Raw genomic sequence first — 57,671 nt, 5'->3', positions numbered from 1 at the left:
GTACATGCTCACGCTCAGCGCGAAGCTCCGCTGTGGTTTTGGGCGTGAAGATAGGGGCTGTCATGGTACATCCTGTAGGTATGAAATTAGTCCATGAACTGGTAAAACACGTGGAGCCGACGACGGGAATCGAACCCGCGCCAGCAGCTTGGGAAGCTGCAGTTCTACCATTAAACTACGTCGGCGCAATGCAGAATGTGCATCGTCATAAAGCTTAGCACCGCCGCCGCCCGAGGCCATAAAAGGCCCAGTGGGGAGGTAGACTATCAACCGTGCTTCTTTCTGATCGTGATATCCGTGCCGCCATCGCCGCTGATGCTCCTGAGCGTTTGAGCATCGAGCCTTTCGACGCCGAGATGGTCCAGCCTTCCTCCATCGATGTGCGCCTAGACAAGTTCTTCCGCGTGTTTAATAACTCGCGCTACACGCACATCGACCCCAAGCAGGAGATGCCGGACCTCACCAGCGAGGTGGAGGTGGCTGAGGGCGATGCCTTCGTCCTGCACCCCGGCGAGTTCGTGCTCGGCGCAACGCTGGAAAAGTTCACTTTGCCAGCCAACCTCGCGGGTCGTTTGGAAGGCAAGTCCTCCCTGGGGCGTCTGGGCCTGCTGACTCACTCCACGGCCGGCTTTATCGATCCGGGTTTCTCCGGTCACATCACGCTCGAGCTGTCCAACACCGCGAACCTGCCGATTACTCTGTGGCCGGGGATGAAGGTGGGGCAGTTGGCCATCTTCAAGATGTCCTCGCCGGCGGAGGCGCCGTATGGCTCCGGCGCGCTGGGTTCGAAGTACCAGGGCCAGCGCGGGCCGACGCCGTCGAAGTCCTATCTGAACTTCCGTTAAACTTTTCGTGCTCGCCGCGCGCTTCTGGTCAACCGCGCCTAAAATTCCCGGTTATGCGTATGACTGTGATTGGTACCGGCTACCTGGGCGCGACGCACGCCGCCTGCATGGCGGAACTCGGCCACGAGGTGCTCGGTGTAGACGTGGATGAACACAAGATCGAAGCGCTCAAGAACGGCCGCGTGCCGTTCTACGAGCCTGGCCTGCCGGAGGTGCTCGAGCGCAACATCGAGTCCGGCCGCCTGGGTTTTTCTACCAGCTATGACGACGCCGCGGAGTTCGCCAACCTGCACTTCCTCGGCGTAGGAACCCCGCAGGCACACGGCTCCTATGCGGCGGACCTAACCTACGTGAAGGCCGTCATCACGGAGCTCGTGCCGCGCCTCAAGGGCGAGCACATCATCTTCGGTAAGTCCACCGTCCCCGTGGGCACCGCAGCGGAGCTGCAGCAGATGGCCAATGAGCTTGCCCCGGAAGGCGCCAGCGTGGAAATTGCGTGGAACCCGGAGTTCCTCCGTGAGGGCTACGCCGTCAAGGACACCATCACCCCGGACCGCATCGTCCTCGGCGTCGGCGAATTCGCCGAGAGTCGTGCCGAAGAGGTTGCCCGCGAGGTCTATGCCCAGCCGCTGGCACAGAACACCCCGTTCATCGTGACCGACCTGCAGACCGCGGAACTGGTGAAAGTCTCCGCCAACGCCTTTTTGGCCACCAAGATTTCCTTCATCAACGCGGTCTCTGAAATTTGCGAGATTGCCGGTGCGGACGTGGTCAAGCTTGCCGACGCCATCGGCTACGACGAACGCATCGGCCGCAAATTCCTCGGTGCGGGCTTGGGCTTCGGCGGCGGCTGCCTGCCCAAGGATATCCGCGCCTTCATGGCGCGCGCCGGCGAGCTGGGTGCGGACCAGGCTCTGACCTTCCTCCGTGAGGTCGACGCCATCAACATGCGCCGCCGCGACCGCGTCGTGGACCTGGCCAAGCAGGCATTCAACGGCTCTCTTTTGGGACACCGCGTCACCGTGCTGGGCTGTGCTTTCAAGCCCAACTCGGACGACGTCCGCGATTCGCCGGCCCTCTCCGTGGCCGGTTCGCTCTCCCTGGCGGGAGCCGCCGTGACGGTTTATGACCCGCAGGGTATGGAGAACGCGAAGAAGGTGTTCCCGACGTTGAAGTACGTGGCGTCGGCAAGCGCGGCTCTTAAGGATTCCGAGCTGGTTATCCTTGCCACCGAGTGGCAGGAGTTCCGCGACCTCGACCCGGCGGAGGCCGGCGAGCTCGTGGCCCGCCGTCATATCATCGACGGTCGCAACGTTCTCAACGTCGATGCTTGGCGCGCGGCCGGCTGGACTGTGGAAGCACTCGGCCGCGTCCTTCCGGCACAGTAAACGCCGCAATCGCGGTGGTCAGCGGTACCGCAAGTGTCAAGGCCATCGCGCCCAGCAGGGAGCGCAGAACCTCCGTGGCGACGAGGTCACTGGAGAGGATCTGCAGGGCTGGGCGCTGCGCCGCCGTGATGAGCATGAGCAGGGGCAGGGCCGCGCCGGTATAGGTCAGCACGATGGTATACACCATGGAAGCGATATGGTCGCGGCCCACCTTCATGGCTGACATGAAAAGCGCGCCGGGCCCGGCTGCGGGGTCGGCGGCGTGGAGCTCGCGCACGGTGGAGGCCTGCGCCACCGCGATGTCGTTGAGGCTGCCGAGCGCGCCGATGATGAACCCGCACAGCAGCACGCCCACGACGGAAACCCCTGGCATGTAGAGCAGCAACTTGAGGTTATCCTCCGAGCTCGAGCCTGTTAGCGCCGTGCTGCTTATCGACGCCCACCCCAACGCCCCCGACAACGCTAGCGCCACCAATGCGCCTCCCAGGGCGGAGGCTGATTTCCAGTTCACGCCGTGCACGAGAGGAACGGCGAGGAAAAGGATGGCCGCGCAGGTCACGAGGGCTAGTGGCAGCGCCGAATGGCCCTCAATGAGAGAGGGGATGAGGTAGAAGAAGACGATTGCCAAGCTGATTACAAGACCCAGCAGCGCGCGCAGTCCGTGCCAAGCGGCGAAGCCGACGATGACAAGGGCCGCGATGATAGCCCACAACGCAAGGTTTCCATTGCGCTGAAAATCAGCGAAGGCATAGGTGCCGTCGCTGGAAACTGTCAGAATTACCTCGTCACCGGGGTGGAGGGTCGGGTCACTGGCCACGCCATAGAATACGAGCTGCGTCTTGCGGCCTGCGTCTGCGCCGGAGGTCAGGTCAATGAGGGCGCGGGAGCAGGAGGTGTCGTCGCCCTCGGCGGGGATGAGCGGGGCCTCATCGAAGGCGCGGCCCGTGTGGGGATCGGAGCACAGGTGGTTATCCACGGTCTCGACGGTGCCTTCGACTTGTGGATGATTGAGGGCGTAGGTGGTGGAAAAGTCCGGGCTGGTGTGCTCGGATGGCGGGGTGGTGGGGCGTAGTAGAAACAAACCCGCAAGCGTTATCAGAGCGGTGAGGCTAAGAAAACTGATGAGCCCAGTACGCCACGGATTCAGGTTAGTCATGCCTATCATTGTGAATGAGTTTCATTAAAAAGAAAACTAATGATGACGCGATCAACAAGTTATCCACAGGCTGGCGGCGGCGCCGTTGTGCGGTGCGGGTGGGGCGTTTAGCGTTGCTGGCATGAACCTTGTGGAAGCGCATCTTCGCAGCCAGGCGGCGGGCATCGAGCTTGTCGCCGGCGTTGCGGGGCTCAGCTTCGAGCAGCTCCGGGCGTGGGGTCCGGAGTCTGCGGCACGCTCTCTGCTGGCGCTTTTCGACGTCTACTTTGCCTCCACCGCCTTCACCCGCAAACAGGCGCGTGCGGTTGCGGCCGCCCGTGCCAATGGGCACGACCTTCCCACGTTGCTTCTCATTGAACGCTTCGCGGGAAGGCTGAAGAAACAGCGCCAGGCGTGGGATCTGCGCATTGAGCTGTGCGGAATCACTGGCGATGAGAAGGCCGTGGCCCGCTATGCGCGCAAGCGCATTCGCGAGCTCAGCCCGCCGACCACGCCGAAGCCGGGCGTGACAATTCGCCGGGGTAAGGAGCTGTCCAAGCTCACGCTCACAGCCCCGGCCGCGCTCATCGAGGACTTGCGCCCTAACTTCGATGAGGACGATCCGGTAGGTTCCTTCACCGCCGCGTTCCGCGAGGGGCGCCTCGCCCGCCCCGTGGCCCAGACCCTCGCCGTCATGGAGCTTCCCGAGTACGCCACAATCCTGGGTCGCCTCGGTGATCCCTCCACTCCGCGCCCCGATTCCGCGGCTCCAATACCCCCAATTTCTACTTCGGACCAGCCCTGCGCCGACGAGTCTCGGGACAACGCAGCCCCAGACCTCGGGGATATCGTGATTCAGCTATCCAACGGCGCCAAGATCACGGGCAAAGAGCTCATCGAGCGCGAGCTCGCCGAAGAAGGCCTCGTCATGATTGTTGACCGCGTCAAAGGCCCCGTGGAACTCCACCGCACCCAGCGCGTCGCCTCGGAGAAGCAGCGCATCATGGCCTGCGGTGAGCAACCCACCTGCGCCTGGGATCGCTGCCTGTGCGGCGCCGATTATTCCCAGATACACCACATCACAGAATGGAGACACGGCGGCGAAACGAACCCCGAGAACCTCACTCCGCTGTGCAAGTACCACAACGCCATCAATGGCCTCCCGGGCCGTGGCCGCATTGTGCGCGAAAACGGCAAGATTAAATGGGTACCGGCCGGCCCCCGCGATCCGCGGGAACCGGCCCACCCGCATCGCGCGCCGCGCGCCCAGCGCATCCGGGAGCATCGTGACGGCACAGCAAGCCACAGCGGTACTGAGCCAAGCACCCGCAAACCCGCCGCGCCGCCGAAATCCACACCTTCCGAGCCGGGAAGCCCCGCTCCGCCCGACCGCTAGTGCTCGAGGCAAGGGGCCTCGCACGCTTTTGCGCTGAGCGCGCCCCTTTACGCCTGCCCGATCGTGGGAAGCCTGGCCGTCAGTAGCGTGCAGGGCTACTGGCGGTAGCTCACCAGGAAGTTGCCGAGCCGCTCGATCGCGTTCGCCAGCTGCGAAGCCCACGGCAGCGTGACCACGCGGAAGTGATCCGGCGTGGGCCAGTTAAAGCCGGTGCCCTGCACCATGAGGATTTTTTCGGCGCGCAGGATGTCGAGCATGAGCTTCGAGTCATCGTGAATCTCATACACGTCCGGATCCAGACGCGGGAAACAGTACAGCGCGCCCATCGGCTTCGTCACCGACACACCCGGAATCTCATTGAGCTTCTCGTAGGCAATATTGCGCTGCTTGAGCAAGCGACCACCCTCACCGGTGAGCTCATAAATGGACTGACGCCCACCAAGCGCGACCTGAATTGCGTGCTGCGCCGGTACATTCGGGCACAGGCGCGTACCCGCCAGCAAGTCCAAGCCCTCGATGAAGCCACGTGCATGGGACTTCGGGCCCGTCAACACCATCCAGCCGGCGCGGTAGCCGGCCACGCGGTAGGCCTTCGACAGGCCATTAAACGTGATCGTCAGCAGATCCGGGGCCAGCGAGGCAATCGAAATGTGCTTCGCACCGTCATAAAGAATGCGGTCATAAATCTCATCCGCCAGAATCAGCAGGTTATATTCGCGCGCCACATCGACGATTTTCTGCAGCGTCTCACGCGAGTACACCGCACCCGTCGGGTTATTCGGATTAATGACCACAATTGCCTTGGTCTTCTCCGTTACTTTTGCGCGAATATCTTCAATGGACGGATTCCAATCATCCTCCTCATCGCACAAATAGTGCACGGGCGTGCCACCCGCCAGCGACGTCGCCGCCGTCCACAGGGGGTAGTCAGGGGCGGGGATGAGAACCTCATCGCCGTCGTCAAGCAGCGCCTGCGTGACCATAGAAATCAGTTCGGAGACGCCGTTGCCCAGGTACACGTCATTGACGTCGAAGCTGGGGAAATCCTCCAGCTCATAGCGGGTCACAATCGCGCGACGCGCTGGGATAATTCCCTTCGACGTGGAGTAGCCCTGGGAGGTCGGCAGCGCCGCAATCATGTCGCGCATGATGACATCCGGCGCATCGAAACCAAACACCGCCGGGTTGCCGGTGTTGAGCTTCAGAATGCTGTGCCCGTCGAGCTCCATGCGCTCGGCTTCCGTGGAAACCTCGCCGCGAATATCGTAGGCAACGCCCTGTAGTTTGGTGGATTGATCAAAAATCCGGTTGTGTGTCATGCCGGATATGTTACTTCTGGTTCCACTGCTCCAGCTTGCGTTTGGCCAGATTCATCGCATCGCCGGTGATTTCACTTGCTTGGCGACGCCTCTCCGCCCACTGCGCCTGCTCCAACGCCCGCATCTGCGCGCGTTCCTCCGCGCCCGCGGCCTTGAGCTCGCGCATGCGCTGGCGCTCGATCTGGCGAGGGGAGGGCTGATGCCAGGACTCCGGGCCCACCTTGGCCACGTAGAGCATGATCCACAACGCGGGGATAAGGAAAAGTAGGCCCGTTCCAGTCAGTGCGGCGGTGACGCCGGACAGGGCGCCGAAGGAGGCGATGGCGCCAAAAAGGAGGCCAAGGGAGCCCACCATGGCCGTGGCCAAGCGAGGCTTCCGTGTCGATTGGTAGGCGCGGGCCACCTCACCTTGGGAGTAGATCTTGAGTTCGCTGCTGGCCTTGGTGGGGATATCCATGAAAACTTCTGCCAGCTCGCGGCGGGTCGTTGCCTGCATCACCGCATCGGTGCGCTCTTCGAACTCATCCATGGTGAGGCGGCCTTCACCCAGTGCTTGGGCGAGGTCGTTGACGGCGTCGGTCCGTTCGGCGTCGGAAAGCCGCATGCTGAAAGGATTAGTCACATTAGCTATTTTAACAGCCTTATTCCTCTGCCTTTTCGCGCACGAGGCCGGAGAGGAACGGGAAGATTGCAACGGTGAGCGCGCCGCCGGCGATGAAGATCGAGGCGATCTCAGAATCGACGATGCCGGAATCCACGGCCAGCGTCATCACCGCCACGATGATGGGCAGGCCGGTCGCCGCGTAAAGAGCCACCTGGATGCGCTCGCGGGTGGTTTCGACGTCGGAGCCGGTTTGGTGGATGTTCTCTCGCAGGAACACCGGCAGGCCGCGGGTGACCAAGATGAGCAGCGGAATGCCGAGGACCTTGAGGGGTTCGTTCACGATGACTTTCCAGTCAATCGCCATGCCGGAGACCACGAAGAAGACGGGGATGAGCATGGAATAAAACACCACGTCGAGGCGGTTCTCCAAGCCCTTATGGAACTCATCGGGCACGATGCGGTTCAGGATGATACCCGCCGCGAAGGCACCCAGCACGATATCGAGCTCAAAGACCGCCGTGACCGCCATGAGAATCGCCAGAATCAAAATGATGAGGCGCATGATGGTCTGATTAGTGGAACCCGCACCAGAGATGAAGGCGTCCTTGAACCACGGCATGAGCGTCGTAATGGCAAAGGGCATGATGGCCACGGCCACCGCGATTGCGATGAAGGTGAGAAGAATCAACATCGTTGTCCACGTGGAGCGCGTTCCCAAAAGGAGCGCCATCGCGGTAATCGGCGCGACCTCACCGATGGCGCCGTGGATGACCACGGAATCGCCCACCCGCGTGCCAAGCAGCTTGTCCTGCTTGAGCATCGGCGTAATGGTGCCCAGGGCCGTCGACGTCAAAGCAATTGCCATGACGATGGCGCCGGGAATGTCATCCATGAGGAAGTACACGCCGACGCCACACACCACCATGCAGATGAGCCACGTGGACAGCCCCGTCGCGGCTTCTTTCGACTTCAAGCTGGCGAGGTCGATTTCAAAGCCCGCAAGCAGGAACAGCGCGCCAACGCCAAGTTCCTTGAGCATCCCGATGCCGGGGTCTTCATGGGCCAGGCCCAACATCGATGGGCCGATGAGCATGCCGAAGAAAATCAACAGCGCCACGGCCGGCATCTTCTTGCCCAGGGCATGAGACACCAACGGCGCCAACAGCGCCACCGCCATAATCCATGCGAAGGACACCAGCGAGTTGGTGTAGTTGGTCTCGCCCGAGGCGAGGACGTAGGTTACGTCAGTTTGCATGGGGTAGAGCGTACCTGTGGGTCATCAGGCACGCCTACCCCGAGCGTTGGTGGTGTGGCCGACGTCGCACTAGTCGCCCTTGCTTGCCGACGCCCCCGGAGCCTTCGGCGCCGCCGGGGCACTGGGTGCCGCTGGCGTGTCTGGCACAGATGGAGCCTTCGGTGCCGCGGGTGCGCTGGGCGCGGCCGGCGGCTTCGGTGCTGAAGGAGCAGCCGGGGCACTAGGCGCTGCCGGTGCTTGCGGCGCGCTGGGCGCTGCTGGTGCACCAGGGGCGGATGGAGCCGAAGGAGCAGCCGGTGGTGTCGGAGCGGACGGCGCCGCAGGAGTGCTGGGCGCGGTTGGCGGCTGCGGTGTCGAAGGAGCAGCCGGGGCACTAGGCGCTGCGGGTGTTTGCGGCGTGCTGGGTGCGGACGGCGCGGCGGGTGCGCTGGGGGCAGCCGGAGCCGCCGGTGCAATCGGAGCGACAGGGGAGGAAGGAACCGTTGGAGCAGTAGGCACGGTTGGCGCGGACGGAGCTTGCGGCGCAGTGGGTGCTGCAGGAGCGCTGGGGGCGGCAGGTGGCGTCGGCGCTGCAGGTGTTTGCGGCGCAGAGGGAGCGCTTGGTGCGGACGGCGCAGCGGTGGGGGCCTGTGGGGAGCTTGTCGGGGCAGATTGTGCAGCGGGTGCTTCCGGGGAAGGCGCGTCGGAATCTTCCACGGGCAGGCGGCGAGGCGTGTCGAGGAAGGCCTTCTCGCGCGGGGCGGGAAGGTCGCCAGAGGGGGCAATGGCTTCGCGCAGCATGAGCGCCACATCGCTGACCTGTGTCTCCGGCGCAATGGACTTCACGCCACCCGTCAGCATGACATTGCAGAACGGGCAGCCCGTCGCGATCTGCTCCGCGCCCGTCGCCACGGCTTGCTCCGAGCGGAACTCGTTGATGCGCTTGCCCAGCTTTTCCTCCATGAACATGCGCGCGCCACCGGCACCGCAGCAGAAGGCTTCATCTCGGTTGTGGTCCATCTCCGCCAGCGATGCACCGGTCGCCTCGACGAGCTCACGCGGCGGGTCGAAGACCTTGTTGTGGCGGCCCAGGAAGCATGGGTCGTGATACGTAACGGGGCGGCGGTTCTCCGGGGAACGCGGCACCGGCACGAGCAGCTTCTCCCGCACCAAACGATTGAGCAGCTGCGTGTGATGCAGCACGTCGAAGTGGCCGTCGAAGTCCGGGTACTCGTTGCGAATCGTATTGAAGCAGTGCGGGCACGTCGTGATGATTTTGCGCTGGCCTTTGGGGACGCCGGCAAAGGCGTCGTTAAGCGTGGCAACATTCTGCTCCGCCATCACCTGGAACAGGAACTCGTTGCCGGCACGCCGCGCCGGGTCACCGGTACAGGTCTCGCCCGTGGCCAGCACACCGAACTTCACGCCCGCAGTGTGGAGCATGTCCACCACCGCGCGCGTCGTGGCGCGGCCCTTGTCGTCGTAGGCACCCGCGCAGCCGACCCAGAACAGGTACTCCAGGTCCGAAAAATTTTCCGCGTCCTCGCCGACAATCGGCACCTCGATGCCATCGGCGCGCGCCTCATCAATCCACGTGCGCCGCTCCGAAGCGTTGCGGCCCCACGGGTTGCCCTTCGTCTCCATGTTCTTAAACAGCCCGGTCAGCTCTGACGGGAAGTCGGACTCCGCCAGAACCTTGAAGCGGCGCAGGTCCGCCACGTGGTCGATGTGCTCGATATCCACCGGGCACTGGTCCACACACGCACCGCAGTTGGTACAGGCCCACAGGACGTCATCATCAATCGTGCCCGCCATCGCCAACACGTTGAGCCCCTCGTGCGGGTTGTAATTATCCAGCGCGCCCTGGCGCAGGTCCATCATGAGCTTCTTCGGGCTCAGCGGCTTGCCGGTGTTCCATGCGGGGCATAGGTCCTGGCAGCGGCCGCATTCGGTGCAGGAGGAGGCGTCGAGAAGCATCTTCCAGCTTCCCGGCTCAAGGTCTTCCAGGTCCGGCGTAGGCACGGGGCCCAGCGCCTTCTCACCCGTGGCGTTGCGCTGGAAGAAGATGTTGAAGAACGCCAGGAAGCGGTGCCACATTACGCCCCACTGGAAGTAGTGGGCGATGCAAGCGATGAACACCAGGCCCGTCAGCAGCTTCACCAGGGCAAAGAATTGCACCATGCTTGGCGACGTCGGCAGCACCCCCGCCACACGCATCGTCAAGAAATCAGCCCACGGCGACCCACCGCCGTAGGTGGCGATGGCGGAGGCCTTGACAGCGAGCATGCCCAGGCCTTCGAGGAGCACGATGGCCTCCACCAGGCGTGCGGGGAAGACTTGCGAGTTGTAGAAGCGGCTGCCGCGCTCGGTGTGGCCGAGTTTCAGGCGCACGCCAATGAGGAAGCAGATGCCCAGCACGGTGCCGATCGCGAGGACCTCTTCGATGAAGTGGTAGACCGGCCAGTCGCTGAGCCACGGCCAGCCTTTATCGGGCGCGAAGGTTTGGATATAGGCCTCGAACCAGACGATGGCGCCGAAGAGGAAGCCCACCATGACGAGCCAGTGCGCGGCATTGACCAGCGGCCGGCCCTTGAAGTGGGTATGGCCGAAGACTTCGATGAGCACGCGGCCGAGGCGCGCCATGGGGCGGTCGGTGCGGTTCAGCTGCGTGGGACCGCCGGAACGGATAAACCGAAACAGTGCCGTCAGGCGGTAGATGAAGTACAGCCACACCGGGATCGATGCGGCGATGGCAACCCAGCCGAACATGCGCGCTCCTTTAATTGCTGCTGTGCGTGCCTCCTACCTTAAATCCTTAGCCCCGAAATCAGTGAGTCAGGATTCAGCTAGTCCTCGCGGAACTGGGACTGGTGGAGGCGCCAGTAGGCGCCGTGGGCGTCGAGAAGCTCGGCGTGGGTGCCTTGTTCGACGATGCGGCCTTCTTCCATGACGATGATGAGGTCGGCGTCGCGAATTGTGGACAGGCGGTGCGCGATGATGAAGGACGTGCGGTCCGCGCGCAGCGCATTCATGGCCTGCTGAACGAGCACCTCGGTGCGGGTATCCACGGAAGAGGTGGCCTCATCGAGGATGAGCAGCGCCGGCTGCGCCAGGAAAGCGCGCGCGATGGTGATGAGCTGGCGCTCGCCAGCGGAAATCGCGCCGCCATCCTGGTCAATCTTGGTGTCATAGCCGTCGGGGAGGGAATGGACGAAGCGGTCCACGTAGGTGGCCTTCGCGGCGGCGATGACCTCCTCGTCGGTGGCATCGAGGCGGCCGTAGCGGATGTTGTCCATGATGGTGCCCTCAAAGACGACGGCGTCCTGCAGCACCATACCTACCTGGGAGCGCAGCTCGTGGCGCGAGATCTGCGCGGTGTCCACGCCGTCGAGGCGGATGGTGCCGGAATCGATGTCGTAGAAACGCATGATGAGGTTGACCAGCGTGGTCTTGCCAGCGCCCGTGGGGCCGACGATGGCCGCGGTTTGGCCCGGCTCCACGCGCAGGTTGAGGTCCTGGATGAGCGGCTTGTCGGGGTCATAAGAGAAGTTGACGTCGTCGAACTCCACGAGCCCTTTCGCGCGCCCACCCAAGCGGGAGGTGGGCTCTTCGGCCGGCTCTTCCTCGGCGTCGAGGAACTCGAAGACGCGCTCGGCCGACGCCACGCCTGATTGCACCTGCTGCATCATTCCGCCGAGCTGGCCCAGCGGCTGGTTGAATTCGCGGGAGTACTGGATGAAGGCCTGGGCACCACCCAGCGTGAGGTTGCCGGAGGCCACCTTGAGCGCGCCGAGCACCGCGATGACCACGTAGGACAGGTAGGTGATGAACTGCATGATCGGCATCATCATGCCCGCCAGGAACTGCGCCAGCGAGGCGGAGCGGAACAGCTCCTCGTTGCGCTTATCAAAATCCTCCGTCATGGAGTCGATGCGCCCGAAGACGGTGGCCAGGTCGTGGCCGGAGAAGGCTTCCTCGACCTGCCCGTTGAGGTCACCGGTGGCCTTCCACTGCGCCTTGAACTGCTTTTGCGCGCGCGAGCCGACGACCCCGATGACCACACCGGTCAGCGGCAGCGCCAGCAGCGCCACGAGGGCCAGCTGCCAGGACACGGTGAACATCATGACCGTGATGCCGACGACCATGAGCAGGTTATAAAACAGCTGCGAAATGGCCTGCTGCAGCGCCGTCTGGACGTTGTCGGCATCGTTGGTGGTGCGCGACAGAAGGTCGCCGCGCGACTGCGTATCGAAGTAGTTCAGCGGCAGCCGATTGATCTTCGCCTCGATGCGTTCACGCAGATCGAAGACGACCTTCATCACCAGCGAGTTCAGAAGGTAGCCCTGCCACCACTGGAAGAGCGAGGACACCACGTACATCGCAATCACGATGCCGATGATCGTGCCCAGCTTGGAAAAATCAATGCCGAAGCCGGGGTTCAAGTCCATGGCGGAGGCCATGTCCGCGAACTTGTCCTGCCCGCCCGCGCGCAGAGCGGCGATGGCCTGCTCCTTGGTCATACCGGCGGGCAGGTGGCGGGAAATGACGCCGGAGAAGATGACGTCGGTGGCCTTGCCCATAACCTTGGGCGCGGCCACGGCGAGGAACACGCACACGAGATTCATCGCGGCAATCGCGACAAGCTGCGCCTTGAACGGCGCGAGCAGGCCAAAGAGGCGCTTGGCGGAGGGCCAGAAGTTCTTGGCTTTGCGCGGGGCGTTCTCGCCGGTCTTCTCCTCGAGCTCGGCGGTGGTGTCCTCATTCAAAGTAGCGTTATCCTGCTCAGTCATTTAGGCCACCTCCGAGGTCTTCTGGGATTCCACAATCTCGCGGTACGTCTCGGAGGACTCGAGCAACTCCTCGTGCGTGCCGCGGGCCACGACGCGCCCGGCGTCCATGACCAGGATCTGATCCGCGTCCACAATCGAGCTCACGCGCTGCGCCACGATGATGGTCGTCGCCTCCGCGGTGTATTCCCGCATGGCGTCGCGTACCGCGGCATCCGTGAGGACATCGAGCGCGGAGAAGGAATCATCAAAGAGGTACACCAGCGGTCGCGCCACCAGCATGCGCGCGATGGACAGACGCTGGCGCTGGCCACCGGAGACGTTGGTGCCGCCCTGGGAGATGTGCATGTCGAGGTCCTCAACGAAGTCAGCTTGCGCCACGCGCAGCGCCGCCCACAATTCCTCATCGCTGGCCTCCGGCGCACCCAGGCGCAGGTTGGAGGCCACGGAACCGCTAAACAGGTACGGTTTCTGCGGCACGAGGCCCACTCGCTTGACGACGTCCCCTCGTGCCATATCGGCGATATCGGTGCCGTCGAGAAGCACGCGGCCCTTCGTTGGGAGGTAGAGGCGCGGGATGAGGGAGAGCGCGGTGGTTTTGCCGGAACCGGTCGCGCCGATGAGAGCGGTTGTGGTGCCGGGGGTGGCGGTGAAGGAGACGTCGTGAAGCACGGGCGCTTCCGCGCCGGCGTACTGGAAGGTGACGTTGTCGAACTCGACCACGCCCTCGGAGCGCTCCGGGGTGAGCGGGGTAGCGGGCTCGACGATGGAGGGATCGTGCTCGAGGACGTCGGTGATGCGGCGCGCGCAAATGACGGCGCGGGGCAGCATCATGGCCATGAAGGTGCCCATCATGACGGCCGCGAGGATCTGCAGCAGGTACTGCAGGAAGGCGGTCAGGGAGCCGACTTCCACGAGGCCCTCATCCACACGGTGACCGCCGAACCACAGAACCGCGCCCGTGGCCACATTGAGGATGACGGTGATGATGGGGAACATGAGGATGAACAGCTGGCCCACCTTGAGCGAGAGGTTGGTGATGTCGCGGTTGGCGGTGCGGAAGCGCTCGGACTCGTGTTCCTCGCGGGTGAAGGCGCGGACGACGCGGATGCCGGCGATTTGCTCGCGCAGGGTGCCGTTCATGACGTCGAGCTTGCCCTGCCAGGCGCGGAAGAGCGGCATGAGGCGGACGATGATGACGGAAATGGCAGCGAGCAGCACGATGACGGACACCGCGACGAGCCAGGACATGCCGGCGTCTTCGCGAATGGCCATGATGATGCCGCCGATGGACATGATCGGTGCGGCAACCATGAAGTTGAGCATCATCATGTAGACCATCTGGATCTGTTGGACATCGTTGGTGCCGCGGGTGATGAGGGTGGCGGTGCCGAAGTTGCTCATGTCTTCGGCGGAGTAGCGGGTGACGCGGCGGAAGACTTCGGAGCGCAGGTCGCGGCCGAGGCCCATGGCGGTGCGGGATCCAAACCAGATAGCGGCGATGGCGGCGAGGACTTGGACGAAGGCCACGACGAGCATGATGCCGCCGGTGCGCCAGATGTAGTCGATGTCAACTTGGGCAACGCCCTTGTCAATGATCTTCGCGTTGAGGGAAGGCAGGTAGAGCGTTGCCGCGGTGGAGAGCGCTTGGAGGAGCAGTACCGCGATGACGTAGCTGGTATAGGGTTTGGAGCGGGATAAAAGGATGCGAACGAGTTCCATAGACCAACGTTTCGTGTGAGCGGCCTGGATGGCCAAAGGTCAATGACCGCGCAAGTCTATCCGTTTCCCTGCGCGAGCGTCTAGCTTGCGCGTCTAGCGAGTGCGGTGGCACGAAGACTGGCAGCCGTATCAATGCGCGAGCGATTAGCTCGCGCGTTTAGCTCGCGCGCTCGCGCGCTAGAAGCAGACCGGCGCCCGCTGCGCCTGTGCCGTCACGGCGGCCCAATCCTCGACGTCGTCGGTGAGGTGGCACAGCCCCTCCCACGTTGTAATGGCCACGCCGCGGGCCATGAGCTCCAGCAACACGAGGTGGCGGTCCCCGGAAGCGGAGAGCTGGTTGAGGTCCGAGTGGTTGATGTCCGCGTCCTGGCCGTCCCCGACGCGGACGTTGCCGATGAGCCGCAGCCGCGGCGTTGTCCCCTTCGGGCACGGCTCACCAACGGATTCCGCGCCGGAGAGCCCGGCGAAGCGGCGCAGCAAACCGAAGGGCGCGGGGCGCTCGCAGTAGAGGTCTACGCACAGCCCGGCCCTGATGAGCCGTTCGGCGGTGGAGAGCGCGGCGGGTCTGTCCCCGACGATGGCAACACGCTGCATGAGAACCTCTTCAGTTCGGTGGAAATAGACTGTCTAGTCTGTAAATCTAGTCCGCTCGGTTCATTCTGGCTAATTTTTATTCTCCCTAGTACCCAAGCTCACAGCCCCCGCGGCCCACTGTGGGGCTGCGCACAGGCCCGCCTCCCTTTAATGTGAGGTGTCATGACCGAACCGATAAACCTGCTGGACCGCGGCTACTACCGCGATCCCAGCATTAGCCCCGAAGGCACCCGCGACACCGCGCCGCTGGAACCTGCCGTGGCCCAGCGCAACCAGGAACTCGTCGAGGAGTGGGCCGACAAGCTTTATGACGCCTCCGCCGAGACCATCACCGAATGGGCCGCCGAGCACGCGCCCGGCCGCCTCGCCGTCACGATGTCCATGGAAAACACCGTGCTGGCCGAGCTCGCGCACCGCGCCCACTTAGACGCCGACCTACTCTTTATCGATACCGGCTGGCACTTTCCGGAGACGTTGGGGGTGGCGGGGGACGTCGCCAAGCGCTATGCGGACCTGCCGCTGGTGACCGTGCGCCCGCTGCTGAGCCCCGAGGAGCAGGACAAGATTTACGGCCCGCGCCTGTATGCGCGCGACGTTGCGGCCTATAACCGCATGCGCAAGGTGGAGCCGCTCAACATGGCCATGGACCCCTATGTTGGGTGGGTTACCGGCCTGCGCCGCGCCGATTCCGAGCACCGCGCCACCGCGCCGGCGCTGAGCCTGGACCGCACGGGCCGGCTGAAGATTTCCCCGATTGTTACCTGGGACCTCGATGACACCGACGCTTATATCAAGGAACACGACCTCATCATCCACCCCCTCACCCTCCAGGGCTACCGCTCCATCGGCTGCGCGCCGTTGACCTTCCCGGTAGGCGAGGGCGAGGACGCGCGCTCCGGGCGCGTTTTCGCTGACGGCAAGACAGAATGCGGGTTGCACGAATAATGACTCTTTCACCACACCTTAAAGACTTAGAGAACGAATCCCTCCACATCCTGCGCGAAGTCGCCGGGCAATTCGACAAGGTAGGCCTGCTCTTTTCCGGCGGCAAGGACTCCGTCGTCGTCTTCGAGCTCGCCCGCCGCGCCTTTGCGCCGGCCACCGTGCCCTTCGAGCTCATCCACGTCGATACTGGGCACAATTTCCCGGAGGTCATCGACTTCCGCGATCAGCTCGTCGCGGAGACCGGCGCGCGCCTGCACGTCGCCCACGTCCAGGACTGGATCGACCGCGGCGACCTCCAGGAGCGTCCCGATGGCACCCGCAACCCGCTGCAGTCCGTGCCGCTGGTGGAGACAATCGCGGAGCGCGGTTACGACGCCGTCCTTGGTGGCGCGCGCCGCGACGAGGAACGCGCCCGCGCCAAGGAGCGCATCTTCTCCATCCGCGATTCCTTCGGCGGTTGGGACCCGCGCCGCCAGCGCCCGGAGCTGTGGGACCTCTACAACGGCGGCAAGATGGCCGGCGAAAACGTCCGCGTTTTCCCCATTTCTAACTGGACCGAGTCCGATATTTGGGAGTACATCGGCGCGCGCAACCTTAAGCTTCCCTCCATCTACTACTCGCACCAGCGCGAGGTGTTCAACCGCAACGGCATGTGGCTGACCCCGGGCGAGTGGGGCGGCCCGCGCGAGGACGAGCCGCTGGAGACCCGCACCGTGCGCTACCGCACCGTGGGGGATATGTCCTGCACCGGTGCCGTGGAATCCACCGCTGCCTCGCCGGATGAGGTGCTCGCGGAAATTTCCATTTCCACCCTGTCCGAGCGCGGAGCCACCCGCGCCGATGACAAACTGTCCGAGTCCGCCATGGAGGACCGCAAGAAGGAAGGCTACTTCTGATGACGACTACCCTCGCACCGAATGTCGGCGCGCTCAAGCAGCGCGATACCCTGCGCCTGTGCACCGCCGGTTCCGTCGATGACGGCAAGTCCACCTTCGTGGGCCGCCTGCTCTACGACACCAAGTCCGTGCTGGCGGACCAGGTGGAGTCCATGGAGCGTTCCTCTGCCGACCGTGGCTTCGACGGCATGGACCTCTCACTGCTTGTCGACGGCCTCCGCGCCGAGCGCGAGCAAGGCATTACCATCGACGTGGCCTACCGTTACTTCGCCACCGATAAGCGCACCTTCATCCTCGCCGATACCCCCGGCCACGTGCAGTACACGCGCAACACGGTCACCGGCATGTCCACCTCCCAGGTGGTGGTGCTGCTTGTCGACGCCCGCAATGGCGTCGTCGAACAAACCCGCCGCCACCTCAACGTCGCAGCACTCCTGGGCGTGCGCCACGTGATTCTGGGCGTGAACAAGATCGACCTGGTGGACTATGACGAGGCCACCTTCCGCGCGATTGAGACGGAGTTCCACGACATTGCGGCGCGCCTGGGCATTACGGAATCGGTCGTCATCCCGATCTCCGCGCTCAAGGGCGATAACGTTGTGGAACGCTCCACCACGATGGACTGGTACGAGGGCCCGACGGTCCTCGAAACGCTGGAGACCGTCCCTGTAGCCACCGGCCGCGCCGACGACCTGGACTTGCGTTTTCCCATTCAGTACGTCATCCGCGAGCACGCAACCGACTACCGCGGTTATGCCGGGCGCGTGAAAGCCGGGCACGTGGCGGTGGGGGATGAGGTGACGCTGCCGGGCGGGCGGACCTCGACGGTCACCGCGATTGATAGCACCGACGGCCCGCTTGGCTCGGATGAGGCAGCGCGCGCCGGGGATTCCGTGGTACTTAGGCTGGCCGACGATATCGACTTGGCTCGCGGTGATCTCATCGCCGGTTCGCAGCGCCCGGAGGAGGTGCGCGAATTCGCCGCCACCGCGGTGGTCCTCACAGACAAGGAGCTGCGCGCGGGACAGATGGTGAAGCTGCGCTATGGTGCCGCGCTGGTCAAGGCGCGCGTGGCATCGGTGGACCGCATCCTCGACCTAGACGGCGTGGCGGATGTTGAGGCTCCGGAGTCCGCGGCGCTCAATGACATCGCTTACATCTCTGTCCAAACACAAGCGGAGCTGCCGGTAGAGAACTACGCTGCTCGCGGCGCGGTGGGCAATTTCTTGCTCATCGATCAGTCCAGCGGCAACACCCTTGCCGCCGGCTTTGTGGGCCAGCGCCTGCGTTAATACCCCCGTTGACCCGCGGCTTTATGGCCGCGGGTTTCGGCGTTTTAAGCGTTCTTCTCGGCCTGCTTGCGGCCCAAGGTCTTGCGCAAGGACCAGATGAACTCCGCAATCATCAGGTACACCGGCGTGCCGCCGGCGACCATGAAGAAGAAGGCACCGGCGGAGCTGGCCTCGTCGACGTAGTCATCAGCGCCGTAGAGGAGTTCGACGCCGCTGGCGTTGCCAACCTCCGCGAGGGCGCCGAGGCCGCGAATGGTGGAGATAATCCACATGAAGGCCAGCAGACCCCACACGATGCACCACTGAATCGACTGGGCACGCTGACGGGAGGGCTCCACGGGGAAGGAGAAGTCAATATTGAAGCTGGAGGAGCCGGAAGCCTGGGCGGTCGAAGGCTGCGGCATGAGCTGCACGCCCGAGCCGGACGTGGCGATCTCGCGGATGCGGGCGACATCCACCTCGGGGCCGAAGGGATCCGCGATAGCTCGGTCATACTGCTCGCGGCGGTCCTGGCGGGAGAAGATGCTGTGGGCGGTGGAGAGTTCGTCGTAAAGCGCGGCGTTGGACGGGTCAGTCGCGGAGAGGCGGCGCTCGATGTCCGAGGTCAGGGTCGCGGAATCAGCGGAAGGGTCAAGGTTGAGGGAGCTATAGAGGTTGTAGTGTGCCACGAGGCGAAAAGTCCTTTCGAGGGGTTAGCAGGGATCGCTGAAATCTGCATTGTTGTTGAGCGAACGGGCGTTGCCACCGTATCGCGCTTTGAGTTTACAGACCTCATCCACGCTGTGTCCGGCGTCGTAGTAGGCCGCATAAACTTGCTTTCCATCGTGTTCCGAACGCAGCGAGCTGCACGCCGTTCCCGGCATGATGTTGACCCCGGCGTAGTGGGACTTCACGCGGTCGATTTCGGATTGCGGTGACTCGCCATAAGGGACGAGGAGGGAGTCCACGATGAGGATGTAGCGGCCATCGCAGGTTTCCTGAGCTTCTACGTTCTCAGTGTTGTCTGCGCAGAGAGGGATGTCGTCGATGATTTGTGTCGGGACGTTGTCGGCCTTGAGGCGGTCAGCATCCCAGCACTTGATCGACGAGGTGTCATCGACATCGTCGTTCTTATAGGGAACCCATTCTCCACCGCCCCAGGAATAGAGATAAAAAGAGGAGCTGTTTTCTGAGGCGAGGTAGAGCCAGTCGTCATTACAAAACAGCGTCATCGGGCGAGGAATACCGTCCCTGGTCTTCTCAGCTGCCGTACCGCACCTGTCCTGAGGTTTGTTCTTTGACGTCACGGGTTTCGCAGTGCTCGTCTCAACGCTTGTAGTGCGGGCTTTACTGCTTGTTGAGCCGGACTCAGCGCTTGTGGTGGTGCTTGGGGCCACCTGTGTAAAGAGCGCCTCCTGCTCCGTGGTTTCGGAAGAAGAGCGTGACATCAGAAACCACGTGACACCAGCAATGACCGCAAGGAGCACGATAAGGGCGATGATAAGGATGCTCCCCGAGCGTGCAGGACGTTCCGGTCCCTCGTTGCTTGGCGGGGCCCAGGGGTTGTTATCAGTCACGCAGGGAACTCCTTCAAGACGGGGCGGCAGACACAGCTTCCACAGGAAGCCGTGTCACACTTTAGCCGTCTTGTCCCCGTGAGAAAGGGTTTTATACGGGCGGGACGTCGCCGTTCATGATCACCTTTTGCTGGCCCTCATCCCAGCGGAAGCCGGCATGCGTTTCGCCGGTGCGGCCAGCGGTGGTTTCGCCCTCGCGCGGCCAGTGGTAGGTTACGGCGATTTCAGCGTCATTCACGCGCTCGATGGTGGGGAAGAAGCCATAAGGCTCGGCAGTTGCGGTGCCGAGGTATTCACCCTTGTGGAAGAGCATGATGTGGTGCGGCGAGGAGGCCGTAGCACCCTCGATGGCGATGATTAGCCAGCTCAAATCCGCGCAGGGTTCAAACTCTGAGGAAGAAGGCCGCCCCCAACCAAAGCCATTCCACGGCGCGATGGTGCCAATGCCTGATTGATAGGCCTCTTCAGCGTCAATGTCTTCGCAGGAGTCTGGTTCATTCGGGGCAGGTGCTTGGTTGCTCGTGGGCTCCGGACTTGCGGCCTCTTCCGTGGGGCTTTCGGCAGCAACGCTCGTCGGGCTGTTGCGGACCGCGCTAAACATCGGGGTGTCCGCCTCGCCCTGCTCCTCCTGGGAACAGGCGGCGAGCGGGAGGCACATGAGTGCAGCGCCCACAAGGGCAGAAGCAGACCGGAGCATGGGTGTTCCTTCCATAGAATGTGTGCCTCACCTCGAGGCACACGGCTGGTTTTATCTTAGCTAGGCGGAACGTCGCCGCTCATGAAGACTTTGTTCTGGGCTTCATCCCAGCGGAAGTTAGCCTTTGACGTACCCGTCGGTGCGGCATTGGCGTCGCCATCTTGTGGCCAGTGGTAGGTCACGGCGATCTCGGCGTCATTCACGCGCTCGACGTCGGGGAAGAAACCATAAGGCTCAGCAGTGGCGGTGCCAAGGTACTCGCCATAGTGGAAGAGCATGATGTGGTGCGGCGAGGAGGCCGTGGCTCCCTTGATGGAGATGGTCTGCCAGCTTAAGGCCGCGCAAGGATCGAAGTGGGAAGAATCAACCAGCGCCCACTCGTGGCCATGCCATTGAGGAACGTGGGCAACGTTGTCATCGAAAGCCGCCTGGGGGTTGCCGGCCTCGCAGACTACGGGGCTGGCCTGGGCTTCTTCAGGGGTGCTGCAGGCGATGAGCGGCATGCAGAGAAGTGCTGCTCCGGCGAAAACTCGTGGTGTGAACATTGTGTTCTCCTTTCTGAGGTCTCGGTGTGGTTCCGAACCCTACAAAGGCCGCAGAGACCCCGGCCAGAGCTACGGAGAGTATTCCTCGGGCCAGCGGGTAGTCTCGCAGACATGGAGAATCTGTCTGGTCGTACACTGTTCGTCGCCGCCGTGGATGCTGAAGCCACGCATGTTCCTGAAGGCTCGCCGCTGCTCATCACCGGTATTGGTACGGTTCCCGCCGCCATTGAACTCACTAATGTGCTGGCCTCGGCACAGCAACTGCCGGAGCGGGTTATCAACATCGGTACTGCGGGCGCGCTTCGCGACGATCTTTCAGGCGTCTTCGAGGTCTCCCACGTGCGCAAGCACGACTTCCACCTCGAGGTGCTCAGCGATGTTTCCCGTTATCTCCTCCCCGAGGTCATAGAGCTCGAGACCTCAGGAAAGCTGCCGACCGCCACGCTTGCCACGGGTGACGCCTTTATTTCGGATACCCCGACCCGCACGCGCCTTGCCCAGGATTCTGCGCTGTGCGATATGGAGGGCTACGCCATCGCGGCGGTATGCCGAAAGTTCGGTGTGCCGTGCACGCTGCTCAAGCAAGTTTCGGATACCGCGAACGAAGAATCCTACGGTTCGTGGGCGAAGGTGCTCGACCGCGCGGCGGAGGAACTGGCCGCCGCATTCGGCACGGTGTCCGCGGACTAGGGCCTGCATACGGAAACTGCCCGATCTGACAAACTTCTCCCCCGCCGCCGTAGGCGAGGGCCAATGGTTTTGTCAGATCGGGCAGTTGCGCGGCCGGAAGGGCTAGAGGCATCAAAGCTGGGCCGCGGCTGCGGGTTAGCGGGCGCCGCTGGCCTCCAGCTTCTCGTAGAGTTCCTTGACGTCCTCGTGGCCCTCTGATGTGGCTATCTTGATGTCCTCGGTATCGATTTCACCGGCGCGCAGGCTGGCCATCTCCTGGTGGTAGCGGAAGACCACGGCGATCGTGGCAGCAACGGGTACGGCCAGGAAGGCGCCGATGATGCCTGCCAAGGCGGAGCCGACCGTGACGGAGAGCAGCACCATGGCGGCGTGCAGGCCCATGGCCTTGGACTGCAGCATCGGCTGGAGCACGTTGCCCTCCACCTGCTGCACGATGATGATGAGCGCCAAGGCGAGCAAGGCCTTCGTCAGACCATCGGAGACCAGCGCGATGATGACGGCCAAAGCACCCGCAGTGACCGCGCCAATGACCGGGATGAAGCTGGCGAAGAAGGTCACCACGCCGATGACCAGCGCCAGCGGAACTTGGAGGGCCCAGAGGCCGAGGCCGATGAGGAGGCCGTCGACAGCCGCGACGGCTGCTTGTGCCTGAATGAAGCCGGACAAGGTATTCCATACGCGAGTCAGCAGCTCGGTGGCGTGCCAACCTGCGGAGTAGCCGGTATAGGTGCGCAGCCACGGCAGGAACTTATCGCCGTCCTTGAGGATGAAGAAGGCTACGAAGAGCATGATGGCGAGCGCCATGGCGATGGAGCTGGCCATCGATACGCCGGAAATCACCCCGGTGGCGATGTTGGAAGCTTGGCCCTTGATGAACGTCATGGCATCATCGAGGACTTCTTGGACCTTTGCCGCATCAATTTCGAAGGGCAGGTCCTTGGCCATATCGACGAGCTTGTTCAAGCCGCCCTCAGCTTGGCTGACCAAGGAAGCACCCTGAGAGGACACCACCGGGGCCATCGCCGCGAACACGCCGCCGATGATGGCCAAGAAGCCCAGCAGCGTGGTGATGGAGGCCAGTGCACGGGGGAATTTGTGCGCGCGCAACCAGTTGGTCACGGGGAAGAGCACCGTGCAGACCAGGATGGCCAGGATGACGGGCAGCAGGCCTACCCAGATGAACTTCAGCAGGTAGCCGGCCAAGCCGACGCCCGCTACCACGATGATGAAGACCAAGCACACCTTGGCTAAGGAAATGGCGTCGCGCCCGAGGACGCGGGACTTGTCATCGGTCTTCGACACCGGGAGGGCGGCTTCCTCATCGGAGGAGTCCGCCGCCTGCAGCTTATCTTCGTCGTGCGTAGTACTCATGCGCTCCATCTTCTCATATGAGCGCAGAAAACGAGCTATGCGCGGATGCTGCTTACCTGGCGGATGATGCCGAAGCGGTGCATCGTTACCGAGACTGCCTGCTCGAGGAGGAAGGGCAGAAGCTCGCGGCGGCCATCAGCCAGCACTGGCTGATCCAAGACCACGGAGTTGGATTCCACCGCCGCCTCAAAGACGCCCGGCTCGACAGAGCCCACTGCACGCACGCGGCCGGACTCTAGACGAGCGACCTCCCGGGCGAAGGCATCCACAGACACGCTGTCAACCTTAAAGCCCAGACCACGCAGCTCCGCGGCCTTTTCTGGGGCGGCGCTGAAGCGCACCGGGGAGTCGGTGCGGGTGGCGGCGAGGGCGAGACGGGAGACGTCGCGAAGCTCGGCATCGGAACCAATGCGTACCTGCAGCGGCGTGAGCACTGGGCGGTAGCGGAAGACGTTGGCCTCGCTGACCAGACCTGCGCGGTCGTGCTTGCGGCCGAACTCCTGCTGCCAAGCCAACTCGTCGAGCTCTGCTGCGCGCCACAGCCAAGCGGTATCCTCCTCCGAGAAGCCCAGCTCGCCGAAGGCACGCAGCTGGGCCGCCACCGGCTGGGAGATATCCACGTCGAAGGGGCGCAGCGGCCCCTCGGACCAGGTGCCGAACTGGGCCACGTAGTTCGGGCCACCGGCCTTGGCGCCCGGGCCCATGACGGACTGCTTCCAGCCGCCGAAGGACTGCCGCTGCACAATCGCGCCGGTAATGCCGCGGTTGACGTAGGCGTTGCCCACCTCGACGCGCTCGAGCCAGTAATCGATCTCATCGTTATCCAGCGTGTGGATGCCGCCGGTCAGGCCATAACCGGTGGAGTTCTGCCACTCGATGGCCTCCTCCAGGGTCTCCGCGTGCATGATGCCCAGCACCGGGCCGAAGCACTCGTTGACGTGGAACCAGGAGCCCGGGCGCACGTTATCGCGGATACCCGGGGACCACAGGGTGCCTTCCTCGTTGAGCTTCTCCGGCTTCACCAGCCACTTTTCACCCGGCTCCAGCTGGGTGAGGCCACGCAGCAGCTTCTCGCCCGGGGCCTCGGCTAGGCCATTCATCGTCGTGGTGATGTCGTAGCCGGGGCCGGTGATGAGGGTCTTGACGGCGTCGACAAGCTGCGAGCGCAGGCGCTGCGATTCGCCAGCCGCGCCGACGAAGATGACCAGGGAGGATGCGGAGCACTTCTGGCCGGAGTGGCCGAAGGCGGAGAGGTAGAGGTCCTGGATGGCCAGATCCGGGTCCGCGGACGGGGTGATGATGAGCGCGTTCTTGCCGGAGGTCTCCGCCATGATGTTGAGCTCCGGCTTCCAGGAACGGAAGAGCTTGCCGGTATCGGAAGCACCCGTGAGGATGACGGCATCGACATCGTCGTGGGAGATGAGCGCGCGGCCGGCGTCACCCTCGTCGGTGAAGACGAGCTGGACCAGATCCGGGTCGAGGCCCTGAGCCTCGAGGCCGGCGCGGAAGGCCTCCACGACGAGCTTCGCGCAGTGCACGACCTGCGGCGCTGGCTTGATGATGACGGCCGAACCCGCAGCGAGTGCTGCCGCGATGCCGCCGGTGGGGATGGCCACCGGGAAGTTCCACGGCGGGGTCACCACGGTCACGCGGTGGGGCGTGAACTCGGCGGCGTAGCTCTCCAGCAGGCGCGCGGACTGTGCGTAGTAGGTGCAGAAGTCGATGGCCTCGGAGATTTCCGGGTCGGTCTGCGTGACAGTCTTGTTGGCCTCGTAGGCGGCCACGGAGATGAACTCGCCGCGGCGGTTGGCCAGCTCATCGGCCACGGCCTCGAGGGCGCGGGCGCGGTCCTCGGCAGGGCGCGCGCCCCACTCGGCGCCGAGCTCGGCGGCGCGGGCCACGTGATTGTCGACGACCCCCGCATCCGTCACCTCCTCCACGCCATGCTCACCCGGGTCGGTGGCCAGGGCCTTAAGCGCCCATTCGCGGTTGGCTTCCAGGGCCGGGTCGGTGTCCGGCTCGTTGGCGAAGCGCCCTGTGCGCGGTGCCTGGCGGCCGGCAGCCTGCTCGGCCTCCTCCAGGCGGTTTTGGGTGCGGCGCGGGCCGGCGAAGGTATCCCAGCGCTGCTCGACGGCCTCCCGGAAGACCTCCTCCTGGTCCTTCAGTGCCTTCTCCTCTGGGGCGAAGAGGGCGTAAAGGAAGTTCTGTGGTGCGGAGTTTTCCTCCAAGCGGCGCACCAGGTAGGAGACCGCGACATCGAAGTCCTCCATGTGCACCACTGGGGTGTAGAGGATCTGGCGGCCCTCGAAGGCATCGCGGACCGCGGCCTGCTGGGCCGGGGACATGCCCTGGAGCATTTCGGAATCCATCATGCGCATGACACCGCGCTTGGTGCCCAGCTTGTAGGCAAAAGCCGCGGTGTAGAGGTTGTGGGTGGCCACGCCGATGCGCACGCAGTCGGCGAACTCGGGGCGCAGGATGTAGTCGAGCAGGCGGTAGTAGTTGGCGTCCACCTCATCCTTGGTGGCATAAGGTGCTGCCGGCCAGCCGTGGATTTCACCCTGGACGTGCTCCATCGAGAGGTTTGCGCCCTTGACGGTGCGAATCTTGATGTGGGATCCGCCCTCGGCCACGCGCTGCTTGGCAAATTCTGCCAGGTGCGCCAAGGCGTCGAAGGTATCCGGCAGGTAAGCCTGCAGGACGATGCCAGCCTCGAGGTTGGTGAACTCCGGCTCGCTGAGCAGCTCGGTGAACAGGCGCACTGTGAGGTGGAGGTCGTGGTATTCCTCCATGTCCAGGTTGATGAAGACCTTGTCCGGGCGGCGCGCGGCGGCCTCGTAGAGCGGGCGCAGGCGCTCCTTGAGGCGGACCAGGGAACCCTCGATATCCCACGGGTTGAGCTGGGCCACCATGGAGGAGGCCTTGACGGACACGTAGGTCACGCGCGGGTTATTGATGAGCTTGAGGGTGCGTTCGGCGCGGGAGCGCGCTTCGTCGTCGCCCAGCACGGCCTCGCCGAGGAGGTTGAGGTTGAGCTGCTCGCCGGACTCGGCGGCCTTGTCCAAGGTCTTGTTTAGGGCATCGCTCTCGGCGTCGATCACCAGGTGGCCGACCATCTGGCGCATGCGCATGCGGGCCAGCGGCATGACCAGGTTCGGCAGGATAGGCCCGAAGAAACCGCCCAGGCCCACCAGCGATCCGTTGATGAGGCCGAGGAAGGAAGCGTCATAGGTGGTGGTGACGGACTTCAGCGCGTGGGCGGCTACCTTGTCATCTTCGGGGCGCATGACGCGGTCCACGAAGTCCATGGTGAAGGCTACTCCGTCCGGGTTGCGCAATAAGTCAGCGAGCTGTTCTGTGGCCGGGTCCTGCTCGTCGGCGGTGGAGGCGAGCCAGGAGTGGGCTTGGGCCGCGGCGGCGTCGATCAGCGCAGCGTCGATGTCGGTGGATTCGGGCACGGGGGTGTGAGCGTTTGTCATTGGGATTCCTTCTGTGTTGGTGGTGGGTAGGTCAGGTGGCTAAGCCGGGTGGACCGGCGGTCGGTCGCCAGCACGACGGGTGCGCAGCACAGGAGAAATCATCGAATCCGTGTCCCTTTTCTCAATGGGTACTTCAGGCGCGACGGCGAGGGCCTGAATGATGTGTCGCGTCGAATGTGCGGACAGTATATGAAATCCTTATCACTCATTCCAGCGTGGGGGCAGTTAGGTCACGTTCGGCTAGCCCCGTTTCCTGAGAGCTATGATTTGCATGACATTTCCGCTTGGCATAGCCCCGTTGAGCTGGGGAAATGGAGGGGCGAAAAAGAAAGTTGAGTCGGGCGGGAACAACTTTGGCGTTGGTGCCGTTGTGTAGGTTGAGCGACCAGCACTCAGGTTTGAATGACTTTGGGTGTCGCTTCTGTTAGAGTCGCTGACTGGACGCGGCAGAAGTTGAGTCGCGCATTATCAACTTAAGAACAAACCCCAACAAGCAAGGAGAAAAGATCATGGGACGCGCAGTAGGAATTGACCTCGGTACCACCAACTCGGTCGTATCCGTACTGGAAGGTGGCGAGGCCACCGTTATCGCTAACTCCGAGGGTTCCCGCACCACCCCGTCTGTCGTGGCTTTCGCTAAGAACGGCGAAATCCTCGTCGGTCAGTCCGCGAAGAACCAGGCGGTCACCAACGTTGACCGCACCATCCGCTCCGTCAAGCGCCACATCGGCACCGACTGGACCATCGATATCGATGACAAGAAGTACACCCCGCAGGAGATTTCGGCCCGCACGCTCATGAAGCTGAAGCGCGACGCCGAGGCTTACCTGGGTGAGGACGTTACCGACGCCGTTATTACCGTCCCGGCTTACTTCGAGGACTCCCAGCGTCAGGCCACCAAGGAGGCCGGCCAGATTGCAGGCCTCAACGTCCTGCGTATCGTGAACGAGCCGACTGCCGCTGCACTGGCCTACGGCTTGGAGAAGGGCGAGCAGGAGCAGACCATCCTGGTCTTCGACCTCGGTGGCGGTACCTTCGACGTCTCCCTGCTGGAGATTGGTGATGGCGTGGTTGAGGTTATGGCCACCGCTGGTGATAACGCACTGGGTGGCGATGACTGGGATCAGCGCATTGTCGACTGGCTCGTGGATAAGTTCAAGGCTTCCCAGGGCGTCGACCTGACCAAGGATAAGCGCGCTGTCCAGCGCCTGCGTGAGGCTGCTGAGAAGGCCAAGATTGAGCTGTCCTCCTCCCAGTCCGCCAACATCAACCTGCCGTACATCACGGTGGACTCCGAGAAGAACCCGCTCTTCCTGGATGAGACCCTGTCCCGCACCGAGTTCCAGAAGATCACCCAGGACCTGCTGGACCGCACCAAGACCCCGTTCAACCAGGTCATCAAGGATGCTGGCCTGTCCCTGTCCGAGGTTGACCACGTGGTTCTCGTCGGCGGCTCTACCCGTATGCCGGCCGTGTCCGACCTGGTCAAGGAAATGACCGGCAAGGACCCGAACAAGGGCGTTAACCCGGATGAGGTCGTGGCAGTCGGCGCTGCTCTGCAGGCAGGCGTGCTGCGCGGTGAGGTCAAGGACGTGCTGCTTCTCGACGTCACCCCGCTCTCCCTCGGCATCGAAACCAAGGGTGGCGTGATGACCAAGCTCATCGAGCGCAACACCACCATCCCGACCAAGAAGTCGGAGACCTTCACTACGGCTGATGACAACCAGCCTTCCGTGCAGATTCAGGTCTACCAGGGTGAGCGTGAGATGGCTTCCGCCAACAAGCTGCTCGGTTCCTTCGAGCTCGGCGGCATTGCTCCGGCACCGCGCGGTGTACCGCAGATTGAGGTCACCTTCGACATCGACGCCAACGGCATCGTCTCCGTCTCCGCTAAGGACAAGGCCACCGGCAAGGAGAACACCATCAAGATTCAGGATGGTTCCGGCCTGTCCCAGGAAGAGATCGACCGCATGGTCAAGGACGCCGAGGCACACGCCGAAGAGGACAAGAAGCGCCGTGAGGAGCAGGAGACCCGCAACCAGGCGGAATCCACCTCCTACCAGACCCGTAAGTTCATGGATGAGAACGCCGACAAGCTGCCGGAGGACCTCAAGACCCGCGTGACCGAGGCTGCTGATGCTGTCGATGAGGCCCTCAAGGGCGATGACATCGAGGCGATTAAGTCGGCCGTCGAGAAGCTCAGCACCGAGTCCCAGGAGCTGGGCAAGGCTCTGTACGAGGCGCAGGCTGCTGAGGCAGGCGCCGAGGGCGCTGCTGCTGGCGAGACCGCTGGTGACCCGAACGTCGTCGACGCCGAGGTTGTCGACGAGGACGACGAGAACAAGGAGAAGTAAACCATGACCTCCCCTCAGGACCCGGGCAACCCGGCCAACACCGACCCTGAGGCAACCTCCGCTGAGGCTGCGGAGGCTGCCGCCGCTGAGGCTGCTTCTGCCGACGGCGTCGTGGATGACGCCACCGCGGGCACCGCTGAGGCAGAGGCTGCGGTTGAGGATGCCGCTCGCGACATCGCTGATGAGAACGCCAGTGCTGAGAACTCCCTGGAGGCTCAGCTGGCTGAGCGCACCGAGGACCTGCAGCGTCTCAACGCGGAGTACACCAATTACCGCCGTCGCACCGAGCGTGACCGTCAGGCCGTGATCGAGACCACCAAGGCCAAGGTCCTGGCAGATTTCCTGCCTATCCTTGATGACCTGGAGCTCGCGCGCCAGCACGGTGACCTCAACGAGGGGCCGCTCAAGGCCATCGCAGACAAGCTCACGGGCGTGCTGACTAATAACCAGCTGGCCCCGTTCGGCGCCGAGGGCGACGCCTTCGACCCCGAGGTGCACGAAGCAGTCCAGGACCTCTCGACTGGTGACGAGCAGGTCGTCGGCACGGTCCTGCGCCGTGGCTACACGGTGGGCGAGCGCGTCGTGCGCACCGCCATGGTGATTATCGCCGACCCCGCCGAGTCAGCCGATACCGCTGACAGTCCGGATAGCTCGGATAGCGCAGAATAGGTATCGCAGGTGGCGTCAGGGTTCAGTGTTCCTTGGCGCCACGCTTCTTTTCATTACTTAATTAGCATTTTTACTTAGCAAAAAATCTTAAACCCTAACCATTTATCGACTCTCCTGAAAGGAGGAGATGCCCAGTGAACGCTAAGCCAGAATGGGCAGACAAGGATTATTACGCGGATCTGGGGGTCTCCTCGTCCGCAACCGCCGAAGAGATTAAGCAGGCTTATCGCAAGCTGGCCCGCAAGAACCACCCCGACGCCAACCCGGATAACCCCGCGGCGGCGGAAAAATTCAAGCAGGTGGCGGAGGCCTATGATGTGCTCTCTGATAAAGCTACCCGCAAGGACTATGACCAGTTCAAGGCCATGATGCGCGGTGGCGGCTTTGGACGGAGAGGAGGCGCCGGGTTTCCCGGCGGGTTTCGATCCACGCACATGGGTGGACCGGGTGCGCAAGAATTCGACCTCTCCGACATCTTCGGAGGATCCGCTCGAGGAGCGTCTCAAGGCGGCGGTCTTGGGGATATCTTCGGTGGCGTTTTCAACCGCGGCGGTGGTGCTGGCCACACAGCTCGGCCGTCGCGGGGGGCCGACGTCGAAACGCAAATAACCCTCGACTTCCGCGAGGCAGCGAAGGGAACGACCATTCCTTTGCAGCTCAGTGGCGAAGCTCCCTGCACTACGTGCCACGGCTCCGGCTCGAAGAGCGGGAAGCTGACGACGTGCTCGACGTGCGATGGCACCGGGTTCACCTCTGAGCAGCGCGGTACCTTCGGTTTCTCGGCGCCGTGCACGGACTGCGATGGCACCGGCCAGCGCGCCGAGGATCCGTGCCCGGATTGCTCTGGGTCCGGAACGGTGCACCGCACCCGCTCCATCACGGTGCGTATCCCCGCTGGAGTGATCGATGGTCAGAAGGTGCGCCTTGCCGGGCAAGGCGAAGCCGGCCCGAACGGCACGCCGTCCGGTGACCTCTTCGTGGCGGTCACGGTAAAGCCCGACAAGGTATTCACCCGGGAAGGCGATGATCTGCACGTGACCGTCCCGGTCTCCTTCGCGGAGCTGGCCTTAGGGGACACCATTACGGTGCCGACCCTCGATTCGCCCGTGCGCGTGAAGGTACCGGCGGGCACCCCCGATGGCCGCACGTTGCGCGTGAAGGGCCGCGGTGTGGCCAAGCGCGGCGGCAAGGCCGGTGACCTCATGGTGACCGTGCAAGTTACGGTGCCCTCTACGCTGGATGCGGCGGCCTCCTCGGCGCTGCGCAGTTACGCCCAGGCGGAGAAGGACTCCGGCTTTGATCCGCGTGCCGGCTGGGCCGGTAACACGGTAGCGCGCTAAAGGAGGTGCGAGATGAGCAAGGACAGAACAAACCGAAGTGATGCGGCGCAGCCCAAGGCGATGTATGTCATCTCCGTGGCCGCGGAACTGTCCGGCATGCATGCTCAAACTCTGCGCACGTATGACCGGATGGGGCTGGTTTCCCCAGCCCGTACCTCCGGCGGTGGCCGCCGTTATTCGGAGAGCGATATTGAGCTCTTGCGCAAGATTCAGACGCTCTCGCAGGATGATGGCGTGAACCTGGCTGGCATTAAGTCCATCATCGAGCTGACTGCGGAGCGCGACCGCCTCGCCGCCGAGCGCGATGAATTGCAGGCAGAAGTTGAGCGCCTGCGCAGCCAGGCCCGCCCTTCCCGCGGCGAGCTGGTCCACGTACCGCGCTCGACCTCCGTGGTGATGTGGACACCTCGCCGCAACCGGCGCCGCGACAGCTAGGCGCTTTCCCCCCCTCCTCTATGGAGGGGGGTTCTGCTGTTTTGGCCATCTACAGCCTGCTTGGCTGAAGTCTTCATGCTCTTTGCTTAACAAGTGTCATTGTTGCCAAAGTTCGTGCTCAAAATTGCTCTGGACCGTGAAACTTTGGCAACGAGGGCAGTTAGGGCAGTAGGTTCGGGAGCCTTTGGGTAACAACCCCAAAAGCTTTCTTCTTTGAAAACGTGAGTTTGGCAAAACTGATCGCTACACTCGCATTCAATGTTGTGTTGCCCATCACTTTCCTGAAGATTTGTGTGGGCGGCCGCCGTGAGGAAACTGAACCCACTAGAAAGGCAGTAGGCACATGACTCTGTATGCAAACCCCGGAACCCCTGATGCCATCGTCAACTTCCGTGAGCGCTACGACAACTACATCGGCGGCGAGTGGGTTCCGCCGGTTGATGGCGAATACATGGACAACATCACCCCGGTGACCGGTGAGGTCTTCTGCCAGGTGGCCCGCGGCAAGGAAGCCGACATCAATCTGGCCATCGACGCTGCTGAGAAAGCCTTCGAGACCTTCGGCAAGACCACCCCGGCCGAGCGTGCGCTCCTGCTGCATCGCATCGCGGACCGCATTGAGGAGAACCTGGAAAAGATCGCCGTCGCGGAAACCTGGGAGAACGGCAAGGCCGTACGCGAGACCCTCGCCGCTGATATCCCGCTGGCCGTAGATCACTTCCGCTATTTCGCCGGCGCCATCCGCGCCCAGGAGGGCCGCCTTTCCCAGATTGACCAGGACACCGTGGCTTATCACTTCCATGAGCCGCTGGGAGTGGTGGGCCAGATCATTCCGTGGAACTTCCCGCTATTGATGGCGTCGTGGAAGATTGCGCCGGCGCTGGCCGCCGGCAACACCATCGTGATGAAGCCGGCCGAGCAGACCCCGGCATCGATCCTGCTGCTCATTGAGATCATCGAGGACCTCCTTCCCAAGGGCGTGCTCAACATCGTCAACGGTGTTGGTGAGGAAGCGGGCGTGGCGTTGTCTGCCTCGGATCGCATCGCCAAGATTGCCTTCACTGGCTCCACCCCGGTGGGCAAGATCATCAACAAGGCCGCTGCGGACAAGGTCATTCCTGTCACGCTGGAGCTCGGTGGCAAGTCGCCGTCCATCTTCTTCGCGGACATCATGGACAAGGACGATGCCTACCTGGAGAAGTGCGTCGAAGGCTTCGTTATGTTCGCGCTCAACCAGGGTGAGGTCTGCACCTGCCCGTCGCGCGCGCTCATCCATGAGGACATTGCGGACAAGTTCCTGGAGCTGGCCGTGGAGCGCGTGAAGAAGATCAAGATCGGCCACCCGCTCGATACCGAAACGATGATGGGCGCGCAGGCTTCCCAGGAGCAGATGGACAAGATCGCCGAATACCTTGAGATCGGCCCGAAGGAAGGTGCGGAGACCCTCATCGGTGGCCACGTGAACAAGGTGGAGGGCCTGGAGAACGGCTACTACATTGAACCGACCGTCTTCCGCGGCACCAATGACATGCGTATCTTCCGCGAGGAAATCTTCGGCCCAGTACTCTCCGTGGCTACGTTCAAGGACTTCGAGGAAGCCATCCAGATTGCTAATGACACCAACTTCGGCCTGGGCGCCGGCGTGTGGTCGCGCCACCAGAACACCTGCTACCGCGCCGGGCGCGAAATCCAGGCCGGCCGCGTGTGGGTCAACCACTACCACGTGTATCCCGCTCACAGCGCCTTCGGTGGTTACAAGGAGTCCGGCATTGGCCGCGAGAACCACCTCATGATGCTCGCTCACTACCAGGAGACGAAGAACATGCTGGTGTCCTACTCTGAGGAGCAGGCTGGTCTGTTCTAATACCTGCTGGCTATGACCCCCAGACCCCGCAGAAATGCGGGGTCTTTCCAATAGGAGCCATGATCCCCCGGCAGGCCGCTCGTGCCGGGCACGGCCGTTGCGCCGAAGGTCGGGGAGGAGGGATCGGGGCCGTGGATTCCGCCGTGCGGGCCGGTGGCAATCGCGATGGGGTCCTCGGTATTCCGCGCACTCCACACTCGGCCGTGCAGCTGCGAGGCGCTAGCCACGGAAGCGCCCGGGCTGCCGATGAGCACAACGTCATCTGCAACATAGTCCTGCTGTGCTGCCTTGCCCACCACCACGGAGCCATAGGAGTAACCCAGAAGGATGTGCTGCGCGTGAGGAAAGCGCTGCCGCAAAGCGCGCTGGAAGCGGCCCAGCTCAGTAGCACCGCGGCGCGCTGGGTCCTCGTGTGCAGCGCGGGGCAGCGAGGTCGGGGCGGCATATCCAATCCACGCCACCGTGGGGCCATTGGTGGCGCGCGCGATGGCGCGGGCGCGCTCCACGGCGGTGGGCCAGCTCGCTGCATCAGAAGAACCTACTCCGCCCACAAACGTGCTCACCTGCGCGGCCTGAGTGCCGATACCTTCGGGGTCCACGAGCGCCACCAATCGCCCGGGGCTGGCCTCCAGCACGGTGATATCCGGGTTGGCCGCGGCGAGGGAGCGAACTTCCTCGCTAGCCATGGTCAGTTGGATCTGGTGCAGCTCAGTGAGAGACAGGTCGCTGAAATCCTCCAAGCGGCTCGGCGGCTGTGCCATCTCTGGAGTGCACAAGGCGTTTAGTTGGCGGGCGCAGGCCCAATCGAGGACGTCGGCCAACGCATCTAATTGCCCAAGCGCCACGCTGGTGGGCTCAGCAAATGCAGGGGTCGCAGCGAGCTGCAGGGCGCGTGCGCGCAGCTGTTCAATCCTCTCCTGCAGCGGCGCATAGAGGCTCAGGATCCGCGCGGCCAGGCGCATCTGCTGCGCGGGTTCTAACAGCGTGTCGGTGGCGCGCTGCAATGCCCGCCGCGCAGCATCGGAGGCTGTACCGGAAAGCGCTAGGCCTGACCAATGATGGCGCGAGTCAGCGATATAAAGCTCAAGCTCAGAAGCGGAACCTTTCATCCGTTCGGCCTCCGCGCGCAGTTCTGCCGCCGCACTCATTTGCTTCCTGCCAGACGTGTGGAAAGCTCGGAATCAAGATCCTGGGTCACACCCACGAAGCTCTCAAGCTCTTCTAAACGCGCCCGCCGAGACTGTTCGCTGGCGCTCCGCGCATCCTCCCACCGCGCGCCGAGGAGAGCTAGCGCGTGGGCCGTGCGAGGAGGCTCTAGCAAGGAAGGAGAGGCGGTGGGGGAGGCATGGCCGAAGAGGTCGCGGATCTGCTCGCGAGCAGCACTGTCAATGTCGAGGTGGTTCATAGCATCGAGAGTGCGCCAACTGTCCTCTTGTCGTAAAGGGCAGCCGCCGCGAATCCACGAAATCTGTGGATAACTAGTCCGGGCTCGTCTACCGTGGGCCGCATGAAGGTAGCAGCAGTTCAATTGACCAGTACCGGAAACGTCGAGGGCAACCTCGCCGCAGCCCTCGACAAGATCCGGGAAGCCGCAGACAACGGCGCGCAGCTCATCGTCCTGCCGGAAGCTACCACCCAGAGCTTCGATTCCGGGCGCCTCGATACACACGCAGAAGGTCTCGACGGCCCCACTGCCACCGCCGTGCGCGCGCTGGCAGAAGAACTCGGCGTGTATGTGGTGTTGGGAATGTTTGCCCCAGCAGATACCGTCCAGCGTGGGGAGAAGACCATTAACCGTGTGGCCAACGTCGCGCTCATTGCTGGGCCCGGCGTTCTCGGCGGCTACGAAAAAATCCACACCTACGACGCCTTCAAGTACAAGGAATCCGATACCGTCCGCCCGGGTGAGTCACTCGTTGCCTTCGATGCCGGTGACCTCACCGTGGGTGTCGCCACCTGCTACGACATCCGCTTCCCTGAGCAATTCAAGGAGCTTGCCCGCCAGGGCGCTCACCTCATTGTCGTGCCCACCAGCTGGGCCGATGGCCCGGGCAAGCTGGAGCAGTGGCGCCTGCTGAGCGCTGCGCGCGCGCTTGATTCCACGAGCTATATTCTGGCCGCAGGCCAGGCACGCCCCGGCGGCGAGGCTAAAGCAGGGGAGGCCTCCGGGCCCACGGGCATCGGGCACTCCGTCCTCGTGGCTCCGGATGGCACGCGCCTGGCCGAAGCTGGTTATGAGCCGGAAATCCTCTACGGCGAGGTGGACCCAGGCACCGTGGCGAAGGTCCGTGAATCCCTCCCCGTTCTGGACGCCTAAGCTCCGTCTGCGCGCCTAGGCGCTTAGGCCCATTGGGACTTCTTCCACGCCGCCCAGGCTTCCCAGTCATCGCCCCAGCCGTCGAGTTCGGCGGCGGAGGCCGCCCACTCGTGGCCACGCTGCCAGCTATCCGTGGTGATAGCTTCCTCCGCGACGCCACCTGCGAGCAAGGCCGCGCGCGCTAGTTCTACGCGGTCGGCCGGACCGATGAGTACAAAGCGGCGGTCCGTCCCTTCAGCGAGCACCGGTTCCATCAGCTCCTTGGCCACCACGGGCTTAAACCCGTGGGCAGCCGGCTGCGCACCCAGCAGCCAAGGGTCCTGGCCCTCCCTCACGATGTGGTGCAGCTTCAGCTTCGGAAGCAAAGCCTGCAGGTTGGCTTGAAATTCCGTGTCATAGTGCTCGCCCGGCGAAGGGGCTACGGCATAGACCTGGAGACCAGAGGGGAGGGTGTTCTCCAGGGCGTCGAGAAGCAGCGCCCGGGCGCCCGCCCACCCGGTGCCGAAGGAGATCAGTGTGGTCTCGGAATCGAGCTGTGGCAGCTCACCGGCGGGCATGCCCAGCGTCCACCAATCTCCCGGCTGCGCCTTGGCCAGCATGGAGGAGGCCTCACCGGCCAGCGCGAGGTGGAAAATGAGTTGCCCGGAATCATCAGCAGGCGCAGCCGGCGTCAGCGGACGCCAGGTTCCCGGCGTGAGCTGCGAAGTCACCGGCACGTGCTGACCCGCGCGATAGTCCAGCGCCGTACCGGATTCCAGCCGGACCACAGCGGTGTTCCGGTTGGGCTTCTCCACCGCCACCACCTGGGCGCTGTGAGCCGGGGGAAGACCGGCGATATCCGCCTCCTCGGCGGCGTTGCGCATGATGGAACACACGTGGGAAATAGTGCGCGTGGCGACATCGTACTGATACTGGGTGAGTCCTAGCACCTCCAACCCGTGCACCAGCGATGCCTCAAATTTCGGATAGACCTCGGGAGGGAAACCGTGGCGGCGATGATCACGTCCCATCTGGGCTAGGCGCTTGGCGACGTCCCCCCGAACCTCACCGTCCTCCACATTTTCCAGCACCCACGCGAGTGCCGGGGCCATGGAGGGGTGCGTGTCTTTCATCGACAGAGCAAAGACTTGGCGGGATTCGGCCACGGTGGCGAAAAAGTGCCCGTGTACTGCGTCGCGATAGTCTTCCGCGTGCTTGCGTAGGTGCTCACCCAGTTCCCTCATGCTCGCCCATCCTAGCGCCTGGGGGTAGTGCCACATCACCCTCGGGTTATATGCCAGGGGTGGCAAAGTGGGGAGGGAGTTGTAGTGTAATCTACGGTTCATTTCCCGAAAGTGGGTGAGTCTCGTCTCAAGGATGCCGCGATGCGCGGCATGGAAGGAAGATCTCGCATGGAAGATTTCTCTGCGTACACAATCATGACCGACGTGGGCTGGATTTCCTTGCTCATGGTTATCGGCAACGTTTTGCGCCACCAGATCAAGTTCGTATTCCAGGACTTGCTGCTGCCCGCCCCCATCACCGCCGGTCTGCTCGGCTTGCTCTTGGGGCCCAATGTCTTGGGGTGGATCGGTTTTTCCGACAACCTCGGCGATTACACTTCGCTGCTCATCGCCGTGGTCTTTGCCTCCATGGCCTTCTCCATGGAGATGGGCGGCAACATGGGCAAGGGCGCTCGCAACATGTGGGGCTATTCCACCATGATGTTTACCGGCCAGTGGGGCTTGTTCATCATCCTTGGACTCTTGCTGTTTAAGCCCACTTTTGACACGCCTGACTGGTTCGGCATGATGCTGCCCGTCGGCTTTACCGGTGGTTTCGGTACCGCCGCGGCCGTCGGCGGTGCCCTGGAGGGCGTGGGCGCTGAGGCGGCCTCCTCGCTGGGCTTTACCTCCGCTACCGTGGGCACCTTGGCCGCCATCGTCGGCGGCATCATTGCGGGTAACTGGGGCATCCGCAAGGGCAAGGTTTCGCACGTTCCGAAGCAGCTCCCAGAGGAGCTGCGCCGCGGCTACATCTCGCGCCTGGAGGATCGCCCCTCGCTGGGCCGCGCGACGACGAACCCTTCCGCGATCGAGCCCATCACCCTCCACGTTGGCTTCATCGCCCTGACCGTGATGACCGCCTATGGCATTAACAAGGGCATCGCCTCCATTTGGGAGAACGTCTCCATCCCGCTGTTTGCCATGTCCATGGTCGTGGGCCTGCTCTTCCGCGCCGTGATGAACATGGTGGGTGCTAAGGACTACCTGGATAAGGACACGGTGAGCTCGGTCTCCGGTGCGGCGACTGACTACCTCATTGCCTTTGGCGTGGCGGCCATCGTGCCGGCAGCCGTCGCAGCCTACTGGCAGGCTCTGCTGCTGCTCTTCGTTCTGGGCACCATCTACTGCATCTTCTTCCTGATGTGGTTCCCCGCCGAGTTCTTCGGTGAGCGCTGGATTGAGCGCGGCATCTTCGGTTGGGGCTGGGCCACGGCCACCGTGGCTACCGGCATTGCGATCCTCAAGATCGTGGACCCCAAGCTCAAGTCCGGCACGCTGTCGGAGTACGGCATGGCCTACATCGGCTTCGGTCCCTTCGAGATTTCCTGGACCATCATCGCGCCGCTGTCCGTTATGTACGGCTTCACCGCTGGCTTTGGCTGGATCTCCCTGGGCATCGCGGTGGTCATCTACCTCGTGTTCAAATTCACCGGAATGATGCCGCCGCGCGGCACCATCTTCAAGGAAGGCATTGGGCACGTCGGCTCAGAGAAGTAGACGCTGACCATCTCTCGCGCAACCTCCAGGCAGTGTGGCCTGGGGGTTTTCTTCATTCTCGGCGTGATGCGCATTACGGAGACAGTGTTCACTGATTACATTGCTGTTTAGCGGAGAATGGGGATAAAATTCAGGAAGTTGTTAGCGTGGTGCTCTCTCATTCTTTCTTTTTCTTCCACTAGGAGAGCGCAAACTTAGGAAGCCGTATGCATTTTCTTTATGAAGACTCACCTCGTGAGGTTGTACTCGAGTCTGCGCTTCATATCGGAGCTGCGGAGGGAGATGAGGCCATCTCCGTCGAATCCGTGGCCAAGCTGGCGGAGCTTAGTCCTGCTCAGGTGCTTGCGGAGTTTCCTGACCGCGAGGCCATCGTGCGGGCGATCCCCGAATATGTGACTGACCGCAAGGTCAAGTTTCTTGAGGAAACGCTCGATGCGGCCCCAGGCTACGCCGATCTTTTTACCAAACTGACAACTTTTACTGAGGCCTATTACGAGTATGCCGAGCGTGAGCCGGAGCTGTTCCGCTACCTCTTTGAAAAGAAGGCCTATGTCTTCGAGGACGAATGGCAGGCTCTCTTACAGGGTAATTTGTCCTATAACCGGACCTTGGACCTGATCTATGAAACCATCGCGCTCATCGTGACGGAGGAAAAAATCCAGGTTGGAAGCGATGTGTGTTTTGAATCGGTGGCAAAGCTCAGCGTTGCTACCTTGGCCACTGTTCATGGCATGGCGCATCTCAGTGTTCTCGGCGTACTGCGGCACCAACACTCGGTGGTGCGGCGCTTCAATCTCCGCGAGGTATGCAAGGCGCTCATCGGAACCCTGTTTAAGGCTGCGGAATCTTTGGAGATGCCGGATCTGCGCAGCCCGATGCAGGAGTATCGCGAACTGCTCGCTGGGTTTGTTCCGGACCGTGACATCTCCCTGGATATCTCCGCGATTGAGGACCTGCAGGAGCTTTCCGCAGAGCGCGCACGCATGGCCGTGATGGAACGTGCCATCCAGCTGGCTGCACGCGAGGGCCTGCAGTCCGTAACCATTGAGAACGTGGCCGAGTATTTCGACGTCTCCGATGTCTTCATTGCCTCGCTGGTGGACAATGACTTCGTGCTGCGTGAATCCGTGGAGCAGGAAACCGACTGTGAGCTTGAAGCCCGCAGCCTCTACCTCTTGGAGCAGCTGCCGGAGGATGCATCGGCCGTCGACAAGCTCCTGTGCGTAGCGGTGGCCTATTTTGACTACGCGGTGACGTACCCCGAACGCTATAGTGCCTGCATCGCCGCTGCCTCTGGGTCCGTGGTGCCGCTGAGTGCGGATGGCGAGGAACAGACCAAGATGGGTGTGTCCTTCGCGTTGTTGATGCGTTTTGCCCGCGAAGCGCTGCGGGAGGCCGGGTACGAACCGGAGGATCGCCTGGTTTATGTCAAGAACTTCACCCTATGGGCCGGTGCTGACGGCATGTGCCACCTGGCTTCTATGGGTGAGTTCCGTGGTATCGACCTCGAGGAAAAGTGGTCCATCTATTACCTCGTGACGGGCGTGGTCCTAGCAACCTTTGCCTACGATCTTCCCGGCAAGCATCCGCAGACTGTTTAGCCCGTTTAATCGTAGATAAACTAGATAAACACCGGCTCTTCCGTTCTGCTGAATCCAGCAGGCGGAGGGGCCGGTTTTCTTGTGTCCACGGCGTGACACAATCAGCGGAAAAGGGAAACTTGAGTGTATATCGATCAACCTGGCGTAGGCGCGGAAATTTAAAAAAGTTCTAGTTGAGTGGAACAGACTCAAGTTCTGTAGCGTTATAGACAGTGAAGCTTCCTTCCCTGCTGTAGCCGCAGGGAGGTTTGGATAAACAGTAGAAACGGAGAAACACAATAATGAGTTCTTTTAACCCCACCACTAAAACCCAGGAGGCCCTGCAGCAAGCACTGCAGACGGCTTCCGCCAACGGTAACCCGGACATCCGCCCGGCGCACCTCTTAGCAGCCATCCTCGAGCAGAAGGATGGCATTGCCGCCCCGGTGCTCAAGGCCACCGGTGTGGATCCGGAGACGGTGCTCAAGGAGGCGCGCCAGCTTATCGACGCCCTCCCGAAGGCCGAGGGCGCCAACATGGCGAACCCGAACTTTAACCGCGACGCCCTCAACGTCCTCACCCGCGCCCAGGAGCTGGCCGGTGAGCTCGGTGATGAGTACGTCTCCACCGAGGTGCTGCTCGCCGCTATTGCGGGCTCCAAGTCGGATGCCGCCGAGCTGCTGACCTCCCGGGGGGCCACCTATGACGCGCTCAAGGGCGCTTTCCCTTCCGTGCGCGGCGCGGCCAAGGTGACCTCGGAGAATCCCGAGGAACAGTTCCAGGCTTTGGAGAAGTACGCCACGGACCTCACCGCTCGCGCCCGCGAGGGCAAGATTGACCCGGTCATCGGCCGTGATCAGGAGATCCGCCGCGTGGTCCAGGTTCTTAGCCGCCGCACGAAGAATAACCCGGTGCTCATCGGTGAGCCCGGCGTGGGTAAGCCCGCCATCGTGGAGGGCCTGGCCCGCCGCATCGTGGCCGGTGACGTACCGGAATCCCTCAAGGGCAAGACGCTGCTGAGTCTGGATCTCGGCTCCATGGTCGCCGGCGCGAAGTATCGCGGCGAGTTTGAGGAGCGCCTCAAGGCCGTCCTCGATGAGATTAAGGCTTCCGATGGGCAGATCATCACCTTCATCGATGAGCTGCACACTATCGTCGGCGCCGGTGCCACCGGTGAGGGCTCTATGGATGCCGGCAACATGATTAAGCCCATGCTGGCCCGCGGTGAGCTCCGCTTGGTGGGTGCCACGACCCTCGACGAGTACCGCAAGTACATCGAGAAGGATGCCGCTCTGGAGCGCCGCTTCCAGCAGGTCTACGCCGCCGAGCCTTCCGTGGAGGACACCATCGGTATCCTTCGCGGCCTCAAGGAGCGCTACGAGGTGCACCATGGCGTGCGCATTCAGGACTCAGCCCTGGTCTCTGCCGCGGAGCTCTCGCACCGCTACATCACCAACCGCTTCCTGCCGGATAAGGCCATCGACTTGGTCGATGAGGCCGGCTCTCGCCTGCGCATGGAGATTGACTCCTCCCCGCAGGAGATCGATGAGCTGGAGCGCATCGTGCGCCGCCTCGAGATTGAGGAGCTGGCTCTGAAGAAGGAATCGGACGCCGCCTCGAAGGACCGCCTGACTGCCCTTCAACAGGAGCTGGCGGATGAGCGCGAGAAGCTCGGTGAGCTCAAGGCCCGCTGGGCCAATGAGAAGAAGGCCATCGATGACGTGCAGACCATCAAGGAACAGCTGGAGGATCTGCGCCGTCAGGCAGAGATTGCGGAGCGCGATGGTGACCTAGCACTGGCCTCCGAGATCAACTACGGCAAGATGCCGCCGCTGGAGAAGGACCTGGCCGCCGCCGAGGAGAAGGCCCAGCAGCAGCACAACACCATGCTCACCGAGGAGGTCACCCCGGATACCATCGCGGAGGTTGTCTCCGCCTGGACCGGCATCCCGGCCGGCAAGATGCTGCAGGGAGAGACCGAGAAGCTGCTCAACATGGAGTCCGTGTTGGGTGAGCGCGTGGTGGGCCAGAAGGAGGCCGTCACCGCGGTGTCCGACGCCGTTCGTCGCGCCCGTGCCGGTGTGGCTGATCCCAACCGCCCGACCGGTTCCTTCCTCTTCCTCGGCCCCACGGGCGTGGGTAAGACGGAGCTGGCGAAGGCTCTGGCGGACTTCCTCTTCGATGATGAATCCGCGATGGTTCGCATCGACATGTCCGAGTTCGGTGAGAAGCACTCCGTCGCTCGCCTCGTCGGTGCCCCTCCGGGATACGTGGGCTACGACGCCGGCGGCCAGCTCACGGAGGCTGTGCGTCGCCGCCCCTATACGCTGGTGCTTTTCGACGAAGTCGAGAAGGCCCACCCGGACGTCTTCGACGTGCTGCTCCAGGTGCTCGATGAAGGCCGCCTGACCGATGGCCAGGGCCGTACCGTGGACTTCCGCAACACGGTCATCATCCTGACCTCGAACCTGGGTGCCGGCGGCACCAAGGAAGAGGTCATGGAGGCAGTCAAGCGCAGCTTCAAGCCGGAGTTCATCAACCGTCTCGATGATGTCGTGATGTTTGAGCCGCTGACCTCGGATCTGCTCTCGGGCATCGTGGATATCCAGCTCAAGGGCTTGGCCGAGCGCCTGTCCGGCCGCCGCCTGACGCTGCAGGTCTCCGACGCCGCCAAGCTGTGGCTGGCCGAGCGCGGCTATGACCCGGCCTACGGTGCCCGCCCGTTGCGCCGCCTGATCCAGCAGGCCATCGGTGACCAGCTAGCCAAGAAGCTGCTGGCCGGTGACATCGTGGACGGCGATACCGTGCACGTTGACGTCGCCGACGGTGGCGCGCACCTCGAGCTAGCTGCCCGCACCGCCTAAACCGCTTCAATCGTTGAGCGCCAATGGCGCTCACCGGTCGCCAGCACCCACTCATGCCCCTATCATCTAGGGGCATGAGCATTTTGATCTCCCCTCACGAGTTGAGTGAGAAGATTTACCGCGGTGACAAGACAACCATCCTCGCTTCCCTCTGGGCACCAGGGGAAGGCGAGGCCTTCAACCAGTTTTCCTCCCTGCACATTCCGACCGCCCAGTACGCGGACGCCGCCTCCGCCTTCGTGGGTCTACCCGGCTCCAAGGTGGGCCGCAACCCCCTTCCGCAGACGGAGAAGGTCCAAGAGTGGATCGATCACTGGGGCTTGCACGCGAACAGCGAGGTCGTGGTCTACGACGAAGGCCGCGGCCTCTTCGCCGGCCGTGCGTGGTGGACACTGCGCTGGGCCGGCATCCGCAACGTCCGCATTCTCGATGGCGGTCTGTCCAATTGGCGCGCCCAGTCGCTGCCCACGCTCACCGGCCCCGGCAACTTGGGCATGCCCTCGGACTTTAAAGTGACGACGGGGTCAATGCCCACGGTCACCATCGATGAGGTCAAGGAGCATCAGGGCCTGCTTCTCGACGTTCGCACGCGCAACCGCTTCGCCGGCCGCCGCGAGAACCTCGACTTGAAGGCCGGCCACATCCCAGGCGCGGTTAACCTGCCGGAGCGCCTCTTCCACACGGAGGACATCACCGTGTGGAAGTCCAAGGAGGAGATCCTGGAGATCCTTGACAACCACGGCGTGACCAAGGAGAACGTGGACGGCGCCATCATCTACTCTGGCTCCGGCAACCACTCCGCGCTCACCATCGCCGTGCTGGAGTACGTCGGCTTTACCGGCTTGCGCCACTTCGTGGGTGGCTGGTCGCAGTGGTCAGCCAACCCGAAGAACCCGGTGGAACGCGGCGACCGCGAGCACGTTTAGCACCCGCACCCGCCGCCCAGTTGTGCGCGCCCAAACCTGTGCGTGACCAGCGCGTCAGCGCGGATCGGGCGCGCCGGGCGATTAGAGTCGATCAGTGATGCCTTTCGTACTCTTATCCCTCGCCGCCGTCGCGCTCGTGGCTGGTCTCATCGTGCTCTGGCTGGACCAGCGCCAGCGTGCCGCTCTCTCTGCCGGCGACCGCGCTGACAACGCCGCTGCCGATACGGCTGACAACGCGGCTGCCGATACGGCTGACAACGCGGCAGTCGACGCCAAGCCGGTTGCCTCCACCCCGGAGCCCGAGCTCACCGCAGAGCCGGAACCCGTTGCCGAGCACAACGTCGAACCTTTCGACGAACCCGTTGCTGAGCCCAACGAGCCCGAGGAGCCTGAAGAACCCGAGGAACTCACCGCAGAGCCGAACGAACTCACCGAACCGCAGGCTGCGGCGCGCAGCTTCGCGGAGCGTGCAGAGCGCGCCAAGTACTTCGTGCCGGGCAGCGCCCGCCGCGAGCGCAAGGCCTTTGGCCAGCAGCGCGGCTGGGAGTACGCCAAGCATGATTCTTACCTGGCTGATGAGTGGAGCCGCGGCGCGGCCGCCCGTGGCCAGGAGCCCCGGGACATTGTGGCCGGAAACTTCCGCAGCCACGAGACCCTTCTTTTCGATATAGGCACGATCCCGGTCATGGCCATGCGCACCGGCGCGGCCTCCGACATCGTGGTGGATTTCCGCCGGGCAGGGGAGACAGTGGACAACTCGTCCGAGGATCTCGTGTACGTGCGTGAGGAGGAAGGATTTGAGGCCTTCGCCTCCGATGCCGGCGTGGGCCAGCGTCTTATCGATCCCCGCGTCAGTGCGGCGCTACACCGCCTACCCGCCGCCGTGACCGCCGTGTGGATGGAAGGGGAGTGGGTGCTTGCCCAAACCACCAAGCACGCCCGCAGCGCGGAGTGGGAAGAGTTGCTGGAACCGCTAGCCCTGCTGGCTGATGCCGCCCGTGTCCTTCCGCCGCGCTCTGAGGCAACGCAGGTCCTGCGCGTCGATGAACTCGACCCGAGCCGCGACATCCCGCAGCCCCCGCAGCCCGAACCTACCGGGCCTACTGCAGTCCCGGACCGCGATGATTCTCTCGACGCACCCACCATCCAGCGCCCCACCGAACCGGTTGTCATGCCGAGCCGCAGCACCAGCGAGGCGCGCGGCACCATTGACCACTCCAGCCTGGGCGCGGATGAAGTGGATGCGATTGCCGATGGCCACGAACGCCCCACCCACGAAAACAATCAGGCCCGCTTGCCGCGCCGCTTCGACGGCGGCTCGTCCATCTTCGACTAACAGCAACTCCCAACAACCCTCGATGTGCCAGCAACCCTGGATGTGGCGGCCGCCCGCGCGGAAGAGGGTAAACTACAGGGCGGATTTTCACGGCTAGAAAGCCACAGACTTTAAGGAGCGAGCGATGAGCCTGGATCAGCAGAAGAAGCAACGCCTAGCAGAACTGGTGAAGGAGCTGGCCGTCGTCCACGGCAAGGTCACGTTGTCCTCCGGCAAGGAGGCCGACTACTACGTGGACCTGCGTCGCGCCACCCTGCAGCACGAGGCCTCGCGCCTTATCGGCTCGCTGCTCCGCGAGCTCACCGCCGACTGGGACTACGCCGCTGCCGGTGGCCTGACTATGGGCGCGGACCCGGTCGGGTTGGCCATCATGCACGCCGATGGCCGCGCCATTGACGCCTTCGTTGTCCGCAAGGAAGCCAAGAAGCACGGTATGCAGCGCCAGATCGAAGGCTTCAACGTCGAAGGTCAGAAGGTGCTCGTTGTGGAGGACACCACCACGACCGGCAACTCGCCGCTGACCGCTGTGAAGGCGCTGCGCAAGGCTGGCGCCGAAGTCGTCGGCGTGGCGACCGTGGTGGATCGCAACACCGATGCCGGCGCAGCTATCGCCGCCGAGGGCCTGGAATACCGCTACCTGCTGGGCCTTGAGGATCTCGACCTTGCCTAAGCCCGAAGAAGAGGCGGAGGCCAAAGGTCCCACCGAGTGGAACGAGGGCCGCCACGGCGTTGGCCCCTGGGAAGGCCCGCTGCCCGAAGGTCCGGAAGCGGAGAAATACGATCCCGAGCTTCTCGCGGAGGGGGACCGCCGCAATGTCGTCGACGCCTACCGTTACTGGACGCGCGAGGCGATCCGGGAGGATATCGATAAGCGCCGGCACGCACTGCACATCGCCATCGAGAACTTCGAGAACGATGCCAACATCGGCACGGTGGTGCGCACCGCCAACGCCTTTGCCGTCGACACCGTCCACATCGTTGGCCGACGCCGCTGGAACCGGCGCGGCGCCATGGTCACCGACAGGTACCAGCACCTCATGCACCACGCGGACGTGAGCGAACTGATGGCCTGGGCGGCGGACCAGGAACTGACCGTCGTGGCCATCGATAACACCCCCGGGTGTGTCCCCCTAGAAACCGCGGAGCTGCCCGAGCGCTGCCTGCTCCTCTTCGGGCAGGAAGGTCCGGGGGTTAGCCCGGAGGCCCAGGATGCAGCAGTAATGACCTGCTCCATCGCGCAATTTGGGTCTACTCGCTCCATCAACGCGGGTGTGGCCGCGGGCATTGCCATGCATGCATGGATTCGGCAGCATGCGGATTTATCAAAAGCTTGGTGAGATCCCGCGCACTGTGTTTACATCTAGGTAACGAATTCACATTGTGAGAATGATGAGACAAAAGTGTTAGAGAAATGGTCCCACCGCGCCGACCTTGCGGAAACAGCCATCAATGAGCGCCACGCGCAAGCCGTGTGGGGCTTGCCCCGAACCAACCTTGCCGTGGTGAGTTGGCCACCCACCACCAAGGAATCACTCTTCGTCCACTGGCATTACTGGTGGCAGGCACACTACCTGGACTGTCTTGTCGACGCCGCCCTGCGCAAGAACACCAAGGCGCGCCGCACGCTCATCGCCAACACCATCCGCGGCGTCCACGTGCGCAACCTCCAGCCACTGACAAAGAACCGCTACTACGACGACAAGGCCTGGATGGCCCTGGCCATCGCCCGCGCTGGTGAGCTTAAGAAGATGCGCCCCCACAAGAAGCTGGGCAGCCTGCAGCACAACATCCGCGATGGTATCGACTCGCAGGTGGGCGTGCTGCCCTGGCGTGAGGGCGAGACCTTCCTCAATGTCCCCTCCAACGGGCCGGGTGCCATCATGCTGGCTCGCATGGGCCGGGTTGAGGAAGCTCGTCACATCGTGGACTGGATCTACGATCACCTCATCGATGACGATGGCTTCGTCATGGACGGCATCCGCATGCGTATGGATGGGCAGGAGATCGTCCGCAACATCCACCCCTACTGCCAGGGCGTGGTGCTTGGCGCCTGCTTGGAAATCGTGCTGGCGCTGCGGGAGAAGACCGGCTTGCGCTCCGTGGAGGATATCGATTCTGTCCACGAGGCCGAGCTCGCCGCGGACATGATGGATTACACCACGCGTATCCGTGGCCTTGTCCAAGCAGTGGCCACGGGCATGGCGACGTACACGGGAGTCATCGACTGGCAGACTGGCGACGGCGACGGGGGCCTGTTCAAGGGCATCCTCGCCCGCTACCTCGCGGACGTGGCGGTGCGCCTGCCGGGTGATTCCCCGGCGAACCGCGCGACGAAGAAGCTGGCCGCTCGCCTCGTGACGGCCTCGGCAGAATCCGTGTGGGAACACCGCCTAGAAGTGGACGGCCTGCCTATCTTCGGGTCCGATTGGACCGCGGATGCGAAGCTGCCTCATAACTACGGTTTCGGGCCCACGTCATTGAGCCAGAAGATGGGCATCATCCGCGTGGCTGAGCGTGATTTGTCCGTTCAGTTGTCCGGTTGGATGTTGTTGGAGGCCTGCACCCGGATTGTGAAGTACAAGTCAGAATCCAAATAAAAGCGGCATCGTCCCAGCTAGGCGGGCTGAAAATGCTCGTGCGCGGCGCGGTTTAAGTGAGGTCACACCTCATCTCGCGGCGGAAAACCACAATAACAGGCATACTTGGATGTTGGAACGTGTTGTTTCGCTGGTTTGTGAGACGGCACGGCTTACTGCACAGCAACTCCAAAGGATGGAATTTCATGCCTATTGCAACCCCTGAGGTTTATAACCAGATGCTGGATACCGCCAAGAAGGGCGGCTTCGCATTCCCGGCAATTAACTGCACCTCCTCCGAAACCATCAACGCCGCACTCCGCGGCTTCGCCGAGGCTGAGTCCGACGGCATCATCCAGTTCTCCACCGGCGGCGCCGAGTTCGGTTCCGGCCTGTCCGTGAAGAACAAGGTTGCCGGCGCCAAGGCACTGGCTGCCTTCGCTCACGAGGCTGCTAAGAACTACGGCATTAACGTTGCGCTGCACACTGACCACTGCCAGAAGGAAGTTCTGGATGAGTACGTGCGCCCGCTGATCGCCTTCTCCCAGGAGCGCGTTGACCGCGGCGAGCTTCCGCTCTTCCAGTCCCACATGTGGGATGGCTCCGCTATCCCGATCGATGAGAACCTTGTGATCGCTCAGGAGCTCCTCGAGAAGGCCCACAACGCCAACATCATCCTCGAGGTTGAGATTGGCGTCGTCGGCGGCGAAGAGGACGGCGTTCAGGCCAAGGCCGGCGCAAACCTCTACACCTCCCCGGAGGACTTCGAGAAGACCGTCGATGCCCTCGGCACCGGCGAGAAGGGCCGCTACCTGCTGGCCGCTACCTTCGGCAACGTCCACGGCGTGTACAAGCCGGGCAACGTGAAGCTGCGCCCGGAGGTCCTCGACGAGGGCCAGAAGGTTGCTGTGAAGAAGCTCGGCCTGGAAGAAGGCTCCCAGCCCTTCGACTTCGTCTTCCACGGCGGCTCCGGCTCCGAGAAGGAGAAGATCGAGGAGGCCCTGCGTTACGGCGTCATCAAGATGAACGTTGACACCGACACCCAGTACGCCTTCACCAACCCGGTTGCCCGCCACATGTTCGCTAACTACGACGGCGTCTTCAAGATCGACGGCGAGGTTGGCAACAAGAAGGTCTACGACCCGCGTTCCTACATGAAGAAGGCTGAGCAGGGCATGGCGGACCGCGTGGTTGAGGCCTGCACCGACCTGCACTCCGTGGGCAAGACCGTTTCTAAGTAATCTAATGCCCAGCTGACACCGGCCCCTCCTGGACGCCGCTGCTTAGCAGCCGCAGGCTCTAAGCTGCGTCAGCGCATGCCAACAAGCCACCCCTTGACCTCAAAGGGGTGGCTTTGTTCATCCAAAGCTGCCGCCAGAACGCGTAAAATACCGGAGTCATGGAAGCGCAAGAGTCATCGTCGAATTCGTCGAGTACCGTCAAGCGTGTTCGCAAGACCACCCGCGAGCAGTTGCGGTTGGTGGATAAGTCGCTCAAGGCGCGCCTCACGCGCATCCGCAACCGGCTCGTGTTCATGATTCAGTGCACGCTGGGCGCGGGTCTGGCCTTCTATGTTGCGCACGATTTCTTCGGCCACGAGCAGCCCTTCTTTGCCCCGATGGCCGTCATCATCATCCTTGGTCTATCGGGCAGTGACCGCCTCAAGCGCGCGGTCGACATGTCCATCGGCGGCATCGTGGGCGTGCTGGTGGACACGCTGCTTGTCGACGCCCTCGGGACCGGCCCCATTCACATGACCATCATCATCGGCCTTGCCCTAGTGATCGGCTCCTTTGTCACGGGCTCGCAGATGGTGAGCAACCAAATCGTCATCGCTGCCATCCTTATCGCCACCATCCTTCCCCCGGAAGATATGGGTGGTCTCTCCCGCGCTGTTGACGCCATCATCGGTGCGGTCATTGGCATCACAATGATCGTGTTGATTCCCTCCTCGCCTTTGCGTGCGGGGCGCTCGGAAGTCTCGAAGGTCTTGGGTATTACCTCCCTGGTCCTCTCCGACGTGGCTAAGGGACTGGAAGAAAACGATCCCGAGACCATCACGGAGGCCCGCGATGCCGTGCGCGGCACGCAGGATGACATCAACAACATGCTCAACGCCACCAAGGGCGGCGCGGAAACCGCACGGTTATCACCCTTCCTGTGGAGCACGCAGCGCACCGTGCGCTCCCTGGAACGCATTCTCACTCCTGTTGACAACATGGTCCGCGGCACCCGCGTGCTCTCCCGCCGTGCACTCGTGCTCGCCGAGGACGGCGACCAGCCCACGGCCGAGCAAGTTGAGATCATCGATGAACTCGCTGACATCACGATGAAGCTCTCCGATCTCTATACCCACCAAACCGCGCGTGAGCGCCGCGTGGATGAGGCGCACGCCATTCCTGAGATAGTCAACCGCCTACGCCAGCTGGGGGCGCGCTGCTCGATGGACATCGCCGGCGAGGAAGCCGTACTCTCCGCCTATGCTGTGCTGGCACAGACGCGCTCCATCATCGTGGACCTGCTCATGGTGTGCGGCATGTCGCGCGAGTCAGCCGTGGCACAACTCGTGCCCACCTCCAAGCACCCGGCCTACCCGCCGGAGGTCTGGGAAGAGAACTAGGGCTGTACTTGCCTAGGGCCGCACTATCTGTAGGTCCCGCAGGTGGCGGTAGAACGTCACGCGCTTGACCGGCCGTTTTGCGCGGACTCCATCAACGCTGACGCTGAGCGAAGGCCCGCCAGCCTGTACCGCCCGGCCTTGCATGACGCTGGCGGGGTCGAGCTGCCCAGGTTGGGCAGGCTTGCGCAGGCGCGCTAAGAGCCCACGGCGCGGTGCTGCGTCCGCTTCAAAACTGGTCATCGCCTTTGCCGCCACGATGCCCGGCGCATCCGTCATCGGCACGAGCTTTGCACCGAAGACATCCTTCTCGCGGTCCGCGCGCAGCAGCACGGCATCGTCAACGATGATCTCACCAGTGATCTCCTCGTTCGACCACTCCGCAATCGTTGCCGAGCCCGCCACGGCGAGGCCCGCGTCATTGCGGATAAGCGGCGCCGGCTTGACGGGCGCGGTCATGGCAAAGGAGAGCGCCTCCTCCATCACTGCTCCATGGTCGCCGAGCCCCTGGCGGCCCTGGCCCGTTTCGCTAGCTTTTAAGCCCCAATTCATCGCCGCGGTGGAGTGCTCCCCGGTGGGAACGTAGCCCACCTCGGCCCACAGGTAGTCAGCCCGCATCATGCGGGTCAGCACGGCGCTAAGCGCAGCGTCGTTGCCAATGACCACAACGCGCAGCGTTTCGCTCAGGAACGGGGCCTGGGGTGCTGGCCCCGGTGCGCCGAGGTGGCTCACGTCTGGCTGCGCGGCAATCTCATCCAGCGATGGGGTGGGGTCCTCCGGAAGAATCTCGCTGGCCAGGGTGTCAATAGCCTTCAACTCCTGCCGGCTGGGAACCTCTGCGAAGCGGAAGTGCTCGATACGTATTCCATGCTGGGTGGCCCCAACCAGAGCGGTGGTGTGGGCGTTGGTGAGGTGGCCGCCGCAGTCTAAAAGCGCACAGATCATACAAGAAGCATAGAAGCGTTGGGAGAGCTTGGCTAAAAAGCACCTTCAGCAACGCACGAGCAGCGGAGCTTTCCCAAGAAAAGTAGTGCACATCACATTCTGCCAGTAGGCTCCAAGACAACGCCAAACTTTCTTAATACTCAACTCTTCCACTCAATTCTTCTTTGTCTAACAGCTGGAGGTAATCACCATGTCCGCCCGTATGACAACCCTTGCGCTTGTATCCGCCGCTGGTCTTGTGATGAGTTCGTGCAGCTTCATCGGCAGTTCCCTGACAGAAGCTGAGGAGCCTGGATTCACCGAGGCCGCCGCCGAGTCCGTGACGAGTTCTGCTACGACTACTTCTTCGACGGCCACGTCGACATCCAGCAGTGCATCCTCCTCAAGCGCTAACGCTAACTGCGATGAGGATAAAGACCTCGAGGACACCGAACTTAGCAAGATCCTGGAGAATGAAGAAGCCTACGTGAAAGGTTCCACCGAGAAATTTGAGGACGTCAGCGTTGGTGAGGATGAATACGATCCCTGCAAATTCCTCAGCTACGTGGTGCTGGAAGGCGAGTTTGATGGGGAGGATGTCAAAGTCCCCGTCTTCTTCTCCAAGGGCGAACTTAAGGACGAGGATGCCCTTTACATCACGTCCTCTTCTTTAGAGGTAGAAGAGGATGGTGAAGGTTATACCTATGAGTCCAAGACCGATGGCGACATCGTTGGTGTCGAGGGCAAAGTAAACAAGCGCCCGGGTACCGAAGCCACGTCCATGGAAAACTCCTTCGATGGTGTGAATTCGGACATCTTCTTCATCGACGTGGATTCGGAACCGGCCGAGTCCGCGGATTTGGCTAAGGATGAAGAAGACCTCCGCGGCGAAGAGCTCTTCACCATCTCCGCCGATGGCTGGAACATGGTCTGCGGCATTATTGAGGAAAACAACGCCATTGACTGTGCGCATGGCGACGGCGGGACTTGGGCCATCAAGGGTGCCAAGACCCCAATGCCGGAGGGCATGGAATTCAACTTGGTGACCTTCCTGCCGCTAGAGGGCAGCACTGAGTTCACTCAGTATGACGACGAAATCCCTACTAACGGCACGAAGATTGAGGGCAACGGGCTCTACCGAATCGGCGTCGGTGACATTGAAGGCCAAATCGCTGTTGTTGATGACAGCATCATCGTCAGCACCCCAGACAAGTCGCGCCTGATGTTCACTAATGACACCATTTACTTCGATAACGAGGGCTCTGGCAGCAACGACTCGGCCACCGAAACCGCCTAGCCAGTCACGTACTAAACCCACTGCGGACTCTGCCAAGCCTCGCCAACGAAGCAATTCTTGATGACCATGTCACAAACTCACCGCTTCGCCGTCATGGCGGGTAAAGTAGGTGCGTATTTGACTTCAATAAATAGGAAGTGACACCAATCATGGCAGCGATCGTCATCGTCGGCGCCCAGTGGGGCGATGAAGGCAAGGGCAAGGCTACCGACATCCTCGGCGGCAAAGTCGATTACGTGGTTAAGCCCAACGGCGGTAACAATGCCGGCCACACCGTCGTGGTCGGCGGCGAGAAGTACGAGCTGAAGCTCCTTCCCGCCGGCATTCTTTCGGAAAACGCCACCCCGGTCCTGGGCAACGGCGTGGTGATTAACCTGGAGGCCCTCTTCGACGAGATCGATGGCCTCGAAGCCCGCGGCGCTAATGCTTCGCGCCTGAAGATTTCCGCCAACGCCCACCTCGTGGCGCCCTACCACCAGACCCTGGACCGTGTACAGGAGCGCTTCCTGGGCAAGCGCGCCATTGGCACCACCGGCCGTGGCATCGGCCCGGCTTATGCCGACAAGGTTGCACGCATCGGCATCCGCGTGCAGGACATCTTCGATGAGTCCATCCTGCGCCAGAAGGTCGAGTCCGCCCTGGACATTAAGAACCAGATGCTGGTGAAGATGTACAACCGCAAGGCCATCGAGCCGGAGCAGGTTGTGGATTACTTCCTGAGCTACCGTGAGCGCCTGCGCCCGATGGTTATTGAGGCCGAATTGGAGCTGAACCAGGCTCTGGATGAAGGCAAGCACGTCCTCATGGAGGGCGGCCAGGCCACCATGCTGGACGTTGACCACGGCACCTACCCGTTCGTGACCTCCTCGAACCCGACTGCCGGCGGCGCTGCTGTGGGCTCCGGTATTGGCCCGACGCGTATTACTACCTCCCTGGGCATCATCAAGGCCTACACCACCCGCGTCGGCGCTGGTCCTTTCCCCACGGAGCTCTTCGACAAGTGGGGCGAGTACCTGCAGACCACCGGCGGCGAAATCGGCGTCAACACCGGCCGCAAGCGCCGCTGCGGTTGGTATGACTCCGTCATTGCCCGCTACGCCACCCGCGTTAACGGCTTCACGGATTACTTCCTGACGAAGCTGGATGTGCTCACCGGTATCGGTGAGATCCCCATCTGCGTGGCCTATGACGTCGACGGCAAGCGCTACGATGAGATGCCGCTTACCCAGTCCGAGTTCCACCACGCCGAGCCCATCTTTGAGACTATGCCGGCTTGGGATGAGGACATCACTGACTGCAAGACTTTTGAGGACCTCCCGCAGAAGGCCCAGGATTACGTCTTGCGCCTGGAGGAACTCTCCGGCTGCCGCATCTCCTACATTGGTGTCGGCCCCGGCCGTGACCAGACCATTGTGCGTCACGACGTCATGCAAGACCAGTAAGGCGCCATCCAGTCAAAGGTAAACGAACCTTAGGAACCGCCTAACGGCGACGGCGCCGCGTAGTAACAGCGCAACAACCACCGCCCTGCTTCTCCCGCAGCATTGTGCACACGATCATCGGCATGCATGATGCTGGAAGGAGCGGGGCGGTTTGTGTTTCTTTGGCGGTATTTGCGCGCCAAGTACGCCCTGCTTGGCGACGCCTCGCGCATCCCCGCCTTCCACCGCCCTGTATAAAACAACCCCGTTAGGAGTACATTCCTGGGGTGAATGTTGCGAAAGTGGCGACGTGATCTATTTAACAATTACAGCCGCGTGTCGCAGTCGCATCGAAAAGGGCAGGTCAAACATGTGCTTTTTCTGGTCGGTGACAGAAAGCTCTGTTCATGAAATTTTCAGGCTGCCGTACGGTTTCTTTAATTTGTAAACGGGGCTAACATTAGATCCGAGTTTGTTCATAGACCTTTGGATCCTCTGACCTTCTTCCAAAGTGATAAGTGTGAGCTGCTCTCGGTTGCGTAAGCCGGTTAGTCCCTTACGCGGTCACGTATCCCTAGCGTGATCGATTCTTTCAAGTCTTAAGGAAAGGACTTCTTGGTATGAGCAAGAAGGAAATCAAGCGTACTGCTGTACGCCGTCGCGGCACTACCATTGCTGCCGCTGCACTCTCTATTGCTATGGTGGGCCCCTTTGTCCACTCGGTATCTCCGAACTTCCCGGTAGCTGCGGTTGCTGGCACCCCGGCCGAGGCCGGCCAGCCGAACGCCGCTGGCAATGGCGTCAAGTACCCGGGCAAGAATGCCGATGGCGTTTACCAGTCTGTGGTAGATGAGCAGCGGTACGAGTTTAGTGACCAGCCGATTAAGGTTGAGGGCGCCATCGAGTCTGGTGCTGAGCAGGGCACCAACGAATCTATCGAGGGCTACGTCATTCACCAGCGCGATGGTGACCTTTCGGTTTACCCGGGTACGCGCGACCCGTGGAAGCCGATTCCGATGGCTGGCGTGCGTGTCTATGCTCAGTGGACTGAGAAGGGTGGCGTTACTTCACCGGTATATACCACCACCACGCGTGAAGATGGTTACTACACCATCAACATGAAGCCGTTCAACAATGCGAAGGGCGAGGTCGTCAAGTTTGACGCAGACCCGAATGGCCCGCAGTACGAGAAGATTCGTGTGTGGGTGGATAACCCGGATACGGATAACTTCACCCAGCTTTATGGTTACAACTTCGGCCACATGGGCCCGAACGCCGCAACGATTGACACCCCGGGTGGCATGAGCTGGTATGTCGGTTCTGACCGCGTGGTCAACGCGCGTTTCGCGTTTGGTGAGAAGACCCGCCACGACATCATGCACCGTGATAAGGCTGATCAGAACCCGGTGGTTGGTAATGGCCCTGGTCAGATCAAAGGCAATCTATTCTGGCACCTGTACAATACGCAAGGCGCGTTCACGCCAAGCCTGATGAACAAGATGAACGGTGCGGACGTGCCGGCAACTGGTGTCAAGGTCTATGGCTCCTACCTGTCTGACTACGCGGTCAATGAGATCAAGACGAAGGCTGCCGAGGACCTTGGGTTTGATGAGATCCGTGGTCGTGGATGGACCAACCGTAATGAGACTGCGCTGCAGAACTGGATCAAGCGTAAGATGGCCGAAGAGGGCAAGGACAAGTGGATTGCCGAGACCTCTGAAGCCACTGTCGGCAGCGATGGTAACTACACGCTTCAGTTCAAGGGATCTTTTGGTCGCAACACCGGAGTCACCAACAACGTCGACCGTGGCTACGACGACAAGGCGCTTATCTACACCGACTTGGCGCGCGATAACGGTGCTGAGGTGACCTTCCCTGACGGTTCGAAGCACAATGCTTATAACCTGTTTGGCCAGGTTGCGCCTGCTGCAGACGTCGGTAGCTGGGAGAGGTCCGTTACTGGCCGTGGCATCAAGAACATTCCGAAGCACGTGAACTGGGACTGGCTGTTCTTCTCTACGGAAGAAACCGAGGGACTCGGTCAGTTCACGCCGTTCTACAACAACTCCTTCCTGCCGCGTAGCCAGTATGTGTTCAATGGTGAGGGCAAGTGGGCTGGTGGCATAGTCTATGGTGCTGGCGAGCATTACCTGCTGGAGAACCGCAACGTTATCTACTCGGACTACGTGGTCTTCGATGTGCTCGAGTACGATACCCGCCAGAACCCAGCGAAGCCGGGTGCGAAGGTTGAGACCAAGACTGGTGGGTTGCCGAACCAGTGGGTTGATGGCCTGCAGTACCAGATTGAGTGGGTCAACCAGGAGACCGGTGAGGTTGTCCACAAGTGTGCCCCTGAGGATCCGAAGGCAGGGAAGATTTCGTCGTGCCAGCTCGACACCACGGGTGTTAAGTCCACGACGACCTTCACGGCGTATCTTTACCCTGTCAACAAGGAGACTGGGGAGCGCGGTCAGGCGATTGCAGCAGACGCGTTTACGGTGCTGGTTGGTTGGCAGCCGCACTACGAGGAGACGAAGGTTGAACAGGTCGAGACTCCGGTGAACTCCAAGGCCCCGACCTTCGATAACACCGATACTGACGAAGTCGAGAATCTCACCGCAGATGAGTTGAAGGCGCAGGTCGCTGAGAAGGAAGTCACCGGTTACAAGCTTTCGGAAGGCTTCGAGCTCCCGGAGGGCTACAAGGCTGAGGTTGATCCCGCAACTGGTGAGGTCACTGTCACCTTCCCGAAAAACGCTCCATCTGGTGCAAGCCTTGACGTGCCGGTGACGGTCACCTACAAGGATAAGACCACTGCTACCGCCAACGCGCCTTTCGTACTTGGAACCACGGACCGCGATACTGACAAGCTTGAGCCGGAGTACAAGCCTGCTAATGGTCAGCCTGGCGAGAAAGCCATGGTTCCGGCCCCGGAGTTCAAGGAAGCCGACGAGAACGGTGAGCCGTCCGACAAGGGTGCTGAGAAGCCGGAAGGCACCGGGTTCAAGCTGGATGACAGCAAGACTCCGACGTACACCGATAAGGAGGGCAACCAGAAGGACCTCCCGACAGACAACAACAAGGTAACGGTTGACAAGAACACCGGTGAGATCACTGTTACGGTTCCGGAGGATGCTAAGCCAGGTACTGACATCACCGTTCCGGTAGTTGTGACCTACCCGGATGACTCCACGGATAAGGTCGATGCCACCGTCAAGGTCGGCGAGCCGGATGCTCCGGGGACGCCTGATACCAAGCAGAACGAGAGTTTCGAGCCTGGTTATGAGGATGGTTCTGGTAAGCCGGGCGACGACGTCAAGATTAAGAAGCCGACGTTTAAGGACGGCGACGGCAACGATACGACTCCGCCGGAGGGCACCGAGTTTGAAAAGGGCGAGGGCACTCCGGATGGTGTGACCGTTAACGAGGACGGTTCTATCGACGTTAAGATTCCGGAGAATGCGAAGCCTGGTGACAAGATCGAGGTTCCGGTTAAGGTGACTTACCCGGATGGTTCGACTGATGATGCCAAGGTCACCGTCACGGTTGAGCAGCCGGATGCTCCGGCAGCTGACGTGAAGGTCGATGCTATCCCGGATACTCGGGTGGCTCGTGGTGAGGAAGTATCTATCCCAATCGAGGCTACCGACGGTGCAGAGGTTTCCGTTACTGGTTTGCCTGAGTTCCTAAAGCTCAACGGTAACGTCATCGAGGGCACGGTCCCTGAGGATGCTGAGCTGAAGTCCTACGACATTGAGGTTAAGGCATCCAAGGATGGCAAGGATGCTTCGGACAAGTTCAAGCTCACTGTTGTTACCTCCATCTTGGTTGATTCTGATGGTGATGGTGTCTCTGATGAGCAGGAGGAAAAGGACGGTACGGATCCGAACAACC

Annotated in this window: 45 protein-coding genes and 1 tRNA gene (1 of these 46 running past the window's edge); 25 read left to right on the top strand and 21 right to left on the bottom strand. The window is 62.4% G+C overall.

Annotated elements, in window-relative coordinates:
- Positions 1–64, bottom strand: partial view of a hypothetical protein gene (locus HMPREF2978_RS04035; protein ID WP_046647565.1) — the beginning only. Its footprint begins 125 nt before the window's first position; only the first 64 of its 189 coding nucleotides appear in the window; it begins with the start codon at positions 62–64; its stop codon lies off the left edge, out of view.
- Positions 65–111: 47 nt separating this feature from the next.
- Positions 112–185 (bottom strand) — tRNA-Gly (locus HMPREF2978_RS04030).
- Positions 186–272: 87 nt separating this feature from the next.
- Here HMPREF2978_RS04030 and dcd point away from each other — a divergent pair.
- Together dcd and HMPREF2978_RS04020 are read left to right on the top strand one after the other, a co-directional pair.
- A complete protein-coding gene (dcd, locus tag HMPREF2978_RS04025; protein ID WP_046647118.1) occupies positions 273–845 on the top strand; it encodes a dCTP deaminase in 573 nt (190 codons plus the stop codon).
- A gap of 59 nt (positions 846–904) precedes the next feature.
- Positions 905–2,233, top strand: coding sequence for a UDP-glucose dehydrogenase family protein (locus tag HMPREF2978_RS04020; RefSeq protein ID WP_210398335.1), 1,329 nt, complete (start codon positions 905–907; stop codon positions 2,231–2,233).
- Here the strand turns inward: HMPREF2978_RS04020 and HMPREF2978_RS04015 are convergent.
- Positions 2,163–3,389, bottom strand: a complete 1,227-nt coding sequence (locus HMPREF2978_RS04015; RefSeq protein WP_070744197.1) for a YibE/F family protein — start codon at positions 3,387–3,389, stop codon at positions 2,163–2,165. The genes HMPREF2978_RS04020 and HMPREF2978_RS04015 overlap by 71 nt on opposite strands.
- Positions 3,390–3,510: 121 nt before the next feature.
- On the opposite strand from HMPREF2978_RS04015, the gene HMPREF2978_RS04010 reads away from it, so the two are divergent.
- Positions 3,511–4,764 (top strand): HNH endonuclease signature motif containing protein, encoded by a 1,254-nt coding sequence (locus HMPREF2978_RS04010; protein WP_070744195.1) that lies wholly within the window; start codon positions 3,511–3,513, stop codon positions 4,762–4,764.
- Positions 4,765–4,859: 95 nt separating this feature from the next.
- Here the strand turns inward: HMPREF2978_RS04010 and HMPREF2978_RS04005 are convergent, their stop codons facing one another.
- From HMPREF2978_RS04005 to HMPREF2978_RS03975, 7 genes are all read right to left on the bottom strand, one after another.
- Positions 4,860–6,083 carry a pyridoxal phosphate-dependent aminotransferase gene (locus tag HMPREF2978_RS04005; RefSeq protein WP_070744193.1) on the bottom strand — a complete coding sequence of 408 codons (1,224 nt, stop codon included), beginning with the start codon at positions 6,081–6,083 and terminating at the stop codon, positions 4,860–4,862.
- Positions 6,084–6,093: 10 nt separating this feature from the next.
- Entirely contained in the window at positions 6,094–6,705 is a 612-nt protein-coding gene (locus HMPREF2978_RS04000) for a DUF1707 SHOCT-like domain-containing protein (RefSeq protein ID WP_371326358.1), read from the bottom strand.
- 19 nt (positions 6,706–6,724) lie between these two features.
- On the bottom strand, positions 6,725–7,942 hold the full coding sequence (locus HMPREF2978_RS03995; protein WP_070744190.1) for a cation:proton antiporter: 1,218 nt from the start codon (positions 7,940–7,942) through the stop codon (positions 6,725–6,727).
- 69 nt (positions 7,943–8,011) lie between these two features.
- Positions 8,012–10,690, bottom strand: coding sequence for a (Fe-S)-binding protein (locus tag HMPREF2978_RS03990; protein WP_070744188.1), 2,679 nt, complete (start codon positions 10,688–10,690; stop codon positions 8,012–8,014).
- A 77-nt stretch (positions 10,691–10,767) separates the two neighbouring features.
- A complete protein-coding gene (locus tag HMPREF2978_RS03985) occupies positions 10,768–12,711 on the bottom strand; it encodes an ABC transporter ATP-binding protein (protein ID WP_070744186.1) in 1,944 nt (647 codons plus the stop codon).
- Complete coding sequence (locus HMPREF2978_RS03980; protein WP_070744184.1) at positions 12,712–14,430, bottom strand: ABC transporter ATP-binding protein; 1,719 nt, start codon at positions 14,428–14,430, stop codon at positions 12,712–12,714.
- 177 nt (positions 14,431–14,607) lie between these two features.
- On the bottom strand, positions 14,608–15,024 hold the full coding sequence (locus HMPREF2978_RS03975) for a methylenetetrahydrofolate--tRNA-(uracil-5-)-methyltransferase (RefSeq protein WP_070744182.1): 417 nt from the start codon (positions 15,022–15,024) through the stop codon (positions 14,608–14,610).
- A 162-nt stretch (positions 15,025–15,186) separates the two neighbouring features.
- Here HMPREF2978_RS03975 and HMPREF2978_RS03970 point away from each other — a divergent pair, with 162 nt between their 5' ends.
- The 3 genes from HMPREF2978_RS03970 to HMPREF2978_RS03960 are packed head-to-tail and all read left to right on the top strand — an operon-like array spanning position 15,187 to position 18,157.
- The gene (locus HMPREF2978_RS03970) at positions 15,187–15,969 is read left to right on the top strand and encodes a phosphoadenylyl-sulfate reductase (protein WP_070744180.1); all 783 of its coding nucleotides are present in this window, start codon (positions 15,187–15,189) and stop codon (positions 15,967–15,969) included.
- Positions 15,969–16,865, top strand: a complete 897-nt coding sequence (cysD, locus tag HMPREF2978_RS03965; RefSeq protein ID WP_070525831.1) for a sulfate adenylyltransferase subunit CysD — start codon at positions 15,969–15,971, stop codon at positions 16,863–16,865. Before HMPREF2978_RS03970 ends, cysD begins: the two co-directional genes overlap by 1 nt.
- The gene (locus HMPREF2978_RS03960; RefSeq protein WP_070525829.1) at positions 16,865–18,157 is read left to right on the top strand and encodes a sulfate adenylyltransferase subunit 1; all 1,293 of its coding nucleotides are present in this window, start codon (positions 16,865–16,867) and stop codon (positions 18,155–18,157) included. Before cysD ends, HMPREF2978_RS03960 begins: the two co-directional genes overlap by 1 nt.
- Positions 18,158–18,201: 44 nt before the next feature.
- Here HMPREF2978_RS03960 and HMPREF2978_RS03955 read toward each other — a convergent pair whose 3' ends face one another.
- The 4 genes from HMPREF2978_RS03955 to HMPREF2978_RS03940 all read right to left on the bottom strand — a co-directional run bounded on the left by HMPREF2978_RS03955 (position 18,202) and on the right by HMPREF2978_RS03940 (position 20,955).
- Positions 18,202–18,825 (bottom strand): hypothetical protein, encoded by a 624-nt coding sequence (locus tag HMPREF2978_RS03955; protein ID WP_070744178.1) that lies wholly within the window; start codon positions 18,823–18,825, stop codon positions 18,202–18,204.
- 24 nt (positions 18,826–18,849) lie between these two features.
- The gene (locus HMPREF2978_RS03950; protein ID WP_070525825.1) at positions 18,850–19,713 is read right to left on the bottom strand and encodes a hypothetical protein; all 864 of its coding nucleotides are present in this window, start codon (positions 19,711–19,713) and stop codon (positions 18,850–18,852) included.
- A gap of 91 nt (positions 19,714–19,804) precedes the next feature.
- Entirely contained in the window at positions 19,805–20,410 is a 606-nt protein-coding gene (locus HMPREF2978_RS03945) for an LppP/LprE family lipoprotein (protein ID WP_070525818.1), read from the bottom strand.
- A 56-nt stretch (positions 20,411–20,466) separates the two neighbouring features.
- A complete protein-coding gene (locus HMPREF2978_RS03940; RefSeq protein ID WP_070744175.1) occupies positions 20,467–20,955 on the bottom strand; it encodes an LppP/LprE family lipoprotein in 489 nt (162 codons plus the stop codon).
- Between the two features lie 111 nt (positions 20,956–21,066).
- Between HMPREF2978_RS03940 and HMPREF2978_RS03935 the strand changes: the two genes are divergently transcribed.
- The gene (locus HMPREF2978_RS03935; RefSeq protein WP_070744174.1) at positions 21,067–21,645 is read left to right on the top strand and encodes a nucleosidase; all 579 of its coding nucleotides are present in this window, start codon (positions 21,067–21,069) and stop codon (positions 21,643–21,645) included.
- A 135-nt stretch (positions 21,646–21,780) separates the two neighbouring features.
- Here the strand turns inward: HMPREF2978_RS03935 and HMPREF2978_RS03930 are convergent, their stop codons facing one another.
- Together HMPREF2978_RS03930 and HMPREF2978_RS03925 are read right to left on the bottom strand one after the other, a co-directional pair.
- A complete protein-coding gene (locus HMPREF2978_RS03930) occupies positions 21,781–23,016 on the bottom strand; it encodes an AI-2E family transporter (protein ID WP_070525814.1) in 1,236 nt (411 codons plus the stop codon).
- Between the two features lie 35 nt (positions 23,017–23,051).
- On the bottom strand, positions 23,052–26,495 hold the full coding sequence (locus HMPREF2978_RS03925) for a bifunctional proline dehydrogenase/L-glutamate gamma-semialdehyde dehydrogenase (protein WP_070744172.1): 3,444 nt from the start codon (positions 26,493–26,495) through the stop codon (positions 23,052–23,054).
- 509 nt (positions 26,496–27,004) lie between these two features.
- Between HMPREF2978_RS03925 and dnaK the strand changes: the two genes are divergently transcribed.
- The 5 genes from dnaK (at position 27,005) to HMPREF2978_RS03900 (ending at position 33,157) form a co-directional block, all read left to right on the top strand.
- Entirely contained in the window at positions 27,005–28,849 is a 1,845-nt protein-coding gene (gene dnaK / locus HMPREF2978_RS03920; RefSeq protein ID WP_070744170.1) for a molecular chaperone DnaK, read from the top strand.
- Positions 28,850–28,852: 3 nt separating this feature from the next.
- A complete protein-coding gene (gene grpE, locus HMPREF2978_RS03915) occupies positions 28,853–29,518 on the top strand; it encodes a nucleotide exchange factor GrpE (RefSeq protein WP_070744169.1) in 666 nt (221 codons plus the stop codon).
- A gap of 134 nt (positions 29,519–29,652) precedes the next feature.
- Complete coding sequence (dnaJ, locus tag HMPREF2978_RS03910) at positions 29,653–30,858, top strand: molecular chaperone DnaJ (RefSeq protein ID WP_070744167.1); 1,206 nt, start codon at positions 29,653–29,655, stop codon at positions 30,856–30,858.
- A 12-nt stretch (positions 30,859–30,870) separates the two neighbouring features.
- Positions 30,871–31,293 carry a heat shock protein transcriptional repressor HspR gene (locus tag HMPREF2978_RS03905; RefSeq protein ID WP_070744165.1) on the top strand — a complete coding sequence of 141 codons (423 nt, stop codon included), beginning with the start codon at positions 30,871–30,873 and terminating at the stop codon, positions 31,291–31,293.
- Between the two features lie 343 nt (positions 31,294–31,636).
- The gene (locus HMPREF2978_RS03900; protein ID WP_070744163.1) at positions 31,637–33,157 is read left to right on the top strand and encodes an acetaldehyde dehydrogenase ExaC; all 1,521 of its coding nucleotides are present in this window, start codon (positions 31,637–31,639) and stop codon (positions 33,155–33,157) included.
- Here HMPREF2978_RS03900 and HMPREF2978_RS03895 read toward each other — a convergent pair.
- Positions 33,154–34,305, bottom strand: coding sequence for an alpha/beta hydrolase (locus tag HMPREF2978_RS03895; protein WP_070525798.1), 1,152 nt, complete (start codon positions 34,303–34,305; stop codon positions 33,154–33,156). The genes HMPREF2978_RS03900 and HMPREF2978_RS03895 overlap by 4 nt on opposite strands.
- Positions 34,302–34,562, bottom strand: coding sequence for a hypothetical protein (locus HMPREF2978_RS03890; RefSeq protein ID WP_070525796.1), 261 nt, complete (start codon positions 34,560–34,562; stop codon positions 34,302–34,304). Before HMPREF2978_RS03890 ends, HMPREF2978_RS03895 begins: the two co-directional genes overlap by 4 nt.
- Before the next feature lie 102 nt (positions 34,563–34,664).
- Between HMPREF2978_RS03890 and HMPREF2978_RS03885 the strand changes: the two genes are divergently transcribed.
- A complete protein-coding gene (locus tag HMPREF2978_RS03885; RefSeq protein WP_070744160.1) occupies positions 34,665–35,474 on the top strand; it encodes a carbon-nitrogen hydrolase family protein in 810 nt (269 codons plus the stop codon).
- Between the two features lie 23 nt (positions 35,475–35,497).
- On the opposite strand, the gene HMPREF2978_RS03880 is transcribed toward HMPREF2978_RS03885, so the two are convergent.
- Positions 35,498–36,697, bottom strand: coding sequence for an FAD-binding oxidoreductase (locus HMPREF2978_RS03880; RefSeq protein WP_070744158.1), 1,200 nt, complete (start codon positions 36,695–36,697; stop codon positions 35,498–35,500).
- 168 nt (positions 36,698–36,865) lie between these two features.
- Between HMPREF2978_RS03880 and HMPREF2978_RS03875 the strand changes: the two genes are divergently transcribed.
- From HMPREF2978_RS03875 to HMPREF2978_RS03830, 10 genes are all read left to right on the top strand, one after another.
- The gene (locus HMPREF2978_RS03875; protein WP_070525792.1) at positions 36,866–38,236 is read left to right on the top strand and encodes a sodium/glutamate symporter; all 1,371 of its coding nucleotides are present in this window, start codon (positions 36,866–36,868) and stop codon (positions 38,234–38,236) included.
- Positions 38,237–38,442: 206 nt separating this feature from the next.
- On the top strand, positions 38,443–39,837 hold the full coding sequence (locus HMPREF2978_RS03870; protein WP_070744156.1) for a TetR/AcrR family transcriptional regulator: 1,395 nt from the start codon (positions 38,443–38,445) through the stop codon (positions 39,835–39,837).
- A gap of 281 nt (positions 39,838–40,118) precedes the next feature.
- Positions 40,119–42,680: an ATP-dependent chaperone ClpB gene (gene clpB, locus HMPREF2978_RS03865; RefSeq protein WP_070744153.1), complete on the top strand. Its 2,562-nt coding sequence runs from the start codon at positions 40,119–40,121 to the stop codon at positions 42,678–42,680.
- Positions 42,681–42,754: 74 nt separating this feature from the next.
- Positions 42,755–43,606: a sulfurtransferase gene (locus tag HMPREF2978_RS03860; RefSeq protein ID WP_070744151.1), complete on the top strand. Its 852-nt coding sequence runs from the start codon at positions 42,755–42,757 to the stop codon at positions 43,604–43,606.
- A 97-nt stretch (positions 43,607–43,703) separates the two neighbouring features.
- Complete coding sequence (locus HMPREF2978_RS03855; protein ID WP_070744148.1) at positions 43,704–44,942, top strand: type III secretion system chaperone family protein; 1,239 nt, start codon at positions 43,704–43,706, stop codon at positions 44,940–44,942.
- Between the two features lie 124 nt (positions 44,943–45,066).
- The gene (pyrE, locus tag HMPREF2978_RS03850; RefSeq protein WP_070525783.1) at positions 45,067–45,612 is read left to right on the top strand and encodes an orotate phosphoribosyltransferase; all 546 of its coding nucleotides are present in this window, start codon (positions 45,067–45,069) and stop codon (positions 45,610–45,612) included.
- A complete protein-coding gene (locus HMPREF2978_RS03845; protein ID WP_046647153.1) occupies positions 45,605–46,279 on the top strand; it encodes a TrmH family RNA methyltransferase in 675 nt (224 codons plus the stop codon). Before pyrE ends, HMPREF2978_RS03845 begins: the two co-directional genes overlap by 8 nt.
- Before the next feature lie 63 nt (positions 46,280–46,342).
- Positions 46,343–47,539: a glycoside hydrolase family 76 protein gene (locus HMPREF2978_RS03840; protein ID WP_070525781.1), complete on the top strand. Its 1,197-nt coding sequence runs from the start codon at positions 46,343–46,345 to the stop codon at positions 47,537–47,539.
- Between the two features lie 185 nt (positions 47,540–47,724).
- Complete coding sequence (fbaA, locus tag HMPREF2978_RS03835; RefSeq protein ID WP_070525780.1) at positions 47,725–48,759, top strand: class II fructose-bisphosphate aldolase; 1,035 nt, start codon at positions 47,725–47,727, stop codon at positions 48,757–48,759.
- Between the two features lie 158 nt (positions 48,760–48,917).
- The gene (locus HMPREF2978_RS03830) at positions 48,918–50,138 is read left to right on the top strand and encodes an FUSC family protein (RefSeq protein ID WP_070744146.1); all 1,221 of its coding nucleotides are present in this window, start codon (positions 48,918–48,920) and stop codon (positions 50,136–50,138) included.
- A 12-nt stretch (positions 50,139–50,150) separates the two neighbouring features.
- Here the strand turns inward: HMPREF2978_RS03830 and HMPREF2978_RS03825 are convergent, their stop codons facing one another.
- Together HMPREF2978_RS03825 and HMPREF2978_RS13550 are read right to left on the bottom strand one after the other, a co-directional pair.
- Positions 50,151–51,080, bottom strand: coding sequence for a hypothetical protein (locus HMPREF2978_RS03825; RefSeq protein WP_070744144.1), 930 nt, complete (start codon positions 51,078–51,080; stop codon positions 50,151–50,153).
- A 1,059-nt stretch (positions 51,081–52,139) separates the two neighbouring features.
- Entirely contained in the window at positions 52,140–52,187 is a 48-nt protein-coding gene (locus HMPREF2978_RS13550; RefSeq protein ID WP_118781210.1) for a hypothetical protein, read from the bottom strand.
- 318 nt (positions 52,188–52,505) lie between these two features.
- Here HMPREF2978_RS13550 and HMPREF2978_RS03815 point away from each other — a divergent pair, with 318 nt between their 5' ends.
- Both HMPREF2978_RS03815 and HMPREF2978_RS03810 read left to right on the top strand, forming a co-directional pair.
- Entirely contained in the window at positions 52,506–53,798 is a 1,293-nt protein-coding gene (locus HMPREF2978_RS03815) for an adenylosuccinate synthase (RefSeq protein WP_070744139.1), read from the top strand.
- A gap of 599 nt (positions 53,799–54,397) precedes the next feature.
- On the top strand, positions 54,398–57,671 hold a 3,274-nt coding region (locus HMPREF2978_RS03810), incomplete at its 3' end, for a YPDG domain-containing protein (protein WP_070744137.1).

It is taken from the genome of Corynebacterium sp. HMSC074C01 (assembly GCF_001814605.1).
GTDB lineage: Bacteria > Actinomycetota > Actinomycetes > Mycobacteriales > Mycobacteriaceae > Corynebacterium.
This window is presented reverse-complemented; position numbering and strand designations above follow the sequence as displayed.

Bases quoted from the DNA above. Each gene is read 5' to 3' on its own strand.
- HMPREF2978_RS04020 (WP_210398335.1), top strand. From the start codon at position 905: ATGACTGTGATTGGTACCGGCTACCTGGGCGCGACGCACGCCGCCTGC.
- HMPREF2978_RS04015 (WP_070744197.1), bottom strand. From the start codon at position 3,389: ATGACTAACCTGAATCCGTGGCGTACTGGGCTCATCAGTTTTCTTAGC.
- HMPREF2978_RS04010 (WP_070744195.1), top strand. From the start codon at position 3,511: ATGAACCTTGTGGAAGCGCATCTTCGCAGCCAGGCGGCGGGCATCGAG.
- HMPREF2978_RS04005 (WP_070744193.1), bottom strand. From the start codon at position 6,083: ATGACACACAACCGGATTTTTGATCAATCCACCAAACTACAGGGCGTT.
- HMPREF2978_RS03995 (WP_070744190.1), bottom strand. From the start codon at position 7,942: ATGCAAACTGACGTAACCTACGTCCTCGCCTCGGGCGAGACCAACTAC.
- HMPREF2978_RS03990 (WP_070744188.1), bottom strand. From the start codon at position 10,690: ATGTTCGGCTGGGTTGCCATCGCCGCATCGATCCCGGTGTGGCTGTAC.
- HMPREF2978_RS03985 (WP_070744186.1), bottom strand. From the start codon at position 12,711: ATGACTGAGCAGGATAACGCTACTTTGAATGAGGACACCACCGCCGAG.
- HMPREF2978_RS03980 (WP_070744184.1), bottom strand. From the start codon at position 14,430: ATGGAACTCGTTCGCATCCTTTTATCCCGCTCCAAACCCTATACCAGC.
- HMPREF2978_RS03975 (WP_070744182.1), bottom strand. From the start codon at position 15,024: ATGCAGCGTGTTGCCATCGTCGGGGACAGACCCGCCGCGCTCTCCACC.
- HMPREF2978_RS03970 (WP_070744180.1), top strand. From the start codon at position 15,187: ATGACCGAACCGATAAACCTGCTGGACCGCGGCTACTACCGCGATCCC.
- cysD (WP_070525831.1), top strand. From the start codon at position 15,969: ATGACTCTTTCACCACACCTTAAAGACTTAGAGAACGAATCCCTCCAC.
- HMPREF2978_RS03960 (WP_070525829.1), top strand. From the start codon at position 16,865: ATGACGACTACCCTCGCACCGAATGTCGGCGCGCTCAAGCAGCGCGAT.
- HMPREF2978_RS03945 (WP_070525818.1), bottom strand. From the start codon at position 20,410: ATGCTCCGGTCTGCTTCTGCCCTTGTGGGCGCTGCACTCATGTGCCTC.
- HMPREF2978_RS03940 (WP_070744175.1), bottom strand. From the start codon at position 20,955: ATGTTCACACCACGAGTTTTCGCCGGAGCAGCACTTCTCTGCATGCCG.
- HMPREF2978_RS03935 (WP_070744174.1), top strand. From the start codon at position 21,067: ATGGAGAATCTGTCTGGTCGTACACTGTTCGTCGCCGCCGTGGATGCT.
- HMPREF2978_RS03930 (WP_070525814.1), bottom strand. From the start codon at position 23,016: ATGAGTACTACGCACGACGAAGATAAGCTGCAGGCGGCGGACTCCTCC.
- HMPREF2978_RS03925 (WP_070744172.1), bottom strand. From the start codon at position 26,495: ATGACAAACGCTCACACCCCCGTGCCCGAATCCACCGACATCGACGCT.
- dnaK (WP_070744170.1), top strand. From the start codon at position 27,005: ATGGGACGCGCAGTAGGAATTGACCTCGGTACCACCAACTCGGTCGTA.
- grpE (WP_070744169.1), top strand. From the start codon at position 28,853: ATGACCTCCCCTCAGGACCCGGGCAACCCGGCCAACACCGACCCTGAG.
- HMPREF2978_RS03905 (WP_070744165.1), top strand. From the start codon at position 30,871: ATGAGCAAGGACAGAACAAACCGAAGTGATGCGGCGCAGCCCAAGGCG.
- HMPREF2978_RS03900 (WP_070744163.1), top strand. From the start codon at position 31,637: ATGACTCTGTATGCAAACCCCGGAACCCCTGATGCCATCGTCAACTTC.
- HMPREF2978_RS03895 (WP_070525798.1), bottom strand. From the start codon at position 34,305: ATGAGTGCGGCGGCAGAACTGCGCGCGGAGGCCGAACGGATGAAAGGT.
- HMPREF2978_RS03890 (WP_070525796.1), bottom strand. From the start codon at position 34,562: ATGAACCACCTCGACATTGACAGTGCTGCTCGCGAGCAGATCCGCGAC.
- HMPREF2978_RS03885 (WP_070744160.1), top strand. From the start codon at position 34,665: ATGAAGGTAGCAGCAGTTCAATTGACCAGTACCGGAAACGTCGAGGGC.
- HMPREF2978_RS03880 (WP_070744158.1), bottom strand. From the start codon at position 36,697: ATGAGGGAACTGGGTGAGCACCTACGCAAGCACGCGGAAGACTATCGC.
- HMPREF2978_RS03875 (WP_070525792.1), top strand. From the start codon at position 36,866: ATGGAAGATTTCTCTGCGTACACAATCATGACCGACGTGGGCTGGATT.
- HMPREF2978_RS03870 (WP_070744156.1), top strand. From the start codon at position 38,443: ATGCATTTTCTTTATGAAGACTCACCTCGTGAGGTTGTACTCGAGTCT.
- clpB (WP_070744153.1), top strand. From the start codon at position 40,119: ATGAGTTCTTTTAACCCCACCACTAAAACCCAGGAGGCCCTGCAGCAA.
- HMPREF2978_RS03860 (WP_070744151.1), top strand. From the start codon at position 42,755: ATGAGCATTTTGATCTCCCCTCACGAGTTGAGTGAGAAGATTTACCGC.
- HMPREF2978_RS03855 (WP_070744148.1), top strand. From the start codon at position 43,704: ATGCCTTTCGTACTCTTATCCCTCGCCGCCGTCGCGCTCGTGGCTGGT.
- pyrE (WP_070525783.1), top strand. From the start codon at position 45,067: ATGAGCCTGGATCAGCAGAAGAAGCAACGCCTAGCAGAACTGGTGAAG.
- fbaA (WP_070525780.1), top strand. From the start codon at position 47,725: ATGCCTATTGCAACCCCTGAGGTTTATAACCAGATGCTGGATACCGCC.
- HMPREF2978_RS03830 (WP_070744146.1), top strand. From the start codon at position 48,918: ATGGAAGCGCAAGAGTCATCGTCGAATTCGTCGAGTACCGTCAAGCGT.
- HMPREF2978_RS03825 (WP_070744144.1), bottom strand. From the start codon at position 51,080: ATGATCTGTGCGCTTTTAGACTGCGGCGGCCACCTCACCAACGCCCAC.
- HMPREF2978_RS03815 (WP_070744139.1), top strand. From the start codon at position 52,506: ATGGCAGCGATCGTCATCGTCGGCGCCCAGTGGGGCGATGAAGGCAAG.